The sequence below is a fragment of the Maribacter sp. 4G9 genome (assembly GCF_002742265.1).
Classification (GTDB): domain Bacteria; phylum Bacteroidota; class Bacteroidia; order Flavobacteriales; family Flavobacteriaceae; genus Maribacter.
The window spans coordinates 57,672-115,342 of the sequence record NZ_MDGL01000032.1; the positions used below are offsets into that span (position 1 = coordinate 57,672).

At 42.3% G+C, this 57,671-nt stretch carries 53 protein-coding genes and 1 pseudogene (2 of these 54 cut by a window edge); 34 read left to right on the top strand and 20 right to left on the bottom strand.

Features of this window, described 5'->3' with window-relative positions:
- The 6 genes in view from BFP75_RS03580 to acs are tightly spaced (at most 50 nt apart) and all read left to right on the top strand, a layout consistent with a single transcriptional unit that may run on beyond the window.
- On the top strand, positions 1–424 hold the 3' portion of the coding sequence (locus BFP75_RS03580) for an MFS transporter (protein ID WP_099543305.1). It extends 842 nt beyond the left edge of the window; only the last 424 of its 1,266 coding nucleotides appear in the window; its start codon lies beyond the left edge, outside the window; its stop codon occupies positions 422–424.
- Between the two features lies 1 nt (position 425).
- Positions 426–1,988, top strand: a complete 1,563-nt coding sequence (locus BFP75_RS03585; protein ID WP_099543307.1) for a glycoside hydrolase family 3 protein — start codon at positions 426–428, stop codon at positions 1,986–1,988.
- Between the two features lie 8 nt (positions 1,989–1,996).
- Entirely contained in the window at positions 1,997–3,073 is a 1,077-nt protein-coding gene (locus BFP75_RS03590; RefSeq protein ID WP_099543493.1) for an anhydro-N-acetylmuramic acid kinase, read from the top strand.
- Positions 3,074–3,117: 44 nt separating this feature from the next.
- Positions 3,118–3,378, top strand: coding sequence for a DUF4212 domain-containing protein (locus BFP75_RS03595; RefSeq protein WP_099543309.1), 261 nt, complete (start codon positions 3,118–3,120; stop codon positions 3,376–3,378).
- Between the two features lie 50 nt (positions 3,379–3,428).
- Entirely contained in the window at positions 3,429–5,123 is a 1,695-nt protein-coding gene (locus tag BFP75_RS03600; RefSeq protein ID WP_099543311.1) for a sodium:solute symporter family protein, read from the top strand.
- Positions 5,124–5,125: 2 nt separating this feature from the next.
- Positions 5,126–7,066, top strand: coding sequence for an acetate--CoA ligase (gene acs / locus BFP75_RS03605; RefSeq protein ID WP_262497597.1), 1,941 nt, complete (start codon positions 5,126–5,128; stop codon positions 7,064–7,066).
- A gap of 2 nt (positions 7,067–7,068) precedes the next feature.
- On the opposite strand, the gene BFP75_RS03610 is transcribed toward acs, so the two are convergent.
- On the bottom strand, positions 7,069–8,289 hold the full coding sequence (locus BFP75_RS03610) for a multidrug effflux MFS transporter (RefSeq protein ID WP_099543315.1): 1,221 nt from the start codon (positions 8,287–8,289) through the stop codon (positions 7,069–7,071).
- Positions 8,290–8,398: 109 nt separating this feature from the next.
- Here BFP75_RS03610 and udk point away from each other — a divergent pair, with 109 nt between their 5' ends.
- The 9 genes from udk (at position 8,399) to BFP75_RS03655 (ending at position 15,275) form a co-directional block, all read left to right on the top strand.
- Positions 8,399–9,013 carry a uridine kinase gene (gene udk, locus BFP75_RS03615; protein WP_099543318.1) on the top strand — a complete coding sequence of 205 codons (615 nt, stop codon included), beginning with the start codon at positions 8,399–8,401 and terminating at the stop codon, positions 9,011–9,013.
- Positions 9,013–9,348, top strand: a complete 336-nt coding sequence (locus BFP75_RS03620) for an FtsB family cell division protein (RefSeq protein WP_099543320.1) — start codon at positions 9,013–9,015, stop codon at positions 9,346–9,348. Before udk ends, BFP75_RS03620 begins: the two co-directional genes overlap by 1 nt.
- 172 nt (positions 9,349–9,520) lie before the next feature.
- The gene (locus BFP75_RS03625; protein WP_099543323.1) at positions 9,521–10,294 is read left to right on the top strand and encodes a ParA family protein; all 774 of its coding nucleotides are present in this window, start codon (positions 9,521–9,523) and stop codon (positions 10,292–10,294) included.
- A gap of 1 nt (position 10,295) precedes the next feature.
- A complete protein-coding gene (locus BFP75_RS03630; protein ID WP_099543325.1) occupies positions 10,296–11,195 on the top strand; it encodes a ParB/RepB/Spo0J family partition protein in 900 nt (299 codons plus the stop codon).
- Between the two features lie 22 nt (positions 11,196–11,217).
- Complete coding sequence (locus tag BFP75_RS03635; RefSeq protein WP_099543327.1) at positions 11,218–11,823, top strand: DUF5683 domain-containing protein; 606 nt, start codon at positions 11,218–11,220, stop codon at positions 11,821–11,823.
- Between the two features lie 2 nt (positions 11,824–11,825).
- Positions 11,826–12,527 carry a 4-hydroxy-tetrahydrodipicolinate reductase gene (dapB, locus tag BFP75_RS03640; protein ID WP_099543330.1) on the top strand — a complete coding sequence of 234 codons (702 nt, stop codon included), beginning with the start codon at positions 11,826–11,828 and terminating at the stop codon, positions 12,525–12,527.
- 95 nt (positions 12,528–12,622) lie between these two features.
- A complete protein-coding gene (gene lepB / locus BFP75_RS03645; RefSeq protein ID WP_099543333.1) occupies positions 12,623–14,323 on the top strand; it encodes a signal peptidase I in 1,701 nt (566 codons plus the stop codon).
- Between the two features lie 12 nt (positions 14,324–14,335).
- The gene (locus BFP75_RS03650; protein WP_099543334.1) at positions 14,336–14,962 is read left to right on the top strand and encodes a WbqC family protein; all 627 of its coding nucleotides are present in this window, start codon (positions 14,336–14,338) and stop codon (positions 14,960–14,962) included.
- Positions 14,955–15,275: a DUF6122 family protein gene (locus tag BFP75_RS03655; RefSeq protein WP_099543337.1), complete on the top strand. Its 321-nt coding sequence runs from the start codon at positions 14,955–14,957 to the stop codon at positions 15,273–15,275. The genes BFP75_RS03650 and BFP75_RS03655 overlap by 8 nt, the downstream gene beginning before the upstream one ends.
- On the opposite strand, the gene BFP75_RS03660 is transcribed toward BFP75_RS03655, so the two are convergent.
- The 7 genes from BFP75_RS03660 to BFP75_RS03690 all read right to left on the bottom strand — a co-directional run bounded on the left by BFP75_RS03660 (position 15,252) and on the right by BFP75_RS03690 (position 21,434).
- Positions 15,252–16,268 carry an endonuclease/exonuclease/phosphatase family protein gene (locus BFP75_RS03660; protein ID WP_099543339.1) on the bottom strand — a complete coding sequence of 339 codons (1,017 nt, stop codon included), beginning with the start codon at positions 16,266–16,268 and terminating at the stop codon, positions 15,252–15,254. The genes BFP75_RS03655 and BFP75_RS03660 overlap by 24 nt on opposite strands.
- Positions 16,269–16,282: 14 nt before the next feature.
- Positions 16,283–17,158 carry a rhomboid family intramembrane serine protease gene (locus BFP75_RS03665; protein WP_099543342.1) on the bottom strand — a complete coding sequence of 292 codons (876 nt, stop codon included), beginning with the start codon at positions 17,156–17,158 and terminating at the stop codon, positions 16,283–16,285.
- A complete protein-coding gene (locus tag BFP75_RS03670; RefSeq protein ID WP_099543344.1) occupies positions 17,158–17,904 on the bottom strand; it encodes a rhomboid family intramembrane serine protease in 747 nt (248 codons plus the stop codon). Before BFP75_RS03670 ends, BFP75_RS03665 begins: the two co-directional genes overlap by 1 nt.
- On the bottom strand, positions 17,905–19,749 hold the full coding sequence (mutL, locus tag BFP75_RS03675) for a DNA mismatch repair endonuclease MutL (protein WP_099543346.1): 1,845 nt from the start codon (positions 19,747–19,749) through the stop codon (positions 17,905–17,907).
- Positions 19,749–20,048 carry a riboflavin synthase subunit beta gene (locus tag BFP75_RS03680; RefSeq protein WP_099543495.1) on the bottom strand — a complete coding sequence of 100 codons (300 nt, stop codon included), beginning with the start codon at positions 20,046–20,048 and terminating at the stop codon, positions 19,749–19,751. Before BFP75_RS03680 ends, mutL begins: the two co-directional genes overlap by 1 nt.
- 136 nt (positions 20,049–20,184) lie before the next feature.
- Positions 20,185–20,667, bottom strand: coding sequence for a 6,7-dimethyl-8-ribityllumazine synthase (gene ribH / locus BFP75_RS03685; protein ID WP_099543348.1), 483 nt, complete (start codon positions 20,665–20,667; stop codon positions 20,185–20,187).
- The gene (locus BFP75_RS03690) at positions 20,667–21,434 is read right to left on the bottom strand and encodes a tetratricopeptide repeat protein (RefSeq protein ID WP_099543351.1); all 768 of its coding nucleotides are present in this window, start codon (positions 21,432–21,434) and stop codon (positions 20,667–20,669) included. The genes ribH and BFP75_RS03690 overlap by 1 nt, the downstream gene beginning before the upstream one ends.
- Before the next feature lie 123 nt (positions 21,435–21,557).
- Here BFP75_RS03690 and recF point away from each other — a divergent pair, with 123 nt between their 5' ends.
- From recF to BFP75_RS03705, 3 genes are read left to right on the top strand one after another with little or no spacing between them, the layout of a single operon-like run.
- Positions 21,558–22,637, top strand: coding sequence for a DNA replication/repair protein RecF (gene recF / locus BFP75_RS03695; RefSeq protein ID WP_099543353.1), 1,080 nt, complete (start codon positions 21,558–21,560; stop codon positions 22,635–22,637).
- A 3-nt stretch (positions 22,638–22,640) separates the two neighbouring features.
- Positions 22,641–23,054: a hypothetical protein gene (locus BFP75_RS03700; protein ID WP_099543356.1), complete on the top strand. Its 414-nt coding sequence runs from the start codon at positions 22,641–22,643 to the stop codon at positions 23,052–23,054.
- 2 nt (positions 23,055–23,056) lie between these two features.
- Entirely contained in the window at positions 23,057–23,353 is a 297-nt protein-coding gene (locus BFP75_RS03705; protein ID WP_099543358.1) for a DUF721 domain-containing protein, read from the top strand.
- A 345-nt stretch (positions 23,354–23,698) separates the two neighbouring features.
- Here BFP75_RS03705 and BFP75_RS03710 read toward each other — a convergent pair whose 3' ends face one another.
- Entirely contained in the window at positions 23,699–24,118 is a 420-nt protein-coding gene (locus BFP75_RS03710; RefSeq protein WP_099543361.1) for a nucleoside-diphosphate kinase, read from the bottom strand.
- Between the two features lie 133 nt (positions 24,119–24,251).
- Between BFP75_RS03710 and BFP75_RS03715 the strand changes: the two genes are divergently transcribed.
- From BFP75_RS03715 to BFP75_RS03725, 3 genes are read left to right on the top strand one after another with little or no spacing between them, the layout of a single operon-like run.
- Positions 24,252–25,268: a DHH family phosphoesterase gene (locus tag BFP75_RS03715; protein ID WP_099543363.1), complete on the top strand. Its 1,017-nt coding sequence runs from the start codon at positions 24,252–24,254 to the stop codon at positions 25,266–25,268.
- Positions 25,265–25,816: a gliding motility-associated peptidyl-prolyl isomerase GldI gene (gene gldI / locus BFP75_RS03720; protein ID WP_099543366.1), complete on the top strand. Its 552-nt coding sequence runs from the start codon at positions 25,265–25,267 to the stop codon at positions 25,814–25,816. The genes BFP75_RS03715 and gldI overlap by 4 nt, the downstream gene beginning before the upstream one ends.
- A gap of 8 nt (positions 25,817–25,824) precedes the next feature.
- Positions 25,825–26,964 carry a peptidylprolyl isomerase gene (locus tag BFP75_RS03725; protein ID WP_410504070.1) on the top strand — a complete coding sequence of 380 codons (1,140 nt, stop codon included), beginning with the start codon at positions 25,825–25,827 and terminating at the stop codon, positions 26,962–26,964.
- Between the two features lie 46 nt (positions 26,965–27,010).
- Here the strand turns inward: BFP75_RS03725 and BFP75_RS03730 are convergent, their stop codons facing one another.
- The gene (locus tag BFP75_RS03730; RefSeq protein ID WP_099543498.1) at positions 27,011–28,465 is read right to left on the bottom strand and encodes an aminoacyl-histidine dipeptidase; all 1,455 of its coding nucleotides are present in this window, start codon (positions 28,463–28,465) and stop codon (positions 27,011–27,013) included.
- Between the two features lie 398 nt (positions 28,466–28,863).
- Here BFP75_RS03730 and BFP75_RS03735 point away from each other — a divergent pair, with 398 nt between their 5' ends.
- The 4 genes from BFP75_RS03735 to BFP75_RS03750 all read left to right on the top strand — a co-directional run bounded on the left by BFP75_RS03735 (position 28,864) and on the right by BFP75_RS03750 (position 36,951).
- A complete protein-coding gene (locus BFP75_RS03735; RefSeq protein WP_240531688.1) occupies positions 28,864–29,925 on the top strand; it encodes a DUF3810 domain-containing protein in 1,062 nt (353 codons plus the stop codon).
- Between the two features lie 216 nt (positions 29,926–30,141).
- Positions 30,142–33,096 (top strand): amidohydrolase family protein, encoded by a 2,955-nt coding sequence (locus BFP75_RS03740; protein ID WP_099543501.1) that lies wholly within the window; start codon positions 30,142–30,144, stop codon positions 33,094–33,096.
- Positions 33,097–33,124: 28 nt separating this feature from the next.
- Positions 33,125–34,417 (top strand): amidohydrolase family protein, encoded by a 1,293-nt coding sequence (locus BFP75_RS03745; protein ID WP_099543373.1) that lies wholly within the window; start codon positions 33,125–33,127, stop codon positions 34,415–34,417.
- Between the two features lie 134 nt (positions 34,418–34,551).
- Positions 34,552–36,951, top strand: a complete 2,400-nt coding sequence (locus BFP75_RS03750) for a penicillin acylase family protein (RefSeq protein WP_099543376.1) — start codon at positions 34,552–34,554, stop codon at positions 36,949–36,951.
- Between the two features lie 44 nt (positions 36,952–36,995).
- On the opposite strand, the pseudogene ygiD reads toward BFP75_RS03750, so the two are convergent.
- The 10 genes and pseudogenes from ygiD to BFP75_RS03800 form a co-directional block, all read right to left on the bottom strand.
- Positions 36,996–37,824: pseudogene (gene ygiD, locus BFP75_RS03755) on the bottom strand (4,5-DOPA dioxygenase extradiol).
- Positions 37,825–37,833: 9 nt separating this feature from the next.
- Positions 37,834–39,024, bottom strand: coding sequence for a molybdopterin molybdotransferase MoeA (locus BFP75_RS03760; RefSeq protein ID WP_099543379.1), 1,191 nt, complete (start codon positions 39,022–39,024; stop codon positions 37,834–37,836).
- A 275-nt stretch (positions 39,025–39,299) separates the two neighbouring features.
- Positions 39,300–40,076 carry a sulfite exporter TauE/SafE family protein gene (locus BFP75_RS03765; RefSeq protein ID WP_099543381.1) on the bottom strand — a complete coding sequence of 259 codons (777 nt, stop codon included), beginning with the start codon at positions 40,074–40,076 and terminating at the stop codon, positions 39,300–39,302.
- On the bottom strand, positions 40,060–41,130 hold the full coding sequence (locus tag BFP75_RS03770; RefSeq protein ID WP_317044507.1) for a HesA/MoeB/ThiF family protein: 1,071 nt from the start codon (positions 41,128–41,130) through the stop codon (positions 40,060–40,062). Before BFP75_RS03770 ends, BFP75_RS03765 begins: the two co-directional genes overlap by 17 nt.
- Entirely contained in the window at positions 41,130–41,723 is a 594-nt protein-coding gene (locus tag BFP75_RS03775; RefSeq protein ID WP_099543386.1) for an NTP transferase domain-containing protein, read from the bottom strand. The genes BFP75_RS03770 and BFP75_RS03775 overlap by 1 nt, the downstream gene beginning before the upstream one ends.
- Positions 41,707–42,180, bottom strand: a complete 474-nt coding sequence (gene moaC / locus BFP75_RS03780) for a cyclic pyranopterin monophosphate synthase MoaC (protein WP_099543388.1) — start codon at positions 42,178–42,180, stop codon at positions 41,707–41,709. Before moaC ends, BFP75_RS03775 begins: the two co-directional genes overlap by 17 nt.
- Positions 42,181–42,184: 4 nt before the next feature.
- Complete coding sequence (moaA, locus tag BFP75_RS03785; protein WP_099543390.1) at positions 42,185–43,168, bottom strand: GTP 3',8-cyclase MoaA; 984 nt, start codon at positions 43,166–43,168, stop codon at positions 42,185–42,187.
- 74 nt (positions 43,169–43,242) lie between these two features.
- Positions 43,243–43,659 carry a molybdenum cofactor biosynthesis protein MoaE gene (locus BFP75_RS03790; RefSeq protein WP_099543393.1) on the bottom strand — a complete coding sequence of 139 codons (417 nt, stop codon included), beginning with the start codon at positions 43,657–43,659 and terminating at the stop codon, positions 43,243–43,245.
- Entirely contained in the window at positions 43,659–43,901 is a 243-nt protein-coding gene (locus tag BFP75_RS03795) for a MoaD/ThiS family protein (protein WP_099543395.1), read from the bottom strand. Before BFP75_RS03795 ends, BFP75_RS03790 begins: the two co-directional genes overlap by 1 nt.
- Before the next feature lie 126 nt (positions 43,902–44,027).
- Positions 44,028–44,846, bottom strand: coding sequence for a DUF6503 family protein (locus tag BFP75_RS03800; protein WP_099543504.1), 819 nt, complete (start codon positions 44,844–44,846; stop codon positions 44,028–44,030).
- 71 nt (positions 44,847–44,917) lie between these two features.
- Between BFP75_RS03800 and BFP75_RS03805 the strand changes: the two genes are divergently transcribed.
- From BFP75_RS03805 to BFP75_RS03845, 9 genes are all read left to right on the top strand, one after another.
- Entirely contained in the window at positions 44,918–45,721 is an 804-nt protein-coding gene (locus tag BFP75_RS03805) for a TrmH family RNA methyltransferase (RefSeq protein ID WP_099543398.1), read from the top strand.
- 37 nt (positions 45,722–45,758) lie between these two features.
- Positions 45,759–46,991, top strand: coding sequence for a M48 family metallopeptidase (locus BFP75_RS03810; RefSeq protein ID WP_099543400.1), 1,233 nt, complete (start codon positions 45,759–45,761; stop codon positions 46,989–46,991).
- Between the two features lie 44 nt (positions 46,992–47,035).
- Complete coding sequence (locus tag BFP75_RS03815; RefSeq protein WP_099543402.1) at positions 47,036–49,240, top strand: RelA/SpoT family protein; 2,205 nt, start codon at positions 47,036–47,038, stop codon at positions 49,238–49,240.
- 200 nt (positions 49,241–49,440) lie between these two features.
- Positions 49,441–49,896 (top strand): Fur family transcriptional regulator, encoded by a 456-nt coding sequence (locus BFP75_RS03820; RefSeq protein ID WP_099543404.1) that lies wholly within the window; start codon positions 49,441–49,443, stop codon positions 49,894–49,896.
- Between the two features lie 18 nt (positions 49,897–49,914).
- Positions 49,915–51,186: an adenylosuccinate synthase gene (locus BFP75_RS03825; RefSeq protein ID WP_099543406.1), complete on the top strand. Its 1,272-nt coding sequence runs from the start codon at positions 49,915–49,917 to the stop codon at positions 51,184–51,186.
- A 108-nt stretch (positions 51,187–51,294) separates the two neighbouring features.
- On the top strand, positions 51,295–52,083 hold the full coding sequence (locus BFP75_RS03830; protein WP_099543409.1) for a DUF1080 domain-containing protein: 789 nt from the start codon (positions 51,295–51,297) through the stop codon (positions 52,081–52,083).
- Between the two features lie 95 nt (positions 52,084–52,178).
- Positions 52,179–53,639, top strand: coding sequence for a Gfo/Idh/MocA family protein (locus BFP75_RS03835; protein WP_099543411.1), 1,461 nt, complete (start codon positions 52,179–52,181; stop codon positions 53,637–53,639).
- Positions 53,640–53,722: 83 nt separating this feature from the next.
- Positions 53,723–56,878: a PVC-type heme-binding CxxCH protein gene (locus BFP75_RS03840; protein ID WP_099543414.1), complete on the top strand. Its 3,156-nt coding sequence runs from the start codon at positions 53,723–53,725 to the stop codon at positions 56,876–56,878.
- Positions 56,879–56,896: 18 nt separating this feature from the next.
- Positions 56,897–57,671: the 5' portion of a ThuA domain-containing protein gene (locus BFP75_RS03845; protein WP_099543416.1), read on the top strand. It continues 215 nt past the right edge of the window; 775 of the gene's 990 nt are visible here — the first part of the coding sequence; the start codon lies at positions 56,897–56,899; its stop codon lies beyond the right edge, outside the window.

The window sequence follows — 57,671 nt, forward strand, 5'->3', positions numbered from 1 at the left end:
GGGCATTTTAGGGGGTATCTTGATATCCAGGGACGGACTCAAAAAATGGATGTTCCCTATGGTTCTTTCTTTAAATCTCCCCAATATATTCTATGCCATGTTGGCGATTACGAAAACAACACATGTGGTTCCTGTCACCGCTACTGTTATGTTCGAAAAGTTTGGGTACGGATTTGGTTTTGCTGCTTTCCTAATGTATCTCATCTATATTGCAGAAGGTAAATCCAAAACCAGCCACTATGCCATTGCTACAGGTTTTATGGCCTTGGGTATGATGCTTCCGGGAATGATTAGTGGTTATGTGCAGCAATGGTTGGGCTATGACGGATTTTTTATTTGGGTCGTAATCGCCGCATTGCCTTCCCTGATTTTATTAAAATACATTACTTACCCGCCAGAATTTGGTAAGAAAACCGATAACTAACATGAAGTCGTTACCTAATTATAATGAAGCCAAAAACACCTTAAGTACTGCCGAAAAAATTGGACAGTTCTTTATGCCCGCGGCATTCATTAATGATACCGAAGAAGAAATCCGTGCCTTGGAAGACGTGATCAGGAATCACGGTATTGGGGGCATTTGCTTTTTTCATTCCAGGGCCAGTGCGGCAACCAATTTCGAGGGAAAAAAAGAGGTCATTCGGAATGAGGAAAGTTTTGAAACCCTTAAATCATTGATAAAGAGATATCAGTCGGCATCAAAATACCCCCTATTTATTGCCATAGATGCAGAATGGGGCTTGGCTATGCGTATCGAAAATACACCACAGTATCCTTATGCGATTACTTTAGGCGCATTTAGTGGAAAGGAAGAACTCATATATGAAGTTGGGAAGAACATTGCCCAAGACTGCTTGGCAGCAGGCATACATTGGAACCTTTCTCCGGTAGTGGATATCAATAATAATCCAAACAACCCCGTGATCGGTTATCGGTCTTTTGGGGATAATCGAGAACAAGTAACGCAAAAAGCTTTGGCCTATATCAAGGGAACTGAAAGTGTTGGCGTGTTGACCAGTATCAAACATTTTCCGGGACACGGAGATACTTCGGTGGATTCCCATTTGGGGATTCCGATAATCGATAAATCGAAGAAGGAACTTTTGGAAAATGAACTCTATCCCTTTCAAAAAATAATATCGGAAGGAATCGATGCAGTTATGGTGGGACATTTGACCATTCCGGCTTTGGCGAAAGGCAAGACTTCACCCGCCAGTATTTCCCGTGAAATCAGTACCGATTTCCTACGGGGCGAAATGCATTTCAAGGGAGTCGTTATTTCCGATGCCTTAAATATGCATGCCGTATCAAAGAATTATTCGGTGCCAGGTGAACTGGAATGGCTCGCCTACCAAGCTGGAAATGATATCCTTTGCTTTGCCGAACATGTTAAAGAAGGTATTGAAACCATCGCGAAGAATAGTACGGAAAAACAGTTGGAAGAAACCTTTGAACGGGTATGGAAGCTCAAGGAAAAGGCCATGGGAAATCCATACCATGATAAATTTACTGAACTATCCAAAAGCGCAGCATTGAACAGGAAAATCGCCGAGGAAAGCATTACGTTATACCACGGAAACGAGGCCGACATCAATACTTTCAGCAAAAAAAACTTCTGTACATTTACTTTAAAGCAACCGAAAGGAAATCCTTCACAAGAGGAAATACTTTCTTTTTTGGAAGCATCAAAACTGGAAATTAAGGATGAACAGGATATTCTTTTGCTCCTGACCCCACCCAAGGTAAAGCCTGCGAACAATTTTGGTTTTCTAAAAGCCGAAATCGATTTTATCAATACCCTACTTGAGGAAAAGAATGTGGTGCTCTATCATTTTGGAAATCCGTATTCATTGAAACTTTTTGATATAAAAAAATCCTTGGCCACTGTGTTGGTCTATCAAGATTTTACCGAATTTCAGGATGTGGCCACGGAACATTTCCTGGGAAAAATAAAGGCAAATGGAAAACTTCCGGTATCCCTAACTTGATGAAAAAAATGAAAGTCTATAAAGTCGTTGGAATGATGTCCGGTACCTCCTTGGACGGCCTGGACCTTGCGTACTGCCATTTCTGGAAAAAGAAAGACCATTGGCAATTTGAGATAAAGGCATCGGAAAGTATTTCCTATGCCCCAAAGATGCAAGGCGACCTAAGGGACGCTATACATCTATCGGCAGAAAAACTGCTGCAGCTACATAACGAATATGGCACTTGGTTGGGGGAACGGGCAAAGGAATTTATTCAAGAACAGAACCTGGAAGTCGATTTTATCGCCAGTCATGGCCATACCTCCCACCATCGCCCCGAGCTTGGACTTACCTTTCAACTGGGTTCCGGTCAACATCTGGCAAATGCCTCTGAACATAAAATTATTTGTGACTTTAGGAGCAACGACCTTGCCTTGGGAGGTCAAGGCGCACCCTTGGTACCTATTGGTGACCGTTTACTTTTTAACGAATATGATTTCTGTCTGAATCTTGGTGGCATTAGCAACATTTCCTTTGAATTGAAAGGAAGAAGAATAGCCTACGATATCGGGCTAGCCAATATGATATTGAATTATATTACGAGAAAAATTGATTTGGATTATGATGAAAATGGAACACTTGCTAGGTCGGGCACCATTATTCCAACGATGCTAAAAAAACTGAACGAACTATCTTACTACCTTCTGCCCCATCCCAAGTCCATTGGGTATGAGTGGTTCTTGGAGGAAGTGGTGCCCATCGTGGATGAAACCAAAGATAGCACTGAAAATCTGCTACATACGGCCGTACATCACATTTGTGAAAAAATTGCCCAACAAGTGGCGTTAAATGCCAATAAAACCAATCAAAAATTGTTTGTCACCGGAGGAGGGGCCCTAAATACTTTTCTTATTGAAACTTTAGAACAAAAATTGGATTCTAAAATTGAAGTGGTAGTTCCAGAGAAGATATTGATAGAATTCAAGGAAGCACTTGTTTTTGCCTTTATGGGAGTACTAAGGTCTGAAAGGGAAATCAATGTGCTCAAAACGGTAACGGGCGCCCAAAGGGATTCATCCAGCGGTGTGATTTTCTTACCCAATTAAAGTATTTTCACTAAATTTCTAATCTAAACAGATAATTCCTAAAAATGTCCGACAAACAAAAGCAAGCTAGCGCATACTGGAAAGAAAACGTCAAATATCTCTTCATCCTTTTGGCAATTTGGTTCTTAGTATCGTATGGGGCTGGAATCCTATTCAAGGATGCCATGGATTCAATCAAAATAGGAGGTTTTAAGCTAGGTTTTTGGTTTGCACAACAAGGTTCTATTTACGTTTTTGTAATCCTCATTTTTGTTTATGTAAGGCTCATGAACAAATTGGACAAGAAATATGGGTACGATGAATAAAATGACCCTAGATACCCTATAAATAGAAAAATCAATCAAACCAAACCATTATGAGCGTTCAAATATGGACCTATCTTCTTGTCGGAATTACCTTCGCCTTATATATAGGCATCGCCATTTGGTCCCGTGCAGGTTCCACTAGGGATTTTTATGTGGCTGGAGGCGGGGTTTCACCTTTGGCCAACGGTATGGCAACGGCCGCAGATTGGATGTCCGCAGCTTCTTTCATCTCCATGGCCGGCATCATTGCCTTTGCGGGATATGATGGTTCTGTTTATCTCATGGGATGGACCGGTGGATATGTACTTTTGGCGCTATTATTGGCTCCTTATCTTCGGAAATTTGGAAAGTTCACCGTACCAGATTTTATAGGAGATCGCTACTATTCTAAAACTGCCAGGATTGTGGCCGTAATCTGTGCCCTCATAGTTTCATTTACCTATGTTGCCGGACAAATGCGTGGGGTCGGCGTAGTATTTTCCAGATTCTTGGAAGTGGATATCAATACCGGGGTCATCATAGGAATGGTCATCGTACTTTTTTATGCGGTTTTGGGAGGGATGAAAGGTATAACCTATACCCAAGTAGCACAGTACTGCGTGCTCATTTTCGCATTTATGGTGCCCGCCATATTTATTTCAATTCAGATGACGGGCAATCCTATACCTCAATTGGGAATGGGGTCGAAACTAGCCGATGGCTCTGGAACGTATTTAATGGATAAATTGGACGGACTATCCACGGAATTGGGCTTCAACGCCTATACCAACGGCTCTAAATCCATGGCCGATGTATTTGCCATTACTTTGGCCCTTATGGTGGGTACAGCGGGGCTGCCACACGTTATTGTACGCTTCTTCACGGTAAAAAGAGTCAAGGATGCAAGAAAATCGGCCGGACTGGCCCTGTTACTGATTGCAATACTCTACACTACCGCACCTGCAGTTTCTGTATTTGCAAGGACCAATATGATCAACACGGTCAACAACATGGAATATAGTTCTATGCCGGAATGGTTTACAAAATGGGAAACTACAGGTCTTTTTCAATTCGACGATAAGAACAAGGATGGTAAAATACAGTATGTAGCAGATAAAAGCACCAACGAACTTTACGTAGATCCCGATAGCATGGTACTGGCGAATCCTGAAATAGCCAACCTACCTGCATGGGTCATCGCTTTGGTCGCAGCCGGAGGTTTGGCAGCTGCCTTATCAACTGCCGCTGGCCTTTTGTTGGTTATATCCTCTTCAGTATCCCATGATCTTATAAAAAAAGTATTCAAGCCCAATATTTCGGATAAAGGGGAACTATGGGCCGCACGTCTTGCGGCCACCGTGGCCGTGGTCATTGCAGGATATTTTGGCATTAATCCACCCGGTTTTGTTGCGGCTGTGGTCGCCTTGGCCTTTGGATTAGCGGCTGCCTCGTTTTTTCCGGCAATTGTTCTGGGTATTTTTTATAAAAAAATGAATAAGGAAGGTGCAATAGCCGGAATGGTTACGGGCACGCTGCTGATGTTGTTCTATATGACCAAATTCAAGTTCGATTGGTTTGGCGGGGGTACACCAGAGGATTGGTGGTTTGGAATTTCGCCGGAAGGTTTTGGCAGTATCGCCATGGTCGTTAATTTTATAGTATCTATTGTCGTCATGAAGTTTACGCCACCACCACCTGAAAATGTACAGGAAATTGTGGAGGACATACGGATTCCAAGCGGATCCGGAGAAGCCAGCGGTCATTAAGTATTAATAATTTTAGTAGAAATCAGAATTTAGCAATGAGTAACTATCACATCAAACACTTAGAGGAATATTATCAAGTTTATAGAAAATCGGTCCGTAATCCTGAGGCCTTTTGGGAAGAAATAGCCGAGGAGCATTTTGTATGGCGAAAACGATGGGATAACGTGCTGAGTTGGGATTTTACAAAACCCGAAATTAAATGGTTTGAAGGTGCCCAATTAAATATTACCGAAAACTGTATCGACCGTCATTTGCCCACACGGGGCAACAAAACGGCCATTCTTTTTGAGCCCAACGACCCAAAAGAAGAAGCCGAACATATTACCTACAGACAGCTTCACGAACGTGTGTGCAAAATGGCCAATGTGCTCTTGGAAAAAGGCGTGAAAAAAGGTGACCGTGTCTGCATTTACCTGCCCATGATTCCCGAATTGGCCATTTCGGTATTGGCGTGTGCAAGAATCGGTGCCATACATTCCGTAGTGTTTGCCGGTTTTTCATCCAATGCCCTTTCAACAAGAATCAATGATTCCGATTGTAAACTGGTGATTACTTCGGATGGTTCGTACAGAGGTTCCAAGACCATCGATCTAAAGGGAATTGTGGATAAGGCCTTGGAAGGGTGTCCTGGAGTAGAAACCGTATTGGTAGCCAAACGTATCCATAGTGAAATAGAAATGGTTCCCGAAAGAGATCATTGGTTACAACCTCTTTTGGACGATGCTTATGGCGATAATGTAGCCGAAATCATGAATGCGGAAGACCCACTGTTTATTTTATACACTTCAGGTTCCACAGGGAGACCCAAAGGAATGGTGCATACTACGGCGGGTTATATGGTCTATACCGCCTATACCTTCAAAAATATATTTCAGTACAGGGAAGATGATGTGTACTGGTGTACGGCCGACATTGGTTGGATTACGGGACATTCCTATATCGTCTACGGGCCTTTGGCCAATGGCGCTACTACAGTAATGTTCGAAGGGGTGCCATCTTACCCTGATTTTGGCAGGTTTTGGGAAGTGGTTCAAAAACATAAAGTAACCCAATTCTATACGGCACCAACGGCCATTAGGGCACTTGCCAAGGAAAATCTCGATTTTGTTGAAAAATACGATCTATCAAGCCTTAAAGTATTAGGCTCCGTGGGTGAGCCCATCAATGAGGAAGCATGGCATTGGTACAATAACAACGTGGGCAAAAAGAATAGTCCAATTGTTGATACTTGGTGGCAAACGGAAACAGGAGGCATCATGATCAGCCCCATACCCTATGTAACGCCAACCACTCCAACCTATGCCACGTTGCCTTTCATTGGAATTCAACCAGCTTTAATGGACGAAAACGGAACCGAAATCAAAGGAAATCAGGTGGATGGAAGACTTTGTATAAAGTTCCCATGGCCTTCCATTGCAAGAACCATTTGGGGCAACCACGAAAGGTATAGGGATACGTATTTTTCTGCCTATGAAAACATGTACTTTACGGGTGACGGTGCCTTACGTGATGCCGTTGGATACTATAGAATAACAGGTCGTGTAGACGATGTAATCATCGTTTCAGGACATAATCTGGGAACCGCGCCAATAGAAGATTCCATAAACGAACATCCGGCCGTTGCGGAATCCGCCATCGTTGGCTTTCCGCATGATGTAAAGGGAAATGCCCTTTACGGATATATCATTTTGAAGGAAACCGGGGAAAGCCGAGATAAAAATAACCTTCGAAAAGAAATCAACCAACAGATTACGGAACAAATCGGTCCTATAGCAAAACTGGATAAAATACAATTTGTTTCGGGTCTTCCCAAAACACGAAGTGGAAAGATCATGCGAAGGATTTTGCGCAAAATCGCAAGTGGAGACACTTCAAATCTTGGCGACACGAGTACACTTTTGAATCCTGAAATCGTTCAGGAAATTATGGACGAGGCACTGTAATTCTATTGATACGCCCTATTACTTGCAAACAGTGGTCTTGTTTTAAAGGCAATGAACAGGACCACTGAAATCAATCCACATATCCCCAGACCTGCAAACAAGGCCCACACGGTGTCGGTAATATACTTTCCGATGAATATGGAAATGGGTATGGACAAAATTGTGGACACAAATCCCGTTATGGCAGCTCCTATTCCCGCAATATGCCCGATAGGTTCCATGGCAATAGACCTTAAGTTCCCCCAAATAAAGCCCAAGCACAAAAAAAGAATCGAAAGAAAAGAGATCAAAACGGACACACTGGGGTCTGGTTCGTTCCAGAAAATAATACTGTAAAGTAGGGCGATTGCCGTGAAAGTGGACAAGGCAACAAAAGACAGGTTTCGCATACCAAATCGTACCACAAGGGTACCATTGGTCAGGGTAGAAAAACCTATGGAAATGGCCAATCCAGCAAAAATTAAAGGAAAACTATCGGCCAAGCCGTACAATTCTTCAAAGACGTGTTGGGCCGAACTCAAATACACCAAAAAAGAACCGGTAATCAATCCAGAGATTATCGTACAGGAAACCGTTTCGCGATGCTTGAAAATTTCCTTGGTTCCCCTAATAAATACGGATGTTTTAAAGGGAACCTTGTATTCAGGTTTTAGGGTTTCTTCCTGCCTTTTATAAAACCAAAAGGACACAAGTACCGCAAAAAATAACTGGGCATAAAAGATACCTTCCCAGCTGGAAAAACTCATGATGAATTTACCAAAAGCAGGTGCAATAACCGGCACGATAATAAAAAACGCTGTAACGAAGGACATGATCTTTGCCATATAATCGCCCCGGTACGTATCCCTAATGATGGAAATACTAATGGTCCTTGGCGCCGATAACCCAACACCTTGGAGAATTCTTCCTACGATCATGATTTCAAGATTGGGTGCCAAAAGACAGATAATACTGGCTACCCCAAAAACGGCAAAACCAATATAGACAATGGGTTTTCTTCCCAAACTGTCAGATAAGGGCCCAAAGAACAGCTGGCCTACCCCAAGTCCTAAAAATATCATGATAATCAAGAGTTGGTTTTGGGTGGCATCCAAACTGTTGATCGCGATTCCAATATCCGAAATCGCGGGAATCAAGGCATCGATCGTAAGGGCCACAATGGACATTAACGATGCCATTAGGGCCACGAATTCAAAGTTTGGTTTTACATGTTCATTTTGCATGGTGCAAAAGTAAACCTTACCATTAGATAGCGAAGTATCCGAGCTTCAATTTTAAGTTTTGTACAATTTTGAGATTCAAATATGTATTTTTGGGCTAAATAATTATTTAATGCTCATTATTGGAATAGCGGGAGGAACAGGCTGCGGAAAAACTACCGTGGTAAATCAAATCATCAACGAATTGCCTAAAAACGAAGTAGGGGTAATTTCCCAGGATTCCTATTATAACGACCTTTCCCACCTAACCTTGGAAGAGCGTCGAAAAACCAATTTTGACCATCCCAGCGCCATTGATTTCAAACTCCTGGAGCAACATTTAAAGGCCTTAAAAGCAGGGGAATCCGTTGAACAACCGGTCTATTCCTTTTTGGAGTGTAATCGCACGGAAAAGACCATACCCACCCATCCAAGAAAGGTTATGATCGTTGAAGGAATCTTAATTTTGACGAATTCCGAAATCAGAAACATGTGCGATATCAAAATCTTTGTGCATGCCGATACGGACGAACGGCTAATACGGAGGTTAAAAAGGGACGTGAACGAACGGGGATGGAACCTGAACGAAACCTTGAAAAATTACCAGAATGTCATAAAACCGATGCACGAGCAATTTATAGAGCCTACCAAGGAATATGCGGACATCATCATTCCCAATAATAAATACAATACCGTAGCCGTTGAAATTGTAAGGAGCATTATTAACGAAAAATTAGCCAAGGCCTAATGGGACTGAATGAATTAAAGGAGAAAAAATGGTTCAAGGTCATGACCAATATTTATGTTTTGGTGCTCACGGTTTTTGTTATTTGGATGGTATTTTTTGATACCAATTCCCTTTTGATACATATGGAGCTTAAACGTGAAATAAATAAACTTGAAAAAACACAGGAGTTCCTAAAAAAAGAGATCGCAAAGGATAAAAAAGTCATTGAAAAATTGTCCAACGAGGATGAGTTGGAAAAATTTGCACGGGAAGAATATTATCTAAAGAAGAAAAACGAGGAAATCTATTTAATTGAATATGAGGACAGTCTCAAACGCAAGGAAAAAAAAGAATAATGTGATTTCTGTCGCGATTTCCAGATTACATTTGAATCCTATATAACGTTTTGATATATAAAAATTTAACGCTATTTTAATGAAAAGCTTTTGGTTATTCACCTAGTGTTAACAAAATCCTTTTATCAGCCCCACAAATAATCGTATTTTTACACCCTAACTTACTTGGTATATGGGCAAGATAATTGCTATTGCAAATCAAAAAGGTGGTGTTGGCAAAACGACTACGACCGTTAATTTAGCGGCGTCGCTAGGGGTGCTTGAAAAGAAGGTACTGTTGATCGATGCAGACCCCCAAGCCAACGCTACGTCTGGGTTGGGTATTGATGTGGATAGTATCGAGTTGGGCACCTACCAACTTTTGGAACATACGAAAACCGCCAAAGAAGCCATAATGCCTACTACTTCCCCCAATGTTGATTTAATTCCGGCCCACATCGATTTGGTGGCCATTGAAATAGAATTGGTAGATAAGGATGAACGGGAATACATGATGAAGAAGGCCATTTTGGAACTGAAGGACGACTACGATTACATTCTCATAGATTGTGCGCCCTCCTTGGGATTATTGACCTTGAACGCCCTAACTGCTGCAGATTCCGTGATTATCCCCATTCAATGTGAATACTTTGCCTTGGAAGGACTTGGTAAACTCTTGAATACCATCAAAAGCGTGCAACGGATCCACAATCCACAATTGGATATTGAAGGAATGTTATTGACCATGTACGATTCTAGGTTACGCCTTTCCAACCAAGTGGTTGAAGAGGTCAAAAAGCATTTTGGCGATATGGTCTTTGAAACGATCATACAGCGAAATGTTCGATTGAGCGAAGCGCCCAGCTATGGAGAAAGTATCATAAAGTATGATGCCGCCAGTAAGGGGGCCACGAACTACCTAAATCTGGCGGACGAGGTAGTAAAGAAAAACAAGCAGACAGCATAACATGGCAAAAGCAGTAAAAAAACAGGCTTTGGGAAGAGGACTATCGGCATTGTTAAAAGACCCCGATAACGATATACAATCTGCAACGGATAAAAATGCGGACAAGGTTGTGGGCAACATTATTGAACTGGATTTGGAGGACATCGATGTCAATCCCTTTCAGCCCCGGTCCAACTTTAATGACGAAACCTTACAGGAACTGGCCACTTCCATCCGGGAATTGGGCGTTATCCAACCCATTACGGTCAGGAAGCTAGGTTTCAACAAATACCAACTCGTATCCGGAGAAAGAAGGTACAGAGCATCCAAATTGGTAGGATTGGATACCATTCCCGCCTACATTCGCATCGCCAACGACCAGGAATCCTTGGAAATGGCCTTGGTGGAAAACATTCAACGGCAAGACCTAGACCCCATTGAAATTGCGCTTTCCTATCAAAGGCTTATAGATGAAATCAATCTGACCCAAGAAAAACTAAGTGACCGAGTGGGAAAAAAACGGTCAACGATTGCCAATTACCTGAGATTACTAAAGCTAGACCCGATTATTCAAACCGGAATGCGTGACGGGTTTTTGAGCATGGGCCACGGAAGGGCCTTGGTGAACATCGAAAGCAGACAGGACCAAATAGCCCTTTATGAGAAAATCGTGGGACAAAATTTATCGGTCAGGGATACGGAGAATGCCGTAAAGAATTACCATCAAAAAGATACTCCCAAACCTACCAAATCAAAGGTGGAAACCCCTACCTATGTGGCATCGGGTATCGAAGAAATCTCCAAACATCTGTCCGCAGGTATTAAAGTGAAGACCTCTGGAAATTCCAAAGGAAGCATTACCATTCCGTTCCACTCCAAAGAAGAATTCGAGCGTATAAAAAAGCTGATAACGGGTGCATAAACACTTTTCAATACTCTTCCTAATGTTTTTTTTGGCCGCAGTTTCCTATTCCCAAGAGGAAGAGACTCCGGAGGAAAAAACAACGGATTCCATTTCCAACGCACTTAGTACGGATGTATTGGTCATGGACGATTCCCTAAGTGTAAAAAAAATTAGAAACATTAATCCTTTAGCCCCAAGTAAAGCTGCATTTTACTCTGCCGTGCTTCCCGGTCTGGGACAAATCTACAACAAGCGATATTGGAAAACACCCATAGTTTGGGGTGCTCTTGGGGGAAGTGTATACGCCTATACTTGGAACAATGACAATTACAAGCGTTTCAGGACGGCATTCAAAAGAAGACAGGCAGGTTTTACGGACGACGAATTCAATGGTGAAGGTATTTTTCCCCTCTTGGATGACGGCGATCTTGAAAACCAACAGGAACGTTTCCAGCGAGACCGAGACCTATGGTTGGTATTATCCATTGTAATCTACAGTTTGAATATTATTGATGCCAATGTGGATGCCCATCTAAAGCAATTTAATATTGATAATGATCTTAGCCTGGATTTTGAACCGTATCTAGACCTGAATGCCGTTACCAACAACCCCACCTATGGAATGGCCTTAACCATAAAATTTTAACTATGAGGATTGCACTTTTCGGCTACGGAAAAATGGGAAAAATGATCGAGCGGTTGGCCGTTGAAAGGGGGCATGAAATCATTGCCAAAATCGATGTGGAAAATAAAGAAGTGGATTACTCCATAATGGATGTGGCCATAGATTTCAGCACTCCAAATGCCGCATTTGACAATATCAAGAATTGCATTGACCATAACATTCCCATCATCTCGGGAACTACGGGGTGGCTTTCAAAATATGGGGAATTGGTTCATTATTGCGAGGAAAAAAATGGTGCCTTTATATATGCCTCCAATTTTAGTCTAGGGGTAAACATCTTTTTTGAACTTAACGAATATTTGGCCAAAATGATGAATAACCTTTCCCAATATGAAGTATCCCTCGAGGAAATACATCATACCCAAAAACTGGACGCCCCCAGCGGCACGGCAATTACCTTGGCGGAAGGAATTATTTCCCATACGGGCTACCAAGATTGGAAGCTGGATGAAGGCGGAAATCAACAGTTAAAGATTGCATCCAAAAGAATTGGGGATACACCGGGCACCCATATAATAGATTACACAAGCGGGGTAGACAGCATTGAAATCAAGCATACCGCCCACAACCGCGAGGGATTTGCCTTGGGTGCGGTCATTGCGGCGGAATGGATTTTGGGCAGGACAGGTGTTTTTACGATAAAGGATGTGTTAAACCTAGGTTAAAACAAGTAACAAATAAATAGTCATTAGACTGATACAATCAAATTAAGTTCCCAGACGGAGCGTAAAATCTCGATTATAGCGTAAAACATAACATCATGAATGGAACTCAGTGGATTATTTTCATTTTAGCAATTCAGGTAATTCATTTCCTAGGAACTTGGAAATTATATGTTAAGGCTGGTCGCAAGCCCTGGGAGGCCATCGTACCCATATACAATGCCATCGTGTTGATGCAGATCATCAATAGGCCCAAGTGGTGGGTCATTTTATTGTTCATCCCCATCATCAATCTTCTGATGTTTCCGGTAATCTGGGTAGAGACCATTCGAAGTTATGGAAGGAACAGCCTAGCAGAGTCATGGTTGGTTGTTTTGACCCTTGGGTTTTACATTTACTATGTAAATTATGCCTTGGATGTTAAATATATTGAAAACAGAAGCCTCCACCCCGGTACCGCATTGGGCGAATGGGTGAGCTCCATTGTTTTTGCGGTCGTTGCGGCAACGTTGGTACATACCTATTTTATTCAACCATATGTGATACCCACGGGATCTTTGGAAAGAACCCTACGGGTGGGTGACTTTTTGTTCGTGAGCAAATTCCATTATGGGGCGAGAACTCCTATGACTACGGTTGCCGCGCCCATGGTGCATGATACCTTGCCTATTATTGGAACAAAATCCTATTTGAACAAACCACAACTTCCCTATTTTCGCTTACCGGGATTTACAAAAGTAGAACGGAACGATATCGTGGTCTTCAGCTGGCCTGCCGATACCGTTAGGCAATTTTTTAGGGCAGAAGCGGGGGTCAAAAAGCCTATTGACAAAAAATCCAACTATGTAAAACGTTGTGTGGGCATTCCCGGGGACTCCTTGGAAGTTCGGGACGGCTACGTGTTTATTAACGACAAACAATTGGTATTGCCCGGCAGTGCCAAACCCCAGTATGACTATATTATTTATTCCCAAAAAGGGGTATCCTCCAGAATACTGGACCAATTGGGAATTACGGATTTTACCAGAAAATACATATCCGGTCCCGTAAACCAACAACAGGCACAGGCGATTAATCCCTATTTAAAAGGGTTCAATCAATTGGCCGATGGCCAACTGGAACTCTATACGGGAAGCTCAGGTTTTCCTGCGGATGTCATCAGAAACAATCGTCTTTCCCTTAAAGAGGTAACCGATCGGGAACGAATGGTACCATTGACAGATGACATGGTAGCGACCTTACGTAAGGATGCCGGTATAGATTCTGTTGTGCGACAAGTGGTTCCCAAAGGTAGAAGGGGTATCAACCTCTTTCCCCAAAGTCCGGATTATCCATGGAACTACAGTCAAATGGGACCCATTTATATTCCCAAAGAAGGCACAACAGTATCCTTGGATCTTAAAACATTGCCGCTGTACAAAAAGATTATCCGCGAGTATGAAGGTAATACCCTAGCCGTGAACGGCAATCAAATTTTAATCAACGGGAATGTTGCCGACAGCTATACTTTTCAACAGGACTATTATTGGATGATGGGAGATAACCGTGACCATTCAGAAGATAGTAGGGCCTGGGGATATGTTCCCGAAAACCACATCGTGGGTACGCCCATTTTCATATGGATGAGTTTTGACAACTTTACGGAACCTATGTCCAAATGGCGTCCAAGATGGGACCGAATCTTTACGACGGTAAACAGTGATGGGGAGCCAAAATCCTATTTCAAGTATTTCTTGATCCTCTTGGCGGCCTATTTTGTAGGAAGCTGGTTTTGGAAACGAAAAAAGGCCAAAAAATAACCATAGGCACCCATGACCATACTCCATCCTGCTTATTTTCCCAATGTGGCTTTTTTCAGTATTTATGGTAAAGCCAAGGATGTAGTATTTGAATTGCAGGACAACTATCAAAAACAAACCTACAGAAACCGGGCGCATATCTGTAATGATAGGGGCAAACACCTGCTCAGTATTCCTATCGTACATACCAAAGGTGCCGATGGTAGGCAGCTCTACAAAGAGGTAAAACTGGACAATTCCTATCCATGGCAGCGACAGCATTGGAGAACTTTGGAAACGGCCTACAGAACCTCTCCTTTTTTTGAATTTTATGAAGATGAGATTAGGCCCTTGTATGAAGAAAAGTTCGAACTGCTAATAGATTTTAACTTGGCTTCCATCGAAATAATCTGCGATTGTCTTCAAATGGATTTAGTAAAAAATTTCACGGAAGAATATGTCTTCGAACATAGGAAAGATTTTCGCTATTTGGTCAATGCCAAAAAGGAGGTTCCGTATGATTTCCCCGAATATGTTCAGGTTTTTGGGGACCGACACGGGTTCATACCCAACTTGAGCATTCTGGACGTACTTTTCAACCTGGGGCCCAACACCTTGGAATATCTAAGAAATATTGAAATAGACGGGTCCAATGCTTAGGTTCACCTTGCACTATGGTATTCATTTTATAGTCCCTTTGCTTGTGGCTTTCCTATTTTTTAAGGAACAAAGACTAAAAGTAGGTTTGATACTTTTGGCCGGGATTCTACTGGATTTGGACCATCTTTTGGCTACGCCCGTTTTTGATGCCGATAGATGTAGTATCAATTTCCATCCCCTACATACCTATTGGGCGATGGGTATATATTTTTTGATGCTGTTTTGGAAAACTACCCGGATTTGGGGAATCGCTTTTTTGATACACATGGTGGCCGATATCACCGATTGCCTATTTGTCCGAAGTAACCTTTAGCGTTGCCATGATGGGTTCATGGTCTGAGAGGGAAACCTTATAATTGGTATGGTCCAAAATATCTATACCTGGGTCGGTTAAAATAAAATCGATTCGCAACGGGAACTTCCAAAAGTTGATGGTCCTACCGTAACCATTTCCCTTTTCCACAAAGCTATCGGCCAGCTCTTGTTTTAGCTGCTGATAGGCATAGGAATATTGGGTATTGTTCATATCCGCACAAACAATTTTACTATACCGCACCCCGTTCATGTGCTCCCTTATCAAATCTGCCTGTTCCTGTTGTTTCGCAAAGGAATTTCGCAAACGACCCAATAATCTATCCGATCGTTCCCGTTTCAAGCTTCTGGGACGCACTTTTAAGGATTCCAAATGTAGATTGTATACGCGAAGGGTATCCTTTTGGTACAGTACATCCACAAAACTGGCCCCGTTCAAGGAGTTTGGAAACTCAATATTACCTTTATTGACAATCGGGTATTTGGAATAGATAGCCATTAAGACCCCTTTTTCTTCTGATCCTACCTCGTAATTTGTAAAACTGTATGGATACTTGGTAAAAACTTCATTCCGCAAACCGTAGTACCCAAACTCCTGCAAACAAATGATATCCGGATTTTCCTTTTGGATGAACTCCGCAATTTCTGGGACAATGGGTCGGTCATAATTACGTGGAAACCCTTCAAACCCCTGTATATTGAAACTCATGACTTTTAGGGCATCCTCGCTATAGGCTTCCCCGGAACTGAACTGAACGAAAGAGCCCAAGCTAAAAAAGCCAATCACCAAAACGACAAAGGACAGCCATAAACGTTTTGGCTTTACCATCAGCCAGTATAAAAGAAATAAAATGTTTAAAAGCACCAACACAGGAACTATCAGGCTTAAGAAGGAAAGGGTGGCCGACTTCATATGCGGTGCCATGCAGGCCAAAAGCAATGCCAACGAAAAAACAATATTTAACCCGTAAACGGTTTTACCCCAGAGAGACATACGCCAAATGGTTTCTATTCCTTACCTGCCTTAAAAAGAAAGTCCTTTTCCGCCTTGGAAAGACTTTCGTAACCAGACTTACTAATTTTGTCCAAAATGGCATCTATCTTTTTCTGCTTGCTTTGGGCATCATAATCTATGGTACTTCTGTTGGATGGAGTGCTTTGGTTCTTGTAAACGGTCTTTAAGGGCGCTTTTTTTTCGGCACGCTTGAACATATTGGCAATACTGTCAAAAAAATTGGAAAAACCAGCCCCTATATCGTTGCCCTTGAACAATTGACTGGCGTAGAGATATCCCAGTAGAGCACCTCCCAAATGGGCCAAATGCCCCCCGGCATTCCCACTGGTGGGAAGTTGTATCAAATCCATCAACACGACGAACACACCTATATACCAAAGCTTCACATTGAAAAAAATGACCCTGACCTCTTGGTTGGGAATGTATGTACAAATAAAGATAAGAATGGCACTGGCACCTGCGGAAGCGCCTATCAATGAGGCATTCACATTGAAAAAAGCCGGGAATATGTTATATCCCAACATAAAAAATAAACCACCCAAGATAACTCCCAAAAAGTAAACGTTTAAAAAGCGCCTGCCGTCAAAAAGGTTCAAAAATATCCTGCCCACAAAAAAGATAAGCAGCATGTTCCAAAACAAATGTCCAAGGCCGCCATGAAAAAAGGAGTACGTCAGAATGGACCAAGGCTGTACCAAAAATCCAAAGAAATCATTGGGAAGTTCAAACCACTTTACTATACTATTTTTTGAAAAGCCCAATAGAAAGGGAATGAGTGCGCTAACGATATAAACCACCACATTAATGGCGATGAGTTTTTCCGCTACACTTAACCTCGCATAATGATATTTTATATTGACTCCTGCCATTATCTGTCCCAGCGATTATTGTTAAATTGATTTTTTTTCCAATACCACATCATTAGAAAACCTACTACCGCTCCTCCTACATGGGCAAAATGCGCAATCCCCTGTCCAAAAATCCCGTAACCCGTAATCCCCGAAAACAAATCCAGACCAATCAATAAGGGAATGAAATACTTTGCCTTGATGGGAATAGGGAGAAAAATCAGGAAAAGTTCGCTGTTGGGGTATGACATACCAAAAGCTACCAACACCCCATAAATGGCACCTGAAGCACCGACAGCCGGGGTATGATAGGCACTTAAAAAATTATCTATGGTAGAATTACCGGCAATATTATACCACTCTGTGTTATACTGCCCCTTAGAAACAATATCCATCACGGTACTCTCCGAAATACCAGAATTTACAAGAGCATTCATTCCTTCTTGAAAATAAAAGTAATTGACACCGGTGTGCAAGAGTGCAGCACCGAGCCCCGCAGAAAAGTAAAAAAATAGGAATTTATTTCGTCCCCACATACGTTCAAGTGGTGTTCCAAAAGCATATAAGGCATACATGTTAAAGGCAATGTGCATAAACCCTCCATGCATGAACATATGGGTCACAATCTGCCAAATCCCGAAATTCTCGTTTTTTGGAAACCACAGGGAAAACCATTGATACATTTGGTCCCCATAAATACTGGTAGCAACGAAAAACAAAATATTGATGATCAACAGGTGTTTTATCGCTTCGGTTAGTCTGCTCATTTATATAAATTTTCTATCAATATCGCTTTCTGTAATCGTTGTATAAGTTCGCTTGTTGAAAGGGCTCAGGGCACTTTCCTTACAGGCAAAAAGGTCATTGACCAGGCCTATCTGTGAACGTTGGTCCAACACCTCCCCGGTTTTGACCGATAAGGTCTTGGCCAAGGTCTTGGCCAACATATCAACTTGGGAAAAACTATCTTCGGCAACCTCCATTTGGAAGTCGGAAATAAGTTGCTCCATCACCATTTGCACCTCACTTTCCGTCACCACTACGGGTACACCCTTTACTTCCACAGTTTCTGAAGTTATATCACCAAAAACAAATCCCACGGCACTTAAGCTTTCCTGTATTTCCATTAAAATGGAAATTTCTCCCCGGGTAAAATTGAGGGTCAGGGGAAACAGTAATTGTTGGCTCACCGCTTCTTTGATTGTAATATTCCTTAAAAACCCTTCGTAGAGTACACGTTGGTGCGCCCTACTTTGATTGATGATCAACATCCCAGATTTTATGGTAGAAATGATGTACTTTTTTCGAAGCTGAAAGGTTGTAGTAATCGTATCCACGGTGTCCGCAGTTGACCCAAAAATGGAACTATTGATTCCTTCGGATTCCATTTCCAGGATACCGATGTCCTGTTGGGGAAATTTACGTTCTAAGCCTTGGTACATAGTTTCCCAACCCTTGGCACTCGGTTGTCTGGAATACCCGGATTCTTTGGGAGCCCTTGATTTTTCAAAGGGATTGAAATCAGCATCTACCGATATACTCGGCAACGATACGGCTTTGTCCTTAAAATCGTAGGGGGTCTCCAAATTTTGGTCCTTATCAAAATCCAAGGAAGGGGCCACATTGAACTGGCCCAGACTATGTTTAATGGTGGATTTCAAATAGGCATACAGTGTATGCTCATCATCGAACTTTACTTCTGTTTTGGTTGGGTGTATGTTAATATCTATAGTCGCCGGATCTACCTCCAAACAAATAAAATAACCAGGATGTGTACCCGGTCTGATCAATCCTTCAAAGGCACCCAAGACCGCATGATGCAAATAAGGACTCTTAATAAATCGGTTATTGGCAAAAAAGAATTGCTCCCCCCTACTCTTTTTGGCAAACTCGGGTTTTTGAATGTATCCCGATATTCTAACGACATTGGTCTCTTCGTTTACAGGGACCAACTTTTCATGGGTCTTTCGACCAAAAATTTGAACGATCCTTTTTTTAAAATCGTTACCGGGAAGATTGAAAACATCGCTCCCATTGTTATAAAAACTGAAGGATATTTGTGGATGCGCCAAGGCTACCCGATGGAATTCATCCACAATATGTCTAAATTCCACTTGGTCCGACTTTAAAAAGTTTCGTCTTGCAGGAATATTGAAAAAAAGGTTCTTTACCATCATCGAAGTTCCCTTGGGAACCACGGCAACTTCCTGACTTATTATCTTACTACCCTCAATTTTTATGTGCGTACCCACTTCATCCTCCCCGGTACGGGTCATCATTTCCACATGGGCAATGGCCGCTATGGATGCCAATGCTTCGCCCCTAAAACCCTTGGTATGCAAATTAAAAAGATCTTCGGCCTTTTGGATTTTTGAGGTCGCATGCCGCTCAAAGCTCAGGCGCGCATCCGTATCGCTCATTCCCATTCCGTTGTCAACAACCTGAACCAAGGTTTTCCCACCGTCCTTAACGATCAATTTTATATCCGTGGACTGGGCGTCAATGGCATTCTCCAACAACTCCTTTACCACGGAGGCCGGTCGCTGAACTACTTCTCCCGCTGCGATTTGGTTGGCAACGTGATCGGGCAAAAGTCTAATAATATCCGCCATTATCGGGAAAAAAATATGGAGAGATCGAAATCAATTATGTAAAGGAAAATCAGGATGAGAATGGCCAAAATGATCACGAACCGAATTTTTACATTTCTATCGCCTTCCCTCCGGGAATCTTCCAGGGCATTGCTGATTTTGTTCTTTAAACCCCGTTGGTTTTGTAAGGTACTGCGAAACTGGTCAAACTTGGGTTCTATCCTGTAGGGATTTCCTTTCCCTTTGTCATCATAAAATCTTGGGTTATATTCGAACCTTCTATTTTTTCGTAAACGCGTTATTTTACTCAGGAATCCCATAAGTTCAAAGTTACTCAAAATAGCAAAAAGCCCCGTACAAGGATCCCTAAAATTTGTTAACAGAACCGTATTACCGAGCAATTTGGATTGTTGGAAATGTCAAATTGAAAATGTGGAATGGGTAGCGGGGCAATGCCTATTTTCCCAATACGGCCATCTTAATGGCGGCAATGGCAGCTTCAGACCCTTTGTTTCCGTACTTTCCACCACTGCGGTCTATGGCCTGTTGCATGGTATTATCGGTCAAAACACAGAAGATGACCGGAATGTCCATTTGCACATTGAGGTCCTTGATGCCTTGGGCCGTGGCACTACAAACAAAATCAAAATGCTTGGTCTCCCCCTGGATGACACTACCTATGGCGATAACGGCATCCAATTTTTCCTGTTGTATCAGTTTTTTACATCCAAAGGTAAGCTCAAAACTTCCCGGTACGTTCCATCTGATTATGTTCGAGGCCAGGGCACCGCAATCCAAAAGGGCGGTCTCCGCGCCATGGTACAGGCCTTCGGTTATGTTGGAATTCCATTGAGAAACAACGATCCCAAACCGAAGATGCTTCGCGTTTGGGATAGAGTCCTTATCGTATTCCGATAAATTTTTGTTTTCCGTGGCCATTATGCCCCAGTTTTGGCGATTCCTATAAAAGCATCTATAGATTTGGCCGGATCAGAACTTGAAAACTCATCCTTGATTCTTTGGAAATACTCCAAGGCCTTTGATTTATTGCCCATTTCCAAGGCCGTTACACCCGCCTTGTACAAGAATTTAGGAGTGGTATATTCGTTGTTGCTATGTTTAAAGGCTGCCTCATAATACCCCAAGGCATCGGAGGGTTGGTCCAGTTGCATGAAAGCATCTCCAAGACCACCTTTTGCCAAAGCTCCCAGAATAGCATCATCGGATTTAAAATCCTCCAAGTAGTCTATCGCCTCTTGGTACTTGTTCATATTCAGATAGGACATTCCGGCGGAATAATTCGCCAAATTCGCCGCTTTTGTGCCACTGTATTCGGCTATTATGTCCAAGAAACCGTATTTACCTTCCGCACCTTCCAAAGCAAGGGTAAATAACGAATCCTTGGCCGTTGTGCTGTTAAGGGCTTGGTCAAAATACTGTTGTGGATAATACATTTCGTTTGCCGCATTCGCTTCCTTTGGTTTCAATACGAACTGATTGTAGGCCAAATATCCCAATACCGCTACAGCGACCACTCCAATGATTCCCAAAATATAATTTTGATTCTTTGAAACCCATTCCTCCGTCCTGGAAGCACCTTCATCCAAAGAACTGAATACTTCTGCCGTGGTACTTTCCTGCTCTTCAAACTCCTGGGCCTCAACCTTTGTTTTGGGTTTAAATCCTCTTTTCTTGTATGTTGCCATCTCTAATTTTATTGGTCGCGCAAAAATAAAGTTTTTATTGAAATCCAATAGTGTATTTATTCGTTATTTTTGGTAGTCCAAGCAACGGATGCCCTTTGCGAACCAAAAACTCGGAACTTTTAAATGTATTTAAAGACCTTATCCCTTCTTAATTACAAAAATTTTGAATCCAAAAATCTTGAGTTCGACTCCAAAATCAACTGTTTTGTGGGGGATAACGGCGTTGGAAAAACCAATATTTTGGATAGTATCTACCACCTTTCCTTTGGCAAAAGTTACTTCAATCCCGTATCCTCCCAAAACATACGCCATGATGCCGATTTCTTTGTGATAGAGGGGCACTTCCAAAAAGAGGAAAAGGAAGAGAAAATCGTCTGTAGCCTGAAAAAGGGCAATAAGAAAGTAATCAAAAGGAACGGAAAACCCTATGAAAAATTCGCTGACCATATTGGTGTCCTGCCCCTGGTAATCATTTCCCCTGCGGATAGGGACCTTATATTGGAAGGCAGTGAGGTGCGAAGAAAATTTATGGACGGCGTTATTTCTCAGTCGGACAAGGATTACCTGCAATCCCTTATCAACTACAATAAAGTACTATCCCAAAGAAATGCGCTCTTAAAGTATTTTGCCGTCAACCATACTTTTGACAGGGCAACCTTGGCCGTCTATAATGACCAGTTGGAAAGGTACGGTTCAGAAATATTTAAAAAAAGGGTACTTTTTTTGGAGAGCTTTATCCCAATTTTCAAGGAGCAGTATAAGGCCATAACAAACAATACGGAAGAGGTAAACCTGACTTATGATAGCAAAATGTTATCCGATTCCCTAGGGACCTTATTGTTGGACAGTCTTGAAAAAGATCGTGCGCTTCAGTACACAAGTGTAGGGATACATAAGGATGACCTAAACTTTACCATTAGGGAATATCCCATAAAAAAATTTGGCAGCCAAGGTCAGCAAAAATCCTTTTTGATCGCCTTGAAATTCGCGCAGTTCCATTTTATGCGCAGATTGTCACGGACCAATCCTATTTTACTTTTGGACGATATTTTTGACAAGCTCGATGAAAATAGGGTTTCCCACATCATTTCCTTGGTGAACAAGGAAAATTTTGGTCAGATATTCGTAAGCGACACCCATGCGGAACGTACCGAAGCCGTTGTAAAAAAAATTCATCAGACTTATAAAATCTTTAAACTTTGAATTATGCGAAGGTTCCTATTTTTGTTCGCGGTATCGATAGTTTCCTGCTCTGGTAGGGTTTCATTGGAAGATTTACATCATTTGAACGGGTATTGGGAGATAGAGGAAGTGGAGTTTTCCAATGGCAATACCAAGGAATATCCAATGAATACGGTGGTGGACTATATAGAACTTAAGGATGGCAAGGGCTTCCGAAAAAAAATGGCACCTAGGTTCGATGGCACCTTTGAAACCTCTGACGATGCGGAACCTTTTACTATCGTTGAAGAAAATGGCATGTTTTTTATGCGCTATGAAAATCCCTTGAGCGAATGGCAAGAAAGGTTGTTATCTTTATCAGGAGATTCATTCTCCGTGGAAAATCCGGAGGGAATCACGTATTATTTTAAAAGGTTTGAACCTATAAAATTAGATTGATAATGTCCCGAAGAGAAAACGACCACTTAAGTTTACAGGATGCACTCTCCGCCTTCATCAAAAAGAACAATCTAGAGGAAGGCATGAACAAAGTGGATGTGCGCACCGCATGGGCCAACCTTATGGGAAACGGCGTATTAAATTATACTACAGATGTGGAACTCAAAAGAGACACGCTCTTTGTATCGCTATCGTCCTCCGTACTCCGTGAAGAACTCAGTCATGGAAAAACCAAAATTATTACGATGTTGAACGAAGAGTTGGGAAAAGAATTGATTAAAAAATTAGTGCTTCGTTGAACAGTGAGCAATGAACAATTTACAGTTGCCAGTAATCAGTACTCATTGGCAGTGAACAGTTTACAATGAACATTTATCGGTTGACAGTAATCAGCGGCAGTGTGCAGTTTACAATGAACAATAACCAGTTATCAGTATTCAATGACAGTGTGAATTTGGCAATGAACATTTTTCAATAAACAATGGATAGTTTTTAATTGAGATTTCGAGCAAATCGTTCAGCGCAGGGCGTCTAGCCGGTACCAACGAATAAGCCAATACAGTCTCCTTGAGCAAAGCGGAGGCCACAAAAAAAGGCCGTCCAAATATTTGAACAGCCTTACTTTCTTAAATGAAATTTTCTTATCAATATATTTCCCTACCGGAAAAATGAAACGCGCCCTCGATAGCCGCATTGGCATCACTATCCGAACCGTGTATGGCATTTTCGGCAATGTCAGTCGCGAACATTTTACGAATGGTTCCTTCCGCAGCTTCTACAGGGTTGGTTGCCCCGATCAACGCCCTGAAATCCTCCACTGCATTTTCCTTTTCCAAAATAGCCGAAACAATGGGGCCACGCGTCATAAATTCCACCAACTCCCCAAAGAAAGGTCGTTCTTTGTGAATAGCGTAAAACTCCTGTGCGTCCCGTACGCTTAATTGAGTATATTTCATGGCGATGATCTTAAAACCGGCCGCCGTAATTTTTTCCAAAATAGCCCCAATATGTCCGTTTTCCACGGCATCGGGCTTTATCATGGTAAATGTTCTATTTGTAGTCATTTATTGAAATTTTGCGCAAAAATACGCTTTTCCCAAAGAACCGCAACTTTATATGGGTTTACAAAATGCGTATCCGCAATGAAAAGAACCAGTCCATACATTCCCTTTCCCATTAAATTGTATCTTTGCGGCCATGAATTTTGAGCAAGTAGCAGCGTTGAAGAATTTGCTTTCCTCTCCAAAAAGGATTGCCATAATACCGCACAAGAATCCTGATGGGGATGCCATAGGTTCCACCTTGGCCCTGTCTTGGTATCTTACCAAAAAAGGACATAATACCCAGGTGCTCGCTCCAAATGATTTTCCAAAGTTCCTGAAATGGATGCCAGGAGCCCATCAAATCCTAAACTACGAAAGACACAATGCTGAAACCAAAAAGTTCATTGCGGAGGCGGACATCATTTTCACCTTGGATTTTAACGACTTTGGACGTGTAGGACAAATGGCGGAATGCTTGGAAAATGCGAAAGCGAAGTTTGTCATGTTGGACCACCACCAACAACCTTCTGGATATGCAGACATTACCTATTCAGATATCAATATGAGCTCCACCTGCGAAATGGTCTACACGCTGATCGATGCCATGGGGGACCGGGATTTGATCGACCAGGATATAGCCAATTGCATTTATACGGGTATCATGACGGATACCGGCTCTTTTAAGTTTAAGGCAACCACTAGCCAAACACACCGTACCGTGGCGGATCTTATGGACAAGGGAGCAGACAATACGGCCATCCACCAACGGGTATATGATACCAATTCGCCCGGTAGATTGCATTTGTTGGGCTGTGCCTTGAAAAATATGGTCATTCTTTATGAATTTAATACGGTCTACATTACCTTGACCCAAGAAGAACTGGACCGCTACGATTATGAAAAAGGAGATACGGAAGGTTTTGTGAATTACGGCCTTACCCTGGACAAAATTCGATTTGCCGTTATTTTCATAGAGAATAAAGAGGAAGGTATCTTTAAAATTTCCTTCAGGTCCGTAGGTGATTTTTCCGTGAACGAATTCGCCAGAAATCATTTTGAGGGAGGCGGACATACCAATGCGGCAGGAGGCAAAAGCGAAAAACCGCTGCAGGAAACCATCGACTATTTTGTTTCACTATTACCAAATTATAAAAAAGCGTTGACGGAATGAGATCCCTAGGCTTACTACTTGTTTTTGTTCTGCTTTTTGGTTGTAAGGGTCCGGAGCCCAGAAAACCGGTCCAAAGAAAAAGTGGCAGTTATTTTAAGGAATCCATTGAAAGAAGTAGAAAATTATTGGAGGCCGAAGAAAAAAAGATTCAGGAAATCATCAAAAAGGATTCCTTGAAACACTACACCCATAGTGCTTCAGGTTCCTGGTATCATTACCTTAGGGTAAACGATTCCACGGAGTATACGCCCCGGACCGATGACATCGTAACTTTTGAGTACAATCTTTTGACATTGGATAACGATACGATCTATTCCGAAGCGGATATTGGAACATTCACCTACAAAGTGGACAAACAGGAGCTATTCCTAGGAATGCGGGATGCGATAAAGCTATTAAAGGAAAATGAAAAGGCCACTTTTTTATTCCCTTCCTCCATCGCCTTTGGGTATCACGGCGACAACAATAAAATTGGGACCAATGTTCCCTTAAAATCAACCATTACAATTTTAAACATAGAAAAACAACAGAATAATCTAGAAGAATAACCATTATGATAAAGAAAACATACCTATGGGCGGCCCTAATCCTAATCATGGCGAGCTGCAAAACCAGTCAAAGAGCAGATTTGGGAGATGGCCTTTTTGCCGATATCAAAACCTCCCACGGGGATATTATCGTTAAGTTGGAGCATGAAAAAACTCCGGTAACCGTTGCCAATTTTATTTCATTGGCCGAAGGCAATAGCCCCTTTGTAAGTGAACAGTTCAAAGGAAAAAAATACTACGATGGACTTACCTTTCACCGTGTGATGAAAGACTTTATGATACAGGGTGGAGATCCATTGGCTACAGGTACAGGGAATCCAGGTTATAAATTTATGGACGAGTTCAACGACTCATTGATCCATGATAAAAAAGGTATACTTTCCATGGCCAATTCTGGACCCGCTACCAATGGCAGTCAGTTCTTTATAACCCACGCCCCTACCCCTTGGTTGGATAACAGGCATAGTGTATTTGGTGAAGTGGTGGAAGGTTTGGAAGTGGTCGATTCCATTGCAAATGTGCAGGTAACCCCTGGCAATAACAAACCTGTGGAACCCGTGAAAATGAACACCATTGAAATCATTCGAAATGGAAAAGAGGCCAGGAAGTTCGATGCCGTAAAAATTATGACGGACTATTTTGATGGCGAAGAAGAGCGTCTTGCCGCGATTGAAAAGGAAAAAGCCGCAAAAAGGGCCGAAATGGAGAAAATGAAATCTGAATTTGCATCAACCTTGCAGACTCAAAAACAGGAGGCCAAAACTTTGGAATCCGGTCTCAAAATACTAGTCTTGAACGAAGGTGACGGCGAGAAACCTAAAGTAGGGCAAAAAGTGGGCGTTATGTATGCCGGTTATTTGGAAGACGGAACCCTCTTCGATAGTAATTATGAAGAAATTGCCAGACAATACGATATGTTCGACGAGAGACGTTTACAAGGCGGTGGTTATATGCCCATACCCATGGACTATAGTCCGGAATCACCATTGATTGCCGGTTTCAGAGAGGGTCTTTTGAGCATGAACGTTGGAGACAAGGTGCGCCTGTTCATACCTCCACATCTTGGATATGGAGCACAGGGATCCGGCCCCATTCCTCCCAATTCAGATTTGGTATTTGATGTGGAGATTACAGGGATTCAACAATAGATATAGAAATAAAATTGAAAAGCCCGATTATGAAATCGGGCTTTTTTTATGGGGTTTGCCTTAAAATTTCCAACAAGAACTTCCAGAATTTCTGTACCGAGGATATGCTTACGCGTTCATCAGGGGAATGGGCCCCTTTGATGGTCGGACCAAAACTGATCATATCCATCTCTGGATAATTCTGTCCTAATATTCCGCATTCCAATCCGGCATGGCAGGCTACCACATGGGGCTTTGAATCAAATAATTTTGTGTATACCGATGTGACGACCTTCAATATTTCAGAATCCATATTGGGATTCCATCCAGGATATGACCCAGTGAATGTCACGGAAGAACCACCCAACTCCAATACCGATTTTAAGGTATTTGCCAAATCCATTTTCCCCGATTCTATTGAAGACCTAGTTAAACACCCAATTTCTATAGTTCCATCGGCCACACGAACTTTGGCCACATTATTGGACGTCTCAACTAAATCTTCCATGCTGGCGCTCATTCGGTAAACCCCATTGTGCAATCCGTATATAGTTTTAAGAAGTAGTTCTTGAACCTCCAATTCCATTAATTGGTCAAAAGGTCGGCCCATGACCTCTACGACAATCCCAAGTTTCGGTTCCATATCCGCCAATTCCGACTTTATTGTTAGGGCTTCCTTTTCTAAAGTTTCCAAAAAGGAGGTCAATTGATTTTCATCCACATTTAATTGACACGTACTTTCCCTGGGAATAGCGTTTCGCAAACCACCTCCTTGGATGGACGAAATCCTGAAATCAAATTCATTTCCATGGAACAATAATCGGTTCATGAGCTTATTGGCATTGCCCAGACCCTTGTGGATATCCATACCACTATGTCCACCCATTAGTCCTTTTATAGAGATCCTTAAACCAACTTCCCCCGGGATTACCGGAGTCTGGCCATAGGTTTTAGTGGCCGTAACATCAATTCCGCCGACGCACCCAATGTCAATTTCATCGTCCTCCTCGGTATCCAGGTTCAACAAAATTTCCCCTTGTAACAAACCACCCTTTAACCCAAAAGCCCCTGTCATGCCTGTTTCCTCATCAATGGTAAATAGGGCCTCCAAAGGCGGATGGGCAATATCCGTTGCCTCTAACAAACTCATGATGGCCGCCACACCCATACCGTTGTCCGCACCTAATGTTGTCCCCCTTGCTTTTACCCAATCGCCTTCTATATACATTTGAATTCCATCTTTCTCAAAATCGAAGTCGGTTTCCGCATTTTTCTGGTGCACCATATCCAGATGGGATTGGAGGGTGATCATTTTTCTATTCTCCATCCCAACGGTGGCAGGTTTCCTGATAATGACATTGCCAATAGCGTCCGTAAAGGTTTCCAGCCTTAGTGAGTTTCCAAACCCGACCATAAATTGGATCACCTTTTCCTCCTTTTTGGAAGGTCTTGGAACCGCATTCAATCTTGAAAAATTTTTCCAAACGGTTTTGGGTTCCAACTTGAGTATCTGGTTTTCCATAGGATTGAAAATTTTCAGTAAAAATACATACCATAAAGTAAATAACTCAAAAAGCAGGCCCAATAGTCGTTTCCATCAATCGATAGTATGCAAGTAAAGTTAAGCCTGGGAATATGAAACCCTTTGGCGGTGCCAATCAAATCCCTATTTTTGATGGTATGAAATGAGCACAAACAAATTTAATTTTTTGCATAACCACCGAAATAATAAGCTACCTCGGGGCGAGCCCACGAGGCATTCGCAGGAAACAAATTTTTAATTTCGAGGCAAGCCTCGGATTATAATACCCTTTGGCGGTGCCAATTAAATTTTTTGTGCGAAAGCGCAGCGGTTGATCTAAGCAGAAAATTTTTATTCACTTCATTTCCAATGAAATAAAAATTTTTAAATAGATGAAAATGTCCCTCAAAACTGTGATCGCGGTTTCTTTGATTCCCCAAATCATCCTTGTAAAATGGCTTGGTAAAAACACAGATTTCATAGAATCCTATTACAGTTTGGGCCTATATCCCTATGTATCGAGATTCTTTAGGCTGCTCTTTGGATGGGTCCCTTTTTCCATTGGGGACTTGCTCTATTTCCTGCTTATTTGCATTGCCATTTTTTATGTATACCGACAATGGAGCTATATTAAAACACATAAGGTGAAGTTCCTAAGGGATGTTCTCATGATACTCTCCATTGCCTATTTGACATTTCATTTGGCCTGGGGTTTTAATTATTATCGCAAACCGCTATCGGAGAAATTGGCATTGACGGAAACCAAGGATTATCAAGAATTATTGGACTTTACAGATCGACTTATCAACAAAACAAATTCCATCCAAGAATATATTGTTGGTGACACCCTCAATAAGGTAGACATTCCCTATTCCCAAGATGAAATGCTTCAAAAGAGTGTTGACGGCTATAAAGAGCTTGCCAAGGAGTTCAACTTTTTGGAATACCATCGTCCGAGTATCAAAACGTCCCTTTTCAGTACCGGACTGACCTATATGGGGTACGCAGGCTATCTGAATCCGTTTACCAATGAAGCACAGGTAAATGGCATTCTGCCAAATTTTAGGTTTCCTATAGTGGCCGGCCATGAAATAGGGCATCAATTGGGATACTCGGCAGAAAACGAGACCAATTTCATTGGCTATTTGGTGACCTCAAAAAACAAGGACCCATACTTTCAATATGCGGCCTATGCCTATGTCTTGGGATATTGTCTAAGCGATGTACGCAGGGGAAATCCTGAGACTTTCAACCAAATGTTCCAAAAGCTCAATCCCGGGGTTCGGGCAAATTTTCAGGAAATGGCCCTATTTTGGGAACAATATGAAAACCCCATGGAACCTGTATTTAAGTCCATCTTCAATTCCTTTCTGAAGGCGAATAACCAAACCCAAGGTATTCAGAGCTATAATGGTGTGGTTTCCCTATTGATAGCCTACCATAAAAAGTATCCGCTGTAAAAAGCAGAAATTTTTCTATTTATAACCTGGTATTATTACGACAAGCACTTAGTAATCTGATAAAATTCTAAGTATAGGACCATCGAAATGATTTATTTACAAAAATTCCCATTCAAATATTTATTTCCCGATTTTCCAGTGTTAAAAAAAACCAAAATCAAGGGAAAGCAGCTATTAAACCTTAATTTTAGAAAGACTAATCAAACGAACTCAAAAATGCAAAAAATTATTTTTTCACTATGCCTTTTTTGGTGTAGTGCCCTTCTCTTTTCTCAAGATTATTTCCCTGAAAATGAAGGCGTAAAGGCGAACAACAATAACTATACGGCCTTCACGAATGCCAAAATTTTTGTAACGCCTACAGAAGTTATTCAAAAAGGGACACTTTTAATTCAAAACGGAAAAATTGTCAACGTTGGCAGCTCCGTCAACCTGCCTCAAAATACCATTGTGGTGGATTTGAACGGAAAATCCATTTACCCTTCCTTCATAGACGTTTATTCCAAATTTGGGGTGGAACAGCCAAAGCAAAGTGGCGGAGGTAGGCGTTCCCTACAATTTGAGCCTACACGAGAAGGTTTTTACTGGAACGACCATATCATGCCGGAAAACGATGCCATTAGCAGCTTTAAGTATAACGAAAAGGAAGCAAAGGAATTAATCGAGGCCGGTTTTGGGGCGGTAAATTCACATATTCATGACGGTATCGCAAGAGGTACAGGGGTACTAATTGCCCTGAACAATACAGGTACGGACGCCAATAGAATATTGGATGATAATTCCGCCCAATACTTTTCTTTGGAAAAGAGTGTTGCCAAACAACAGTCGTACCCAACTTCCCTTATGGGCGCATTGGCCTTGTTGCGACAGATGTACAGCGATGCCGATTGGTACGCGAACGGAAATGCATCCACTACGGACAGATCATTGGAAGCCCTGATCAAAAATAGAAGTCTTGTACAGATTTTCGAGGCCAAGGACAAGGGCAACGTGCTCAGGGCCGATAAAATTGGGGATGCCACTGGTATACAATACACCATTTTGGGCGGTGGCAACGAGTTTGAGCGAATCGATGAAATTAAAGCGACCAATGCCAAACTGATCATTCCTTTGAATTTCCACGAAGCGTATGATGTATCCGATCCATATCAAGCGGGCTATGTTTCCTTGGAGGATATGCGCTATTGGAACCAGGCACCAACGAACCCCAAGGTTTTGGCGGAAAACGGGGTTTCTTTCTCCTTGACGCCTTACGAACTAAAATCCATGACCAAATTCAAGGAGAACTTGATGAAGGCCATAGAATATGGATTGTCCAAAACAAAGGCCTTGGAGGCACTCACTACCATACCCGCAGAGATATTGGGGAAATCGGGCGAGCTTGGATCCCTAAAAAAGGGAGCGCATGCGAACTTCCTGATTACCTCCGGTGATATTTTTGACAAATCCACCACACTTTACGAAAACTGGGTCCAAGGCAATAAAAACATTATCAATGACAAGGACACAAAAGATATACGAGGTAATTACAGCCTAACGGCCCAAGGCAAAACCTATGATGTATCCATAACCGGTGAAATAGCCAAACCAAAGGTCGAAGTAAAACAGGATACCCTAAAACTTACCTCCAAGATTTCCTATGACGGTGATTGGCTGACCTTTTCCTTTTCCACGGATAAAGGCGACAAAACCTACCGCATGATAGGACCGGTACTTCCAGAAACAGATGACCTCTCTGGCAGGTTACTATTACCTGATGGAACGGAGACCTTTTTCACGGCAACAAAAAAATCTGGGTTTGAAGAAAAATCCAAGAAGGAATCAGACAAATCGGATACCCCTAACGTCATGCCGGTAACCTATCCCAATGTAGGGTATGGCTATGCCTCCAAACCTAAACAGGAAAACGTATTGTTTAAAAACGCCACGGTTTGGACCAGTGAGGACGCTGGTATTTTGGAAAATACGGATGTACTGGTTAAAAACGGTAAAATCGCCAAAATTGGTACCGATTTAGGTGCCGGTGGTGCCAAGGTCATCGATGCTACGGGAAAACATCTTACGGCCGGTATTATCGATGAACATAGCCATATCGCCGCATTGGCCGTCAACGAGGCCGGTCATAACAGTTCTGCCGAGGTAAAAATGGAAGACGTAGTAGATCCGGAACACATGGGTATTTACCATTCCCTTGCGGGAGGTGTTACTTCCATCCAGTTATTGCACGGTTCCGCCAATCCCATTGGTGGCCGTTCCGCCATTTTAAAGTTAAAATGGGGCGAGGAAGCAGATGGCCTTATCTACGATAATTCCCCCAAGTTCATAAAATTCGCCTTGGGTGAAAACGTAAAGCAGTCCAACTGGGACAGTCGTTCACGTTTTCCTCAGACCAGGATGGGCGTTGAACAAGTTTTCATGAACTACTTTCAACGCGCCAAGGAATATGACGAAAAGAAAAAAAGTGGACAAGCTTATAGATATGACGAGGAGCTAGAGGTACTGGCAGAAATCATAAATGGCGAAAGGTTCATTTCCTGCCATTCCTATGTTCAAAGCGAAATAAATATGATGATGAAGGTTGCGGAAAAATTCGGTTTCAGAGTAAACACCTTTACGCATATTCTTGAAGGTTACAAAGTTGCCGATAAAATGGCCGAACATGGTGTGGGCGCAGGTTCATTTAGCGACTGGTGGGCCTACAAATACGAGGTGAACGACGCCATCCCTTACAACGCGGCCATCATGCAATCACAGGGCGTAACAGTGGCCATTAACAGTGATGACCGTGAGATGATGAGAAGGTTGAACCAAGAGGCTGCCAAAACCATCAAATATGGAGGGATGACGGAACTTGAGGCATGGAAAATGGTGACCATCAATCCTGCAAAGCTGTTGCACTTGGATGATCGCGTAGGAAGTATCAAGGAAGGCAAGGATGCCGACCTGGTATTATGGTCTGGCCACCCCTTGTCCGTTTACACGAAAGCTGAAAGAACGATGATCGAAGGAACTACCTATTTCGATTTGAAAAAGGATAAAGCCCAAAGGGAAGCCATAAAAAAGGAACGCAACGAACTGGTGAAAATGATGCTCGAGGAAAAAGCGGGTGGTGGCAAAACCCAAGGCCCAAAACAAAGTGTAAAACAAATTTTCACTTGTGAAACCCTTTAAAATCCACTAATTGAAAATATATAGCAAAATGAAAAACATACAACTACTCTTTCTGGCATTCATAATTTATGTGCCAAGTAAAGCCCAGCAAACACCTGCCCCAAAGCAGACAGAAGCTATTACCATCGAGGGCGCTACCGCCCATCTAGGAAATGGCGAGGTCATTGAAAGTTCCTTGATCATGTTCGAAGAGGGAAAACTTACCTTCGTTGGGGATTCAAAAATGAAGATTGCCAGAAAAGGTAAGTTAATCGACGCCACCGGCAAACATATCTACCCTGGCTTTATTGCGCCGGCCAAAACCTTGGGATTGGTTGAAATCAATTCAGTAAGAGCCACGAACGACCAGGACGAAATTGGGGAATTGATTCCCCATGTGCGCAGTTTAATCGCTTACAATGCAGAATCAAAAGTCGTGGAAAGTATGCGGCCCAATGGTGTTTTGCTTGGACAGATAGCACCTACCGGCGGGAGAATATCGGGCACGTCCTCCATTGTACAGTTCGATGCCTGGAACTGGGAAGACGCCGCACTTAAAGTCGATGATGGAGTACATTTGAATTGGCCAAGAAGTTTTAGGCAGGGCCGATGGTGGATGGGCGAAGAAAGAGGATATAAACCCAATAAGGACTATGCAGAAGACGTTGAGACCGTTGTTACTTTCATTAAAAATGCCTCGGCATACGGAAAAGGAAGCCCTAAAGAGGTGAATCCCGCGTTTGCGGCCATGCATGGAGTTTTGAACGGATCTCAAAAAATGTATGTCTATGCGGATGGCGAAAAGGAAATTATAGATGCCGTAAACACGCTAAAGGCGAACGGAATCAAGGAAGTTGTTTTGGTAGGTGGCTATGAGGCCCACAAAATAACTGATTTCCTAAAAAAGAACGAGATTCCCGTATTGGTCCAGTTTACGCACAACCTTCCTGTTTTTGATGACGATGATTATGACCTTCCCTATAAATTACCTAAACTATTGGTCGATGCCGGTTTGTTGGTGGCACTTCAAAACACTGAGGCTTCGAATTTTCAGACACGAAACTTGCCTTTTTATGCGGGCCAAGTAGGACAACAGGGATTGGACAAGGAAAAGGCTTTGCAGCTCATCACCGGGAATTCGGCAAAAATTTTAGGTATCGATGATAGCTACGGCACCTTGGAAGTGGGCAAAAGCGCTACACTATTTATCTCGGAGGGTGATGCCTTGGATATGCGTACCAACCAGTTGACCCATGCCTTTATCGATGGCAGGAATATTTCCTTGGAGACCCACCAAACCGAATTATGGAAACGATATATGGGAAAATATGAGGGGGAGTAAATCGTTTCTGAAACCGAAGATAAAATGGTACATTTAAGTCGATAGGTATCGACACAAACGGTTAGTGATTACAACAACAACTAAAGCTCGATAAACTATCGGGCTTTTTTTATGACCACAAGAAACTTTTAATTATGAAAAAAATAATCTTAATGGTCCTTTTGACCGTAGTATTTTCATGTAAAAAAACCACAACCTCAACGGAAGGTCTTCAAATAGAAGGACTGAAAGAACCTGTAGAAATTGTACGGGATGAATGGGGCATTAACCATATTTACGCCAAGAATCAGCACGACCTCTTTTTTGCCCAAGGATATGCGGCGGCGACGGACCGGTTGTTCCAGTTCGAAATTTGGCGCAGACAGGCGACAGGTACCGTGGCCGAAATTTTAGGGGAACGTGAATTAAAGCGGGATATTGGCACCCGCCTTTTTAAGTTCAGGGGCGATATGAAAACCGAAATGGACCTCTATCATGGCGATGGAGAAGAAATCATTACCGCATATACGGATGGAGTGAATGCCTACATTGAGGAGGTATTGAAAAACCCCGATGAGCTTCCCATAGAGTTCAAGATATTGGACATACAGCCCAAAAAATGGACTCCTGAAGTGGTGATATCCAGGCACCAGGGATTATTGGGAAACATAAACGAAGAGTTACAAATAGGCAGGACGGTCGCAGCATTGGGTCCTGATAAGGCAAAGGAATTATTTTGGCTGCACCCGAAAGACCCGGATTTAACCCTGGATAAAAAAATAGATAAGGCATTGTTGTCCCAAGATATTTTGGAGCTTTATAATGCCTATAGAAAATCGGTGAGGTTTACCCCAGCAGACATACAGCCCGACTACAGAGGTCAGGAAATCGCTGATGTTTTTATTGAAAACCAGAAAAAAAACAGGGATTCCCTTTCCATTGGGAGTAATAACTGGGTGGTGAACGGCACCCTAACCAAGGATGGCAACACGTACATGGCAAATGACCCGCACAGGACCATTGCAGTTCCCTCCTTGCGCTATATGGCACATTTGGTAGCCCCGGGCTGGAACGTAATAGGCGGAGGAGAACCAGAAATTCCCGGCATATCCATAGGTCATAATGAATATGGAGCATGGGGACTCACTGTTTTTGAGACCGATGGAGAAGACCTGTACGTCTACGAACTCAATCCTGAAAATCAGAATCAATATAAGTACCAAGGAGCATGGGTGAACATGAAAACCGTACAGGAAACCATTAAGGTAAAGGGGCAAAAAGACACCATCGTTAATCTACACTATACGCAACATGGCCCGGTAACACTTATCGATAAAGAACATCATGTAGCCTACGCGGTTCGTTGCGCCTGGTTGGAACCTGGTGGCTCGCCTTATTTGGCTTCCCTTAGGATGGATCAGGCCAAAAACTGGGAGGAATTTAGGGAAGCTTGTAATTACAGCCATATTCCAGGGGAAAATATGGTCTGGGCGGACAAACAAGGGAACATTGGATGGCAAGCTGTGGGCATCGCCCCTATCCGAAGAAATTTTAGCGGGTTGGTACCCGTTCCCGGGGATGGTAGTTATGAATGGGACGGTTATTTGCCTATTATCGATAAACCGAACGATTATAATCCGGTTAAGGGCTTCATAGCAACGGCCAACCAGAATGTAACACCACCTGATTACGGACATTGGGATGCCATTGGTTTTTCATGGTCCGATCCGTACAGGGGCAACAGGATTGAAGATGTCTTAAGTAATAAATCGGATTTTAACATTGAGGATTTTAAGGCCTTACAAACCGATTATCTTTCCTTACCTGCCAAGGAACTTCTACCCTTTTTGAAAAATATTACCTTGGATGGTAAATACGAGGAAGCCAAAACGAAATTAGAGGATTGGGATTTTACCTTGAATCCAAATTCAATACCCGCAGCCATCTACATTGCTTGGGAAAATTCGCTGGCGGAAATGATAGAAAATTTGGTCATCCCCGAAGAAGCAAAATCGATTGTAACCTCATTGCAACTTAAAACAATTATTGACTTTGTTTCACATCCTAAAATTGCATTTGAGGGCAATACAGAGCAAAACAGAAACGCTCTTATAGAGAAATCCTTTCAAAATGCCGTTGACGATTTGGAAAACAGATTGGGTCCCGATATGGAAAAATGGCAGTATGGCCAGGCAAAAAACAAACATATTTATATAGAGCATGCCTTGGGAAAGGTTGTCAACCAAGCCATGCGTGACACCCTTTTCAACCTAGGTCCTTTGCCCAGGGGAGGTAATGGTACCACGCCAGGTTCTACGGGAGGCAATTTGAACCAATCGAGCGGAGCCTCTTTCCGAATGATCATTAATACTGGGGATTGGGATGCCGCACAAGCTACCAATGGCCCTGGACAATCTGGAGACCCAGAGAGTCCCTTTTATAGCAATCTATTCGAACCTTGGGCAAAGGACCAGTATTTTCCAGTTCTATATTCCAAACAAAAAATTGACTCCGTTGCTGTTGAAAGAATGAATTTATTACCCAAAGGGAAATAATATATCATTAGTGATAAACATACACTATAAAGTAGTAATGAACCCTAGTGTATCTTTAAGGAAGTCATGGAAAGTGATCCTCCTAAAGGCGCATCATTAAAAAAGGAGACATCTTCGTTTTTCTCTTTAAGCGCGATTGCATAAAGTAAAGGAAGGTAGTGTTCAGGTGTAGGTATGGCCAAATCGAATGCCTTTCCTTGTGACCTGAAGTCTATTAAAGACGAATGGTTATTCTCCAAAATAAAGGTTTTCATCTTTTCATTGGCTTCGTTGGCCCAATCGTAACCATATGGTTCTCCATTTACTTTGTCCCATGCCACCATTCTCAAGTTGTGGACCATATTACCGCTGCCCACTATTAAAATCCCTTTGTTTCTTAAAGCAGCCAACTCCAGCGCAAGTTCATAATGGTACAAAGGAGGTTTGGTATAGTCGATACTCATTTGAATAATAGGGACATCGGCAATAGGATAAAGATGTTTTACGACGCTCCATGAACCATGGTCCAAGCCCCATTGATAATCCAAACCCACATCCGTTTTGGTAATTAGGTCCTTGGTAGTTTTTGCCAATTCCGGACTTCCGGGAGCAGGATATTGCACATCGTACAGCGCCCGTGGAAAACCCCCAAAGTCATGAATAGTTTTGTGGATGCTCCATGGCTGTAACATAAGTTCCTTTGGTCTCCCAATGTGCCGAAATGCAAAGAATGGCATTGGGTCTTTCCAACTCTTCTCCTAGATTCCTGAAACCTTTGACAAATTCATTGTCGGCAATGGCGTTCATGGGGCTACCATGTCCTAAGAACAACACGGGCATTTTGCCTGTATTGTCCATATAGGTGTTCATTTTGTGTAAGTCTCTTAAATTCATACTTACACGTTATCGTATGGGAATAAACCTAACTACTTCTTCTACCATATATGCCGATTCCCTAGGCTCCAAACAAATAAAACCATCGGCACGGGACAAACTCGTTAAATCGCCGGAGCCATTCTCCACCACTGGGGTAACCTGTAGGCAGCTGTCCTGCCAATGGGTACTTACTTGAATAAATCGGGTCAAGGGTGGTTTAATGTCCAGTTCAACCGTCAATTTGGCAAATTGATTTTCCACTGTGATTCCCCAGGAATTAAAAAGCCACGGCAAAAAATAAAAATGATAATTGGCAAAGGTCGAAACCGGATTCCCCGGAAAGGAAAAAATTACGGTTTTCGATTCCTTATGAACTCCGAACCAAAAGGGTTTCCCGGGCCGTTGCGCCACCCGATGAAATATTTTCTCAACGCCCATCGCATCCATTATTTCGGGAATAAAATCAAATTTCCCTTTGGAAACCCCTCCACTCAACAACAACACATCGTTTTCATGTAAGGCCGATGAAAGTCCTTGCTCGATACTTTTTTTATCGTCCAAAAGATGTAAAGAACTCCCCTTGATTCCTAAATGGGACAAGGCGGACAACATGGTCAAACTATTTGATTTTCTTATCTGATGGGATTCTGGAGTCACATCAACATCCACCAATTCATTTCCTGTAGCGATACTGCAAACTTTGGGTACTTTCTTGACCAGTACCATTGGCTTTCCCACGGAGGCCATGACGCCTATTTCCGCGGGGGTTATTCTGGTTCCTGCCGACAAAATTTGGGCTCCCTTGCTTTCGTCGCTTCCTTTGTAATGGATATTCTGACCTTTGGTTACAGATTCATTAATGGTCACAACGCCATCCTCAATGGTCAGATGCTCATACATAATAACCGTATCCGTATTTTTTGGCAATACGGCACCCGTCATTACCTCGATACAACTGGAATTATCCTCCAGTGCAAGTTGGGCCATCCCTGCGCTGGCAACATCCTCAATCCGAATCTTTTGCACCTTTCCCATAACGGCATCGAACTGTATGGCAATACCATCTTTGGTCACGCGGTGAAACGGAGGAAAATCCCTATCGGCATAGATAGGTTCGTCCAAATACCTGCCCATGCTATCCAAAAGCGGTACCCGTTCATTACCTAAATCCAGCGGATATTCTAAAACTTTTTGTAATGCTTCCTTAAATGTGATCACAGTTTTATCGTTGTTGGTTAAAGAAAAAACTTTTCATTCACCACTTTTCACTTTTAACTCTTAACTCTTCACTTTTCACAGTTCACGGTTGGCTATTTAATTACCTCCCTGCACTTTAAGCTTTAAGCTTTGAACTCTGCTCTTTGAACTCTACATGCCGCACTTTGAACTCTGCATGCTTCACTTTAATTTTCACTTTTCACTTTTCACTTTTCACTTTTCACTTTTCACTTATAACTTTTAACTCTGAACTCTAAACTCTGAACTCTGAACTATCAAAACACTCCCAATCCATTCACCAACAATACCCGTACACCCACAATCATTACCAAAAGTGCCGTCACACGCTTTATTCCCTTGGCAGAAAAACGCTTTAAACTGATGCGGATTCCCAACTGTCCACCTAACAGCACCACAATGGCTAAGCAGAGCGTCTCAAACCACGGAAGTGACAAGGAACCACTTGTTACCAATCCCAAAAGTCCCGATACAGAATTGACCAAAATAAAGAAACTTGCCAAGGCTGCAATCTTTATAGCCTTGTCCCATCGTAAATGATTTAAAATCGGTGCTAGAAAAATTCCACCACCAATACCCACCAAACCGGATAAGAAACCAATGCCCGCTCCTAAAAAATAACTTAAATAATTTGGATATTTTTTGGTCTCCGGTACCGACTTTGCCCATTTGAATGTTTGAATTGCCAAAAATATAGCCGATAAAATCAGGGAAATACCTAGGATAATAAAAAATATTTCCTCCTTTAATCGGAAAGAGGCCCCCAGAAAAGCCAGCGGTATACTGGAAATGATAAAAGTGAGAAAATCCTTCAATTTCGCATGTCCGTTCTTAAAATAGAGATAGGTACTTCCTGAAACAACGACCAAGTTACAAATAAGGGCTATGGAGCGAATGGTAAAAAAACTACCTAAAAAAAGGGTCAACAAGGCAAGATAACTGGAGCCTCCCCCAAAACCCACGGAAGAATACAACATAGCTACTATGAAAAAACCCAAACATAGGAAAATTAGCTGCTCAATAGGTATTTGCATAGGTATTTAGTTGGTTCATACCGCCAGCAACGTTGATAAATTTTCTGTCCGGAAAAAGTTCTTGAAGCATCAAAACCGCTCTTTTACTTCGGATACCGGATTGGCAAATAACGTAGATTGGATTTTCCCTTGCTAGTTCGCCCACTCTATTTTCCAACGTGTCCAGAGGAATATTTTTGGCACCTTTAATATGGTTTCTTTGGAATTCTTGCTCGGTCCGAACGTCTAAAAGCGACACTTTTTTATCCCTTAACAAGTTTTGAATTCCGATGGCCTCCATGGATTCCATTACCACCTCGCAATCAAAATCATAGGAATCCTGTAACTCCCTCAATATAAGATTTTCAGAATTTAATCTAAATTTCATACGTTCCATGCGCTGCGAGAGCGTATCATATAATAACAATGTTCCCGATAGCACACCATCCAATCCGCATACAACCTTAATAACTTCCAAGGCCTGCAAATTTCCTATAATACCTGGAAGTATACCCAATACTCCATGTTCAATACAATTGGGAACCTCATCTGCTTTTGGCATCTTGGGAAACAAACATCGATACGTGGGTCCGTTTTTATAGTTAAATACACTTACCTGTCCCTCAAAACCGTGCAAGGCCCCGTAAACAAATGGCTTTTTTAGAATGACACAAGCATCGTTTATCAGATACCGCGTAGGAAAATTGTCCGTTGCATCTACTACTACATCATAGTTTTGTATAATTCCTAAAGCATTTCCAGGGTTCAGATAGGTGTTGTAGACATGAACTATTGTGGATGTATTCTGTGCCAACAATTGCTGCTTGGCCATCTCCACTTTTGGCTTATCTACCATTACTTCCGTATAAAGCACCTGTCTGTGTAAATTGGACATGGAAACAACATCGGCATCTACAATTCCTAGAGTTCCTACTCCCATGGCATTGAGATAGGTCATGACGGGCACACCCAGTCCACCAGCCCCTACGACCAGGACTTTCGCCTTGCCCAAGGTATTTTGGCCCTTTTGGCCAAAACCGGGCAAAATGGTCTGCCTATGGTACCTATCTTCCATCAGGACTCCAATTTTTGCAGGGCTTCCTTATATTCCTCTTGGGAATTGGCATTCAATAAAACTTGCGGGGTTTTAGGGAATACCAGGGAAACGTCGTTATTAATAAGAAACTTACGGGGACAGGTACCATTACCCGCCTCAAGGTAAGCGATTGAAGTTTTTAAGGCCTGAGGCTCCCAAATGGCACATAAAGGCTCAGGAAGCGGATTGTCCCTGTTTGCAAAGGCAGTAGCCATTTTTTGCGTATTGCGCTGAGCGATCAATTCCTTCAAGGAGGCCTCGTCTAATAAGGGAAGGTCACAGGCCAATACTAGCCAGGCAACATCTGGATATTTCCTATATGCCGAAAGCAATCCATTGTAAGGACCTCTAAATTCATTCCGGTCCAAAATGGTTTTGAAGCTAGATGCTATTTCTTCATCTTGGTCTTGGCGAACACTCAAAAAGGTTTTATCGCACAGGGTATCCAAAAGGTGGTATAAATGTTCCCTTTGTGGAACACCGTGATATGAAATCAGCCCCTTGTCTTGACCCATTCGTGTGCTTTTACCTCCGGAAAGCACCAATCCATACAATCTATCTTTCGTAGTCATTTTTTCCTCCAGATTTTCTTTCCAACTGCACCGTTGTAATGACAATATCCTGGGAGAGCGCCTTGCACATATCGTAAATGGTGAGTGCCGCTACGGAAACTCCGGTAAGTGCCTCCATTTCCACACCGGTCTTTCCGTTACATTTTACCGTGCAGGTGATATGAAATTGATTTTCACCGGGAACGATGTCCACATCTATTTTTGTCAAATTGATTTGATGGCACAACGGAATCAGTTCCGATGTTCTTTTCACACCTTGTATCCCTGCAATTACCGCTGTTTGCACGATACTTCCCTTTTTACCCAGGAAATCCTTATCGGACAATACTTGAAACACTTCCGACGGAAATAGTACCCGCCCGGACGCAACGGCAATTCTTGAAGTCTCCTTTTTTTCAGAAACATCCACCATGACAGCATTGCCAGATTCATTGATATGTGATAATTTTTTCTCCATTTTTTTATCCTCCGATGGATGTCATGGAATTTGAAAAAACGTTGGCATATTTTTCTTGTGCCTCGAAACCGGTTTTGGCCCTGCTCCCAACTGCTTTTAAAACCTCTTCCTTAACTTTATTTTCTGAATCTTCCCCTCGCATAATATCCCTTAGGTTCGCACTGGGTTTTCCATACAAACAGGTAATTACGTCGCCTGTGGCAGATACCCTTAACCTGTTACAGGTTCCACAAAAAGTTCTGCTAAAGGAGGGTATGACCCCAAAGGTTCCAAGGTGCCCCGGAATTTTATAATTTATGGACGTAGATGTCTTTGGTGACTCCAGTTTATAATAGTCAGGATGTTCAGACTTGATATGGTCGAGAATGCGCTTGTAGTCCCAAGCAATTTTTTGAAACGTTTTTGATCCTCCATTAAAAGGCATTTCTTCTAAAAACCGAACGGATACCGGATAATGCTTAGCCAATTCCAAAATGGGTAGAATGTCCTGCGTGTTCTGTCCGTCCAAAGCAATGAAATTGATACGTACGTTGAAACCTTCGCTGATCAATCGAATCAGGATGTTATGCACAGTATCGTATTGGTTCCTTCGGGTTATTCGTTCAAAGGTTTCCCTATGTATCGCATCCAGACTTACGTTAATATTCTTTATCCCCATTGATTTTAGCTCATCAATGTAGGGTCCAATCAAGGTAGCGTTGGTGGTAACTGATATGTCCTTCAAACCATCAAGTCTGTAAAGGTGCCTGAGCAATTCCATCAAATCCTTTCGAACGAAAGGTTCGCCCCCCGTAATTCTAATCTTATCGATTCCCTGCCCCACCAAAATAGTACTTAAGGTTTTCAATTCTTCAATGGTGAGCAGTTTATCGTTTTTCGCAAAGTTGATCCCTTCGGCGGGCATACAATAATTACATCGAAGATTACATCGATCCGTAACGGCAAGTCTTAGGTAATTAATTTTTCTATTATGATTGTCTATCAACATATTCCTTCAATATAATCTTTAGTGTTGGCAACTCAAAACGTCATCTAAATCTATCACCTTCCCAGAAGCTCTTTTTATGGATGTGCCGAAACCCAGACCGATTTATTTTTGAACATCTCCTTTTTCCAAATAGGTACTGTTCGCTTTAAGGTGTCTATTAAAAACCGACATGCTTCGAAGGATTCCGACCTATGGGCCGAAGAGGCTCCCACAATTACCACGGCATCCTGTACCTCTTTCCTGCCAACGGCATGTTTGATCACCACTTTGTTCAATTTCCATTTCTCCAAGGCCGCATCCGCTAATCTATCCATCTCCTTTAGGGCCATGGATTCATAGGTCTCAAATTCCAGGGCCACTACCTGTTCATTATTGGTAAACTCCCGCACAGAACCAACAAAAACACAAATGCCACCGCTGTTGGGGTGGGATAATTCCTGATACACACTATGGGTATCCAGTTCCTGTACTATTTCTATGATCTTATTCATTAGCCTCCACTTACTGGCGGAATTATCGCCACCTCATCATTGGATTTAAGCTGAACATCATCCTTCGCATATTCACTGTTTACGGCAATTGCCAAAGATGTCAACTTGGAAAATTCGGGATATCTTTTTTTTAAGGCTTGTTTTAGGTCCGCCACCGAATTAGGGGAATCTTCACCAAAATCCATGATCATTTGGGATTTCCCAACAATATCCTTTGCAATACCAAAAAAAAGTAGGTCCATTTTACTCCAATTTACCCTAGGGACTAGCCCAAAATACCTGAACCTCTAAATTACTTATTATTCTGGAAGTAACGAATTAGTTACCTCGCTATTTAACCTTTCATTAGGTTTGAATTATACATGTGATTAGGTTTGCCTCCTACCTTCGACAAAAATAGCTCCTTCGGGCCTTTCGTAAAATTGCTTGTGTTTGGATTCTTTGCTAAGTTCAACGTTTTCAAAATTGACGGTATTGTTTCTATCCCCTATGACCCTACCTTCATAATCATACCAGGAAATGGATTTTGGCAATAACAGGTCTTCCACTTTTTGCCAATCGTCATATCGAATCCATTTTATATTATCTGAATCCTCCCCTGTCCTATAAGTTACCGTATATCCCAACCAGGACATTTGAAAAGTCTCCGGGTCGTAGTGAATGTAGTATTCATCCTTTGGTGATGTTCCAACACCAGCATTGTAGGTTATGCTAATCCCCGGATAGGATTTTCCATCAAACTCCAGGCTTTCCGTATTGCCATATTGTATGCCTGAATCTCCAAGGACAAAAGGCATTGCATAAAAATAAAACATCAAATTATGATTGAATACCGGGTCTCCTTGGTAGGATTTTGATGTATCCTGTATCCAAACCTGGTTCCCGTCAAAGCCCATTTCAATCCCGTCCATGGTAATCCTGTCCCGTCTTTTGTACAAATCGATACTATGCACTTCCTTGGAATTCCCTTTATCAATATCATAGGATAACGTAGAATACTTTTTCCAGTTTTCATGTCCTCCATGGGCATCAAAAACCAGCTTCAAACTAGCCGGGTATTTGTTTTCTTCCGTAGTACTTGTTTCGGGTGTATCCGTTTTGGTTTCCTTTACTAGCTCGTTTTTTGGTGATTCCTTACACCCAAAGGCAACAAGTATCAGTAATAAGGGAATTAGTTGTTTTGTCATGGTATTTGGTTTTATTTTTATAGGTCGAAACATTCATCAATAGTTAACATATTCCGTTAAATTTGCTCTAAATGAGTGAAATCAAGCATATCAGCAGCCTACAGAACCCTTTGGTAAAAAAAGTCCTTTTGCTCAAGGAAAAATCCAGGGAACGAAAGAAAACCGGGCTTTTTGTTTTGGAGGGAAGAAAGGAAATCGAACTAGCGATATCTAGTGAGTATCTGCTGGATACGCTCTTATTTTGTCCGGAATTGATATCAAAAGAGACCTTGGAGGCCTCCCTTGAAATGGAGAAAACCCCTTTGATTTCCGTTAGTACCGAAGTATATGGGAAAATGGCCCATAGAAACACCACGGAAGGTGTTATCGCCATTGCCAGAGCGAAGACCCATGAATTGGACACATTTAAACTACATAGCAAAAACCCTTTGATCCTGGTGGCCGAAGCGCCTGAAAAACCAGGGAATATAGGGGCATTGTTAAGAACGGCCGATGCCGCAAACCTCGATGCGGTATTCATAGCAAACCCAAAAACGGACCTATATAACCCAAATATTATTCGCTCGAGTGTGGGTTGTATTTTCTCCAGAAAGATCGTCCTCACAGATACTACCTCCATCATATCGTTTTTGAAGGAAAACAATATTTCCATTTATTGTGCGGCCCTAACGGCTTCCAAACCTTACACCAATGTTGATTTTAAGGGACCTACCGCCATTGTGGTAGGTACTGAGCATAGTGGTCTTAGTGATGACTGGATTTCAAATTCCAACCAAAATATCCTTATTCCCATGGAGGGGGCTATCGATTCCATGAATGTTTCCGTATCCGCGGCAATACTTATCTTTGAGGCGAAACGGCAGCGGTTAGGATAACAAAAACAATAATCGTTCGTTAATCTCAAAAGCCTATATGGACCACACCCTTGTTTTTTATTGTATTTTGACCATTCTCCTAGGGGATTTTGTACTTTCCACAATATTAAACTATCTCAACGCGAAGAAATATAAGGATGCCGTCCCTGCAGTAGTAAGCGACGTCTACAATCCTGAGGAATATAAAAAATCACAGGAATACAAATTGGCCAACTATAGGTTTGGTATCGTGACTTCCGTTTTTTCATTGACTCTTATTGTTGGGTTTTTAATTTTTGGCGGTTTTGGGTTTGTGGATACCATAGTTCGAGGTATAACAGACAACCAAATCCTTCAGGCGCTGTTATTTTTTGGAATCATTATGATCGGTAGCGATTTTCTGGGTACCCCTTTTTCCTATTATCAGACTTTTGTCATCGAAGAGAAATTCGGTTTCAACAAAACCACAAAAAAAACATTCCTATTGGACAAGGTAAAAAGTTGGCTGATGACCATCGTAATCGGCGGAATACTATTGTCCTTGGTTATCTGGTTTTTTCAGTTTGCCGGGAAAAGCTTTTGGCTGTACACGTGGTTGTTAATAGCGCTATTCACCTTGTTCATGAATTTGTTTTACAGCAAATTGATCGTTCCACTGTTCAACAAGCAGGAACCGCTTGAGGCAGGCACATTGAAGCGTAAAATAGAGGCTTACGCGAGCAAGGTAGGCTTTGAACTAAACAATATTTTCGTCATCAACGGATCCAAAAGATCCACTAAGGCCAATGCCTATTTTTCAGGATTTGGAAAGGAAAAAAGGGTTACCCTCTATGACACATTGATCAATGATTTGGAAGAGGATGAGATTGTAGCCGTTCTGGCCCATGAAATTGGTCATTACCAGAAAAACCATATCATCTTCAATTTGGTTACATCGGTATTGCTCACGGGCCTTATGTTGTTCATCCTTTCCTTATTCATTAACAACCCCAGTATTTCCCTGGCCGTTGGTGTTGACCTACCTAGTTTCCATGCAGCATTGATAGGTTTTGGAATTCTATATAGTCCCATTTCTGAACTTACGGGTCTTTTAATGAATTACTTTTCAAGAAAATTTGAATATCAAGCAGATGATTTTGCAAAAAACACCTTCTCCGCACCTCCCTTGATATCATCCCTAAAGAAACTTTCAAAAAATAGCTTGAGTAACCTGACGCCCCACCCTACCTATGTTTTTGTCCATTATTCACATCCACCTTTGGTAGAAAGAATCAGAAACTTAAAGGCATAATTTTTGTTGTCTAACAGTTAGGATTGTGCTAATTTTAATCAAGTATGACACAGGCTGCAATAGAACAAGAGAACAAGCTGATTGCCCAGGAGTATAAGGAGCTTCTACGCATTAGTTACCAAACTTTATCGGACGATGATAAAAAACTAATACGAAGTGCCTTTGAGGTTGCCGTTGATGCCCATAAAGACCAACGCAGAAAATCCGGGGAGGCCTATGTATTCCACCCTATTGCCGTGGCTAAGATTGTAGCTTCGGAAATTGGCTTGGATGCGGTAAGTATTGCTTCCGCCCTTTTACATGACGTAGTGGAGGATACGGTATACACCTTGGACGATATCGATCGTATGTTCGGTGAAACCGTAGCCCGTATCGTAGATGGCCTTACTAAAATATCCCACCTTAAAAAGGATATGAACATCTCCCAACAGGCGGAGAACTTCAGAAAAATGCTATTGACACTTAATGATGATGTAAGGGTAATCATCATTAAAATAGCCGATCGTTACCATAATATGCTCACCATGGACTCCATGCCGGAGCATAAGCAGGTGAAGATTGCCTCTGAAACTTTGTATATCTATGCTCCGCTGGCCCATAGAATTGGACTCTACAATATAAAAACGGAACTGGAGGATTTAAGCTTAAAATATACCGAACCGGAAGTCTACTATGATATCAAAAATAAGATCGAGGAGAGCAAGGAAGATCAGCAAGCCTACATAGATACCTTTTCCAATATAATAGATAACTCGCTGAAACAGGAAGGGTTAAATTATTATTTAAAAGGCCGGATGAAGTCCATTTTCTCCATGCGGCGAAAAATGAAGGCCCAAAATGTGGGCTTTGATGAAATCTATGATAAGTTCGCAATCCGGATAATCTATAAATCCGATGCCAAGAACGAAAAGTTTTTGGCCTGGAAAATTTACTCCATTGTAACCGATCACTTTACCCCCAACCCTGTACGCCTTAGGGACTGGATATCCTCGCCAAAATCGACCGGATACGAAGCCCTTCACATCACGGTGATGGGACCCAAAGGAAAATGGGTAGAAGTACAGATCAGAAGCGAACGGATGCACGAAATTGCCGAAAAGGGTTATGCCGCGCATTTCAAATACAAGCACGGTGAGCAAAAGGAACAGGGCATCGAAGTGTGGCTGAACAAGCTTCAAGAGGCCTTGGAAAATTCGAATGCGAATGCGGTCGATTTCGTGGAGGAGTTCAAATTGAACCTTTACTCCAAAGAAATATTCGTATTCACACCAAAAGGGGAATTAAAATCACTTCCAAAAGGGGCCACACCTCTCGACTTTTCGTTCAACATTCACACGGAAGTGGGCATGCGTACCCGTGGCGCCAAGGTAAATGGCAAACTGGTACCCCTGAATACGACCCTTCACAGTGGCGATCAGGTGGAAATCATAACATCTGAACACGCAAAGCCCAACCAAAACTGGTTGGACTATGCCACAACGGCAAGGGCCAGGGCCAAGATTAAATCGGTTTTACGGGAAGAAAAAAAATCCGTTGCAGAGGAAGGCAAGGAAATTCTCAGAAGGAAATTAAAATCCCAAAAAATTACCTTGAACGAAGATTCCATCAATAAAATGGTCACCTTTTTCAAACTAAAGACCAGTTTGGACCTTTTCTTTAGGGTAGGTATTGGGTCTATAGACAACCAGATGATTCGGGATTTTGCCTCTTCCTACAGCAATGCCTTTATAAGCTTTTTTAAGAATAGGATCAGAAGGAGCCCAGCTCCAGAGGATATCGATCGGGAAGAAATTACCTCCAAATACGATCTTTTGGTCTTTGGCAAGGAGGAAGAAAAATTGGATTATAAACTTTCACAATGCTGTAACCCCATTCCAGGCGATGATGTGTTTGGCTTTGTGAGCGTATCCGAAGGAATCAAGGTCCATAAAAAGAATTGTCCCAACGCCATTTCGCTCCAGTCGAATTACGCATACCGAATTATCAGCGCGAAATGGGTGGATTCCTCACAGGAAGAATTCAAGGCGGATATCCAGCTTACCGGTATAGATAACCTAGGTCTTGTAAGTGAGATTACCGAAGTAATCTCCGATAACATGCACGTGAACATGCGCAATCTTAACTTTAGTACGGATGGCGGCACCTTTACTGGCAAAATTACCGTTGTGGTCAAGAACAAGGGCATCTTGAACAAACTTACCGAGAACCTGCAACAAATAAACGGTATTGACAAAGTGACCCGACTGTAGTCAATGATTTAGGAATTGTGTTGCGCAGGCCCAATGGCCATTTTTGAGAAACCATGGGACAAAATTTTTGAGCATCATGGCCCATTGGTTTAAAATGGTAAGGCAATAAGGGACTTTGGAAAACTATTGACAAATTCTTGAACAGGCTCTTGGAAAGGAATAAAAATTTAACTGTACCTTTGTACATTAACATAAATTGTATGGCTTCCGAGAAGAATCAGGAAATAGTTAAAAATGTCTTTACCACCTTTTTGGAGGAAAACGGACATAGAAAAACCCCTGAGCGCTACGCAATACTTCAAGAAATTTATGATAGCGAAGATCACTTCGATATTGAGTCGCTCTACATAAAAATGAAGAATAAAAACTACCGTGTAAGTAGGGCCACCCTGTACAATACCATTGAACTGTTGTTGGACTCTAAGTTGGTCCGCAAACACCAATTCGGGAAAAACCAGGCGCAATATGAGAAGTCTTACTTTGACCGTCAGCACGATCATGTAATTCTTACGGATACCGGGGAAGTCATGGAGTTTTGCGATCCTAGGATCCAGTCCATCAAAAAAACGATAGAGGAAGTGTTCGACATTAAGATCAATACACATTCCCTCTATTTTTACGGAGTAAAAAACAATTCAGAAAATACAAATAACTAACCAAGCAAGCTTTTTTAAATGGCAGTAGATTTATTGTTGGGCCTACAATGGGGGGACGAAGGAAAAGGAAAAATCGTTGATGTACTCACAAAAAATTATGACATAATAGCACGTTTTCAAGGGGGGCCCAATGCAGGTCATACCTTGGAATTCGATGGCATAAAACATGTCCTACATACCATTCCCTCAGGTATTTTCCATAAAAATGCCATTAATGTTGTGGGGAACGGAGTGGTAATAGACCCGGTTATCTTTAAAAAGGAAATAGACAACCTAAAAAAGTTTAACCTGGATATTAAGACCATCCTGTTGATTTCTAGAAAAGCCCATTTAATCCTACCTACCCATCGTTTGCTGGACGCGGCTTCGGAAGCTGCAAAAGGTAAAGCCAAAATTGGATCTACGTTAAAAGGAATAGGTCCTACCTATATGGATAAAACAGGTAGGAACGGCATGCGTGTTGGAGATTTGGAACTGGACGATTGGAAAGAAAAGTATAGAAGTCTGGCCAATAAGCACGAAGCCATGATCAATTTCTATGATGTGGACATCCAATATGATTTGGCAGAGCTGGAAGCAGATTTCTTTATGGCGGTAAAGGTGCTCAAGGAATTGACCTTTATCGATAGTGAGGAATATTTATACCAGGCTCAAAAGGCTGGGAAAAAAATATTGGCAGAAGGTGCCCAGGGATCTTTATTGGACATTGACTTTGGAACCTATCCTTTTGTGACATCCTCCAATACGACGGCAGCAGGTGCCTGTACGGGATTAGGAATTGCCCCCAACCAGATTGGAGGAGTCAAAGGTATTTTTAAAGCCTATACCACTAGGGTTGGCAGTGGACCCTTTCCCACGGAACTTTTCGACGAGGATGGGGAGACCATGGGACGCGTAGGTAATGAATTTGGGGCAACCACGGGAAGACCTAGAAGGTGTGGTTGGCTCGATTTGGTGGCACTTAAATATGCCGTTAGGATCAACGGTGTTACGGAATTGATGATGATGAAAGGCGACGTCCTTAGCGGCTTTAAAAAACTGAAGGTCTGCACTGCCTATAATTACAAAGGAAAAAAAATTGAACACCTACCTTTCAATATTGAGGCCGAAAACGTGACGCCCATATATACAGAAATGGACGGCTGGGCAGAGGACTTGACCAAAATGGAGACGGAAGCTCAGTTCCCAAAGGCTTTGAAAGAGTATATAGCCTTTTTGGAAAAGGAATTGGAAATACCTATCAAGATTGTTTCCGTAGGACCGGACAGGACCCAAACTATACATAGGTAAGAACATAGAATTCATAAATTTTAGGATAGCGGTATTGACAAAAGTCGGTATCGCTATCCTTTTTTTATTAAATTACCATTGAAATCAAAGAACTAACGAAACCCAAAAATGATAAAGCTAAAGTTTCTCCCGATTCTTTTCATAGTAATACTGTCCTGCAAATCCGAAAAAAAAGAGGAACATCCAACCGAAACAACCGAAAAAGAAACCCCTGAGGAATGGATCGTGTTGTTCGATGGTAAAAGTACCGAAGGATGGCGTGCGTACAATGGTGATGAACTTCCTCCCGGATGGATTGCCAAGGATGGTGCCCTCACCTTTGATACGGAATTGGGATTGGAACAGGATTATACCGGTGGCAAGGACATTATCTATGGTGCCGAAGAATTTGAAAACTTTGAACTCTATTTGGAATGGAAATTACCGGAAGGTGGTAACAGTGGCATTTTTTACCATTTAAAGGAAGGCTATGGCGGTCCGCCAGAAGTGGCTCCGGAATATCAGCTAATAGACGATGAAAACTATGCCAAGATCCATGATCTTACCTCGTACAACAAAAGCCTGGGCTACACGGAAAAGCCGGAAGAACTAAAACCACTCCAGCAAACAGCTTCGGATTATGCCATGCACGCCGCTGATGCCAGCAAAAAAACCTTACATCCGGTCGGGGAATGGAATGCTACCAAAATTGTATTTACACCTGAAAAAGTAGAGCATTGGCTGAACGGCCAAATGGTGCTATCCTTTGTTCCTTGGTCCGAAGATTGGTATGAACGAAAGAATTCAGATAAATGGAAAAATAGCGAGGACTACGGTAAGTTCAAAACAGGCTACATCGGGCTCCAGGACCATTCCAGTCCCATCTGGTTCAGAAATATCAAAATCAAAAAACTATAAAACATACCCCAAAAGGGAAATTAAATTTTCAATAATTTTCAGGAGTACCTTTATAGGATTACTCCTGGCCCATAACTAAAACTAACAACCAACTCATGAAAAAAAGGGAATTTTTAAAAAAATCGGCCATACTTGCCTCCTCAACGGCCATTATGCCTTCCATATTTTTAGCTTGTAAAGAAGCGGAAAAAGAAATAGAAAAAGCACCGTTGACCCGATTAAGAACGGCACATATAGGCGTTGGGAATATGGGAGGGGCAGATTTGATGGATATCTCGTCCCATGCAAAAGTGGATGTTACGGCGTTATGCGATGTGGATGCCAACAACCTTGCCGCCGCAAAAAAATTACATCCCAATGCAAAAACCTATACCGATTATAGGGTAATGCTGGAAGAACTAGGAGATGAAATCGATGCGGTAATTGTGAGTACCCCAGATCACACCCATGCACCGGCTTCCATGATGGCCATGAACATGAATAAACCTGTGTATTGCCAAAAACCCCTGACCCACTATGTTTCGGAAGCCAGGGCGATGAAAAAGCTGGCGGAAGAAAAAGGCTTGGTTACCCAAATGGGGATTCAAGTGCATTCCTTTTATGACTATAAATTGGCCACATTGTTGATACAATCCGGCATCATTGGTAAAGTACATACGGTACATGCGTGGTCGCCCAAAAATTGGGGCTATGATGGTCCAGAACCTGAAGGAGCAGATCCTGTTCCAGAAAGCTTGGATTGGAATCTTTGGTTGGGAACTTCGGCCGAGAGACCTTACAAAGAAGGGGTGTACCACCCTGGAAATTGGAGGAAATTAGTGGATTATGGCTGTGGGACTTTAGGGGACATGGGAGTTCATATTTTCGACACTCCATATAACGCCTTGGAACTGGACGTGCCCAGAACCATTAAGAATGAATGTAGGGAACCAAATGGATTCGGTTTCCCGGAAAAAAATATCGTGACCTACGAATTCCCTGGTACCAAACATACCGCAGAATCCTTAAAATGGATATGGTACGATGGGCCAGGCGCACCGGAAATGCACGAGGACCTTAAATTACCAAATAGTGCTGCTGCCAAGGAAGTAGGTTCCAATTCAGATAGCGAGGAATCCGTGGAAGATAAAATATCCTTGGACGCGGGCATTGCTGAAGCAGGGCAACTTCCTGAGCAAGGTGCTATGTTCGTTGGTGATAAGGGTAGGCTTTTGTTACCACATTTCATGCAGCTACCACAAAAAATTGTGGATGGTGAATATGTGGACATTTCAGAAGAGATTGCACAGGTAGAAAAAGCCAATAATATGGGAAAACCTATTAGGGATTACGCTTCGGAGGGACCTAAACATTATCATCAATTTGTGGACGCCTGTTTAGGGGAAGCCGAAACAAGTGCTCCTTTTTCATATGCTTCCAGACTGACCGAAACTATTTTATTGGGTGTGATTGCAGGAAGATTTCCCAACCAAACGCTTCATTGGGACGCCCAAAATGCAAAATTTGCCGAAGAGGAGGCCAATCAATATTTGGAAGGGGATTACAGGAATTTCTAAGCAAGGAATCAGATCAAAACTAAAAAAAGCCACGTACCAGTGGCTTTTTTATATTTATATTTAATGGCATTTATACCCAAACAATGAAATTCAAAGGCATTAACGAGTACGTTCTAACATTAGTTTTGCTATTGATCGTACTTAATTCATGTGAAAAACGAAAAGACCCCCTTATTGAAATCAATCCTAAAAACAGCATTGTCCTAATTGGCAACAATCTAGGGTCGAGAATGCTGAACTATGGAGTTTTTGAAACCGAAATGCATTTGAAATTTCCAAAGGATTCTTTGTTGATACGTAATATGTGCGACGGTGGGGACACCCCGGGTTTTAGACCGCATTCGTCCAGAAACTCCCCTTGGGCATTTCCGGGAGCGGAAAGGTTTCAAACGGAATTGGCCCAAAATTCGGGAAGCGAAGGATTCTTTCCTACTCCGGATGAGTGGTTGACCCAATTAAAAGCGGATGTAATCATCGGTTTTTTTGGTTACAATGAATCTTTCGAAGGCCCGGAGGGTCTGGAAAATTTCAAGGGAGAGTTGGAGGCTTTTATTCAACATAGCAAAAATCAGCGCTATAACGGTAAAAATAGTCCAAAACTAGTGCTCGTATCCCCTATTGCCTTTGAAGATCTTTCCAATAAAATGGACGTTCCCAATGGCAAAAAGGAGAATGAAAATTTAAAACTGTACACCCAGGCCATAAAAGAAATCAGTTTTAACAACCAAGTACCCTTTATAGATGTTTTTACCCCAACCCATAAATGGTTTGAGGATGATGAAGACCATACCATAGATGGTTCCCAATTGAATAAAAAAGGATATGAAAAATTCGCCGCACATCTGGCAGAAAAAATAACTGGAATCCCAAATATGGATGGTGGGTCCAAACGTATGGCCATCAATAAAATGGTAAACGAAAAAAATTTCTACTGGCACAACGATTATAAAATTCCCAATGGGGTGCATGCTTATGGGAGACGTTACGACCCCTTCGGCCCGGACAATTATCCCTATGAAAAAATTAAGGTGAGGGAAATGACGGCCATTCGGGATACCGCTATTTGGTCTCTCTTACAAAATGAAGATTTTGACATTGCGAAAACGGATGCCAAAACCACAGAGCTACCCGAAGTTGAGACCAATTATAATCTTGCGGACGAAGGTGAAATTATAATGTATAAATACGGTGAAGATGCCTTGGAAACCCTCACGGTACCCGATGGGTATAAAGTAGAATTGTTCGCTTCGGAAAAAGAATTTCCGGATCTGGCAAATCCCGCGCAGATATCATTCGACAACAAAGGAAGGCTTTGGGTAGCCACCCTTCCCTCCTATCCCCACTACCGTGTTGGGGATGCCAAACCGAATGATAAATTATTAATTCTGGAAGATACCGATAATGATGGCAAAGCCGATAAGCAAACCGTTTTTGCGGACAGCCTTCACCTTCCCATAGGATTCGAATTTGCCCCAGAGGGCGTATACCTTAGCCAAGGCACCAACCTAAAACTTTTAACGGATACCGACGGGGATGACAAGGTAGATAAAATTGAAATCCTGCTAAGTGGTTTTGACGATCACGATACCCACCATGCGATTTCCGCTTTTAGTGCCGATCCATCCGGAGCTTTTTACATGGCAGAAGGCGTGTTTCTACATACCAACGTGGAGACCTCCTATGGCACTGTGCGAGGAACCAATGGGGGATTTTATCGCTATAATCCACAACGGAAGAAATTGGAACGTACCGTACAAGTAAGTATTCCCAATCCTTGGGGCATTGCTTTTGATGAATGGGGACAGGATTTTTTTCTGCATACCTCGGGCCCCACCGTAAATTGGATGATGCCCAGCACCTTAAAATCAATTTATGGGGTAGCTTCCCCGCTTACCGAAGACCTTATTGAAGAGGCGCACCGAGTTAGGCCAACCTCGGGGTTGGAATTCATTTCCAGTAGACATTTTCCGGATGAAGTCCAGGGAGATATGCTCTTGGCCAATTCCATTGGTTTCTTGGGCATGAAACAGCATCAGGTGATGGAAGATGGCACAGGCTATAAAACAAAACATCGTCTAGACCTCATCAGCAGTACAGATAAAAATTTTAGGCCCGTAGAAATGGAGTTTGCCCCGGATGGTTCCCTATATGTTGTGGATTGGCACAATGTGCTCATCGGTCACATGCAACACAATGCTCGCGACCCCTTACGGGACCATGTTCACGGAAGGATTTACCGAATCACCTATCCCTCCAGACCTTTGGTAGAACCGGCAAAAATTGATGGTGCCACCATTGAGGTGTTATTGGACAACCTAAAACTCCCCGAATACAGAACCAGATACAGGACCCGAAGGGAACTTATGGCCAGAAATACCGAAGAAGTTTTGGGAAAACTGCAAACATGGATTTCCAAATTGGATAAAAGTGATAAAAATTATGAACATCACAGATTGGAAGCGCTATGGGTAACATGGGGTTTAAACAAGGTGAACAAGAAACTTTTGGAGGAACTTCTCCAATCCCAAGACCATCGGGTTCGGGCCGCCTCAATGAGAGTATTGAGGTATATGGGGCATCAACTGGAAAATTCCCAAGAACTTTTAAAAATTGCCGCTGCCGATTCTCATGGGAGAGTGCGTTTAGAAGCCATTACCGCGGCTTCATGGCTACCGGAAAAAGAGGGAATGGAAATTTTGGAGGTTGCCCGCCAACATCCTTTGGACAGATGGATGGAAGATTCCTTTAAATTCGCCGAAACAAGGCTTACCGGAAACTTTTTGAACAAAGACGAAGAAGAAAACCTCATCACTACCCTTGAGGGAGATGATTTAAAAGTATTCGCCCAAGGAAAGAAAATTTATGAGACCGAGGGATACTGCATAACCTGTCACCAAGAAAGCGGTACAGGTCTTCAACAAGCGGGTTATCCCACTTTGGTTAACCAAGAATGGGTTACAGGGGATGAAGAGAGGCTTATAAAATTGGTTTTACATGGACTGTACGGACCCATGGACGTTATGGGCAATCATTACGAAGGACAAGTTCCCATGATGCCTTTTAAGGGACTATTGAACGATGAGGAGGTGGCCGCGGTATTGACCTATGTACGAAATGCCTTTGGCAACAAAGCCTCCGTTATAGAACCCGAGTCGGTTAAAAAAATAAGGGATGCCACTAAGGACCGAAATGGATTTTTTACTCCGGAGGAATTATTGAAAGAACACCCTATGAAATAATTTGTAAAAAAGACTGGTATGACCAAAATAATCAAATTGAAACACGTTTTGCTATCCGTATTTCTTATGCTTCTTTTTTCCTGCAAGGAAGAAAAAAAGCAACCCGAAACCACAGAAACAAAAATTGAAAATCCCCCACATATCGTTTTTGTTACGGGGGATGAAGAATATCGTTCCGAGGAGTCCATGCCCATGCTCGCCTCTATTGCCAAAAGGGAGTTGAACGCCAAGGTAACCGTTTGCTATGCCTTGGATTCTACGGGTACGATAGACCCGAATAGAGCGGACCATATTTCCAACTTGAATGCGCTCGAAAATGCTGACTTAATGGTCATTTTCACTCGGTTTCGACAATTGCCGGAAGATGAGCGGAATTACATCTCCTATTATGTGGAATCTGGCAAACCTATTGTGGGGTTTAGAACGGCCACACATGCCTTCAATTATGAAGACCCTGCTTTGGAATACTGGAACAACGAGTGGCCCACCAAGGTATTCGGCCAACAATGGATTACGCACCACGGTCATTTTGATGATGGAAAATTCCCGGTAACCGAAATTACGGCCCTGGACTCCTCAAGCTTAATCCTAAACGGGTTCAAACCTTTTAAAGCATATTCTTGGCTCTATCATGTAGATGGAGGGGATTGGAGCCTCTATGGGGATTCACAGTCCATTCTCCAAGGACATTCCTTAAAATCCCAACATGAAATCGATGGCAACTTGGATAAGTTCCCGCTAACCAACCCAGTAGCTTGGACCAAAAGCTATACCGGAAAAAGTGGGAAAAAAG

What these genes read in the sequence shown, in the direction of transcription:
- BFP75_RS03585 (WP_099543307.1), top strand. Translation starts at nt 426, where the DNA reads ATGAAGTCGTTACCTAATTATAATGAAGCCAAAAACACCTTAAGTACT.
- BFP75_RS03590 (WP_099543493.1), top strand. Translation starts at nt 1,997, where the DNA reads ATGAAAGTCTATAAAGTCGTTGGAATGATGTCCGGTACCTCCTTGGAC.
- BFP75_RS03595 (WP_099543309.1), top strand. Translation starts at nt 3,118, where the DNA reads ATGTCCGACAAACAAAAGCAAGCTAGCGCATACTGGAAAGAAAACGTC.
- BFP75_RS03600 (WP_099543311.1), top strand. Translation starts at nt 3,429, where the DNA reads ATGAGCGTTCAAATATGGACCTATCTTCTTGTCGGAATTACCTTCGCC.
- BFP75_RS03610 (WP_099543315.1), bottom strand. Translation starts at nt 8,289, where the DNA reads ATGCAAAATGAACATGTAAAACCAAACTTTGAATTCGTGGCCCTAATG.
- udk (WP_099543318.1), top strand. Translation starts at nt 8,399, where the DNA reads ATGCTCATTATTGGAATAGCGGGAGGAACAGGCTGCGGAAAAACTACC.
- BFP75_RS03620 (WP_099543320.1), top strand. Translation starts at nt 9,013, where the DNA reads ATGGGACTGAATGAATTAAAGGAGAAAAAATGGTTCAAGGTCATGACC.
- BFP75_RS03625 (WP_099543323.1), top strand. Translation starts at nt 9,521, where the DNA reads ATGGGCAAGATAATTGCTATTGCAAATCAAAAAGGTGGTGTTGGCAAA.
- BFP75_RS03630 (WP_099543325.1), top strand. Translation starts at nt 10,296, where the DNA reads ATGGCAAAAGCAGTAAAAAAACAGGCTTTGGGAAGAGGACTATCGGCA.
- BFP75_RS03635 (WP_099543327.1), top strand. Translation starts at nt 11,218, where the DNA reads ATGTTTTTTTTGGCCGCAGTTTCCTATTCCCAAGAGGAAGAGACTCCG.
- dapB (WP_099543330.1), top strand. Translation starts at nt 11,826, where the DNA reads ATGAGGATTGCACTTTTCGGCTACGGAAAAATGGGAAAAATGATCGAG.
- lepB (WP_099543333.1), top strand. Translation starts at nt 12,623, where the DNA reads ATGAATGGAACTCAGTGGATTATTTTCATTTTAGCAATTCAGGTAATT.
- BFP75_RS03650 (WP_099543334.1), top strand. Translation starts at nt 14,336, where the DNA reads ATGACCATACTCCATCCTGCTTATTTTCCCAATGTGGCTTTTTTCAGT.
- BFP75_RS03655 (WP_099543337.1), top strand. Translation starts at nt 14,955, where the DNA reads ATGCTTAGGTTCACCTTGCACTATGGTATTCATTTTATAGTCCCTTTG.
- BFP75_RS03660 (WP_099543339.1), bottom strand. Translation starts at nt 16,268, where the DNA reads ATGTCTCTCTGGGGTAAAACCGTTTACGGGTTAAATATTGTTTTTTCG.
- BFP75_RS03665 (WP_099543342.1), bottom strand. Translation starts at nt 17,158, where the DNA reads ATGGCAGGAGTCAATATAAAATATCATTATGCGAGGTTAAGTGTAGCG.
- BFP75_RS03670 (WP_099543344.1), bottom strand. Translation starts at nt 17,904, where the DNA reads ATGAGCAGACTAACCGAAGCGATAAAACACCTGTTGATCATCAATATT.
- mutL (WP_099543346.1), bottom strand. Translation starts at nt 19,749, where the DNA reads ATGGCGGATATTATTAGACTTTTGCCCGATCACGTTGCCAACCAAATC.
- BFP75_RS03680 (WP_099543495.1), bottom strand. Translation starts at nt 20,048, where the DNA reads ATGGGATTCCTGAGTAAAATAACGCGTTTACGAAAAAATAGAAGGTTC.
- ribH (WP_099543348.1), bottom strand. Translation starts at nt 20,667, where the DNA reads ATGGCCACGGAAAACAAAAATTTATCGGAATACGATAAGGACTCTATC.
- BFP75_RS03690 (WP_099543351.1), bottom strand. Translation starts at nt 21,434, where the DNA reads ATGGCAACATACAAGAAAAGAGGATTTAAACCCAAAACAAAGGTTGAG.
- recF (WP_099543353.1), top strand. Translation starts at nt 21,558, where the DNA reads ATGTATTTAAAGACCTTATCCCTTCTTAATTACAAAAATTTTGAATCC.
- BFP75_RS03700 (WP_099543356.1), top strand. Translation starts at nt 22,641, where the DNA reads ATGCGAAGGTTCCTATTTTTGTTCGCGGTATCGATAGTTTCCTGCTCT.
- BFP75_RS03705 (WP_099543358.1), top strand. Translation starts at nt 23,057, where the DNA reads ATGTCCCGAAGAGAAAACGACCACTTAAGTTTACAGGATGCACTCTCC.
- BFP75_RS03710 (WP_099543361.1), bottom strand. Translation starts at nt 24,118, where the DNA reads ATGACTACAAATAGAACATTTACCATGATAAAGCCCGATGCCGTGGAA.
- BFP75_RS03715 (WP_099543363.1), top strand. Translation starts at nt 24,252, where the DNA reads ATGAATTTTGAGCAAGTAGCAGCGTTGAAGAATTTGCTTTCCTCTCCA.
- gldI (WP_099543366.1), top strand. Translation starts at nt 25,265, where the DNA reads ATGAGATCCCTAGGCTTACTACTTGTTTTTGTTCTGCTTTTTGGTTGT.
- BFP75_RS03730 (WP_099543498.1), bottom strand. Translation starts at nt 28,465, where the DNA reads ATGGAAAACCAGATACTCAAGTTGGAACCCAAAACCGTTTGGAAAAAT.
- BFP75_RS03735 (WP_240531688.1), top strand. Translation starts at nt 28,864, where the DNA reads ATGTCCCTCAAAACTGTGATCGCGGTTTCTTTGATTCCCCAAATCATC.
- BFP75_RS03740 (WP_099543501.1), top strand. Translation starts at nt 30,142, where the DNA reads ATGCAAAAAATTATTTTTTCACTATGCCTTTTTTGGTGTAGTGCCCTT.
- BFP75_RS03745 (WP_099543373.1), top strand. Translation starts at nt 33,125, where the DNA reads ATGAAAAACATACAACTACTCTTTCTGGCATTCATAATTTATGTGCCA.
- BFP75_RS03750 (WP_099543376.1), top strand. Translation starts at nt 34,552, where the DNA reads ATGAAAAAAATAATCTTAATGGTCCTTTTGACCGTAGTATTTTCATGT.
- BFP75_RS03765 (WP_099543381.1), bottom strand. Translation starts at nt 40,076, where the DNA reads ATGCAAATACCTATTGAGCAGCTAATTTTCCTATGTTTGGGTTTTTTC.
- BFP75_RS03770 (WP_317044507.1), bottom strand. Translation starts at nt 41,130, where the DNA reads ATGGAAGATAGGTACCATAGGCAGACCATTTTGCCCGGTTTTGGCCAA.
- BFP75_RS03775 (WP_099543386.1), bottom strand. Translation starts at nt 41,723, where the DNA reads ATGACTACGAAAGATAGATTGTATGGATTGGTGCTTTCCGGAGGTAAA.
- moaC (WP_099543388.1), bottom strand. Translation starts at nt 42,180, where the DNA reads ATGGAGAAAAAATTATCACATATCAATGAATCTGGCAATGCTGTCATG.
- moaA (WP_099543390.1), bottom strand. Translation starts at nt 43,168, where the DNA reads ATGTTGATAGACAATCATAATAGAAAAATTAATTACCTAAGACTTGCC.
- BFP75_RS03790 (WP_099543393.1), bottom strand. Translation starts at nt 43,659, where the DNA reads ATGAATAAGATCATAGAAATAGTACAGGAACTGGATACCCATAGTGTG.
- BFP75_RS03795 (WP_099543395.1), bottom strand. Translation starts at nt 43,901, where the DNA reads ATGGACCTACTTTTTTTTGGTATTGCAAAGGATATTGTTGGGAAATCC.
- BFP75_RS03800 (WP_099543504.1), bottom strand. Translation starts at nt 44,846, where the DNA reads ATGACAAAACAACTAATTCCCTTATTACTGATACTTGTTGCCTTTGGG.
- BFP75_RS03805 (WP_099543398.1), top strand. Translation starts at nt 44,918, where the DNA reads ATGAGTGAAATCAAGCATATCAGCAGCCTACAGAACCCTTTGGTAAAA.
- BFP75_RS03810 (WP_099543400.1), top strand. Translation starts at nt 45,759, where the DNA reads ATGGACCACACCCTTGTTTTTTATTGTATTTTGACCATTCTCCTAGGG.
- BFP75_RS03815 (WP_099543402.1), top strand. Translation starts at nt 47,036, where the DNA reads ATGACACAGGCTGCAATAGAACAAGAGAACAAGCTGATTGCCCAGGAG.
- BFP75_RS03820 (WP_099543404.1), top strand. Translation starts at nt 49,441, where the DNA reads ATGGCTTCCGAGAAGAATCAGGAAATAGTTAAAAATGTCTTTACCACC.
- BFP75_RS03825 (WP_099543406.1), top strand. Translation starts at nt 49,915, where the DNA reads ATGGCAGTAGATTTATTGTTGGGCCTACAATGGGGGGACGAAGGAAAA.
- BFP75_RS03830 (WP_099543409.1), top strand. Translation starts at nt 51,295, where the DNA reads ATGATAAAGCTAAAGTTTCTCCCGATTCTTTTCATAGTAATACTGTCC.
- BFP75_RS03835 (WP_099543411.1), top strand. Translation starts at nt 52,179, where the DNA reads ATGAAAAAAAGGGAATTTTTAAAAAAATCGGCCATACTTGCCTCCTCA.
- BFP75_RS03840 (WP_099543414.1), top strand. Translation starts at nt 53,723, where the DNA reads ATGAAATTCAAAGGCATTAACGAGTACGTTCTAACATTAGTTTTGCTA.